This is a genomic window from Parachlamydia sp., from assembly GCF_050255895.1.
Taxonomy (GTDB): domain Bacteria; phylum Chlamydiota; class Chlamydiia; order Chlamydiales; family Parachlamydiaceae; genus Parachlamydia; species Parachlamydia acanthamoebae.
Genome location: NZ_JBFWIR010000004.1, coordinates 1 through 57,671, shown reverse-complemented (window position 1 = coordinate 57,671; position 57,671 = coordinate 1). Strand labels below are relative to the sequence as shown.

Below are 57,671 nucleotides of genomic sequence, written 5' to 3'. Positions count from 1 at the left end.
CGGTTTTATATCAGGGCCGCTTTCGTCCCGTAAAAGCTTATACAATTCTCTCACAGCTCGATCTATTTCACAAGAGCCCAAAAGAAGAAATGCTCTGGAATCTTTTCGTTTCTGGCCACTCAAGTTTCGATAAACAATCCCTCTTCAAAATAGATTCTTCTGCCTTCAAAACAGCACTTGGTCTTTCGTCTAAAACAACTCTATTTAACTACGAAGAAATCAATCAAGCCCTTTTTCAACGTGCAGAGACCAACTTAGCAGTTATGCGACATTTAATTCCCAAAATTTATCGTGATGCTCAAAGCAACAACAAATCTACCTCGATTGAATTGACCTCGCTTTCACAGGGATTATGGGTCAAGCAGCAAGGAAAAAATATCCTCGTGATGTCAGCACCCAAGCAAGCTCCTTGGCAACATCTGACAGAAGGATTGATCTTGAATGCTGGGGAATCTATCGATCCCCAAATTGCCGATGAGGCTTTAGACTTGTTTAAACGATTGGATCGATATGCTAAATTTGGACAAGAAAGACAATCTTTGGCACCTATCATCCAGACCTTGCAAAACAATCATCTAACCTCACAAGAAATCACCCTGTTCCTGGAGGAAAAATTCCCTTTATTAAATAGAGTGCTTGAGAGCGGAAACGAATTTCAAATGCTACCTTTAAAAACACCAAAAGGAACATGGGTATCTCTTACTGCATTAGGTTTGCAAGTATTTGATTCTGAAACAAGTCTTTTAAAACCGATTCCCAATTTTACACTTTACTCCGACTCGATATTTAAAAATATTCAAGAGGCTTATCTTACCAATGACCTTCAAAAATTAGCGAATGGCTTAGGTGAAGGCTACTCCAGCATCGAAAACACCATCTATCGCAAGGGCTCCGATAAACAGCTCTCTTACCCTTCCCTTCAACATTTGCGTGCCGAATCCTTTTATTATTCTTTTCCTCTGCTTGAATGGACCGTCTTTTTTTATGCAAGCTCTATTTTTTGTTTTTTCTTGGCGTATTTTTTAAAGAATACACGAGTGACAAAAATCGCCCTGGGAGGAACAATTTTGGGCTTGATTTGTCATACAAGCCTTCTAGCTTTACGCTGTTATATCTTACAAAGACCCCCTGTTTCGAATATGTTTGAAACGGTACTCTATGTCCCTTGGATCGCAGTCCTATCTAGTTTTTTCTTTTACCAATTCTTCCGCAACTATGTCATGATGGTTGGATCTTGCCTCGTCGCAATCCCTCTCCTTGTTCTGCTTTCCACCACACGCATGAATATTGGGCTAGAAAATGTGCAAGCGGTTCTCGACTCCCAATACTGGCTTATTATTCATGTGCTCATGATTGTAGGTAGCTATAGTTTTTTCCTTCTTTGCGGCATTTTAGGGCATCTTTCGTTGTATGCCTACTCTTTTCAATTTACAAACAGAGATTGGGCTAAGAAATTGGAGCCTTTGATTCTAAACTCTATGTATGTCGGGACTGCTCTCTTAATTCCAGGAACTTTACTTGGGGGGGTATGGGCAGCTGAAAGCTGGGGCCGTTTTTGGGACTGGGACCCCAAAGAATCTTGGGCTTTTATCTCGAGCTGTGTTTATATTTTTTGGATTCATCTCCACCGTTTTAATCATATCGGCGGATTCGGTCTTGCCTTTGGCTCAATAGTGGGCATGCAATCGATTATTTTTACCTGGTATGGAGTGAATTACATACTTGGAACAGGACTTCACAGCTATGGTTTTGGATCGGGAGGAAATTTCTATTACTTCTTATTTGTTGTGATCGATTTTTGCGTGCTAGGAGCTGCAGCATTGAGATACATGCAGCTTAAATCGCGCGCACTTAAATCATTTTGAAAGCTGAGTAAGCGCACTTTCGGCTTGTTGCTTAATTTTGAAAAAATGCTCCTGTTCTCCAGCATATTCAATGGCAAGTAAGAGGGATGCTTTGGCATTTTCATCATCTCCTACTGCCAAGTAGCAAGAAGCAGAATGGTAATGAGGCACGGGATTACTCATTTCAGTCATTACAGCCATCCCATAAGCCACTAAGGCTCCTTCATACTCCTTTTTTAACTGCTCAGACATGCCCAATCCCAACCAATAATTATGGACTTGGGGATCTAACGTTGTTAAAAATAAAAAAGCATCAGATGCTTTTTCATATTCTTTTGCCTGAAAAAGACGGTATGCTGCACCATAGAATTTTTCCATGGTTTCATCCGTATAACCGATAATGTCTTTTAAATTTTTCCCCTCAGACATTTCTTGGCGTATGAGATCCACATTTTTCAATTTTTTGATCACATCTTTCGGGATTTGAAATTCTTCCATTCGATCCATATGCCAACCATTTTTAAAACTTATTGTTTTTTAACTTCATCAAGCAAAACTTGATAGCCTTTTGCTAATCTTTCTCGAAAATCATCCATTTCAGAATGAATTTTAGCCTTGATTCTTTCTGCATAAAGCTCAAAAGGCTCTAAATCATTTTGATAGTCATCCTTCATACTGTCAGCAACAGCATTCGCAACTTCTTCAACTGTTTTCTCGTATTTCATTTCTGCTTGGCCACTTGAAGTATTTTTTCTTTTGCGCATGTCTGACATGACAACCTCCAAATTTTTAATCTATTCTAAGAATGCATTCCTTTCATTATATTTACCAATTTCTCGATTCTTTTCGTATCTTTTTTAGCGAGGATCAAAAAAGCATGAATAGAATGTTTCTTAATTTTCTTCCCACCCGTCTAAAAATGATTCTGAGCCTCCTTCTCTTTATTATTATAAATAAAACACGATTTAATAATAAATAATTTGATTAAATTACTTACATTTATTGTTGTTTTTAATATAATTCTGTTTTAAACTTTCAAATAAACCACAGAGCAGATTTAAATTAAACACTAACAAAACCAACAATCGAAACAAAACGCAAAAGAGACCAACGATAATAATTTAAACTGCATTAATAATGCCTAATTAAGCGGGATTGATTTATGTTAAAGCCACAGCCAAAAAAAGCTAAAGTAAGTTTAAATGATTATTCCTACGAAAAAGACCTAGAAAACCGCTTACAGATGGCTTCTTTTTCTCCATTAGAAATCGATCTATTAGATGTGATTTTAAATGGTTCTTTGACCATGAATTTTCAAGATATTGAAGATGAACTAGATATTCTTGAAGAAGACATGATTCTTTCTCTCGAAAAATTCGCACGATTAAAATTGCTGCAGATTCAAGGGAAAAAAATTCTCATTAATAAAGAAATGCGCAAATACTATGAATTGCATATTTCTCGTTTTAGCACAGATTTTGAACCTTCCATTGAGTTTTTACAAGGTCTATTAAATCAAGTTCCAATTCATCTACTCCCGGTGTGGTATACTATTCCCAAAACATCCACCCATATTATTCATTCAATTATCGATAAACACTTACTTACCCCTAAAATCTACGAAAAATATGTGAGTGAGCTTGAAGTGGAAGAACCTCTTCTCCATGCCATCGCCTCTGAGGTTTTTGCATCGCCCTCTCTTTCTCTTTCCAGTTCATTTCTAAAAAATAAGTACCAACTGCAAGAAAAAGAATTTGCAGAATGTGTCATGCGGCTGGAATTTAATCTTCTATGCTGCTCGAAATATGAACGAAAAGGAAACAACTGGGAAGAAATGTTAATCCCATTCCATGAGTGGAGTGAGCTTCTTTCATTTAAACAGACCACCAATCCTCCTCAGATTAAAGATGTCGACCAAATTCAGAATCGCCATCCCTGTCCCTTTGGCTTTGTGCACGATTTAACTGTTTTGACACGTTATCTAGGCCAAAATCCAATTTCCCTCTCTGCATTGCACGATAAAGTGATCGAATTATTGCCTCACATTCCGTCCCTTGTGACCTCAAAAACTTATCTTTCGCATCTTTTAGAAAAAATCATTCAATTAGATCTTGCTTTTGAAGATGAAGGATTTTTGCGTCAACATCCTAAATCGATCGAATGGCTGCAAAAAGATCTCGAACATCAAGCTTTAGTCGTGTATCAAACGTCTCTCATCCGATTTTTTGACACACAATCGCATTTTTTCGACAAAGATACACGTGAAATACTTAAATTCCTGAAATCGGTCCGTAAAAATGGATGGGTTTATTATGAAGATTTCTTAAAAAGCTTTATTGCTCCGATTGGTCACGCAGAGAATATCGAACTTATCCCAAAAGGAAAAAGATGGAAGTACATGCTTCCAACTTACTCTGACGAAGAAATCCATTTTCTAGAAACATTTATTTTCCACCATTTGGCAGAAGGTGGCATTGTTTCAACTGGAACACATGCGGGCAAACGCTGTTTTTGTATTACTTCTTACGGTTATCATATTCTCGATGATTACGCCTAAGCTAAGCGAATAATACGTTTGAGGGATGCCGGGGCTTCGTCATCTGGCAAATCTTGTGTCGTGGTTAAAAAAACTTGATGCAATCCCTCAATGTATTTTAATAACTTTGCTTTGCGAAATGCATCCCAACTCATTCCGGCATCGTCAATTAGCATTAAAGGATTTTCCTCTGTAACAGCTTTAAGAGAACTCCATTCTGCTAATTTCAAAGCCGCAACAAAACTCCGCTGCTGTCCCTCACTCGCAAAATAGCGCGCTTCTTTATCATCTAAACATAAATTGAGATCATCTTTGTGTGGACCAATTAAAGTACAGCCCAATTCACTTTCTCTTTTGCGAAGTTTTTGGAATTGTCCTAAATAATAATTTTTTAAAATTTCCTCAGAAGCACTTCGCGGAGCTGTTGTTTTGTAGACAACACCTAACTTCTCCCGACCAGCACTTAATTGCTCGTAGATTTGCTGACCATTTTGATGCAATTGAGCTGCAAGGACTTCGCGTTTAAAAGTAAGGTAAGAGGCAGCATGCGCCATTTCATATTCCCAACTTTCAATGGTGGCTAAATTCTTCCCTTTTAACAGGTAGTTACGCTGGCGCATGGCGCGAGTAAAACGGGTTAATTTATGTACATATAAGGGATCACTCTGAGCAAGTTGCAAATCCAAAAAAGAGCGTCGCATTAAAGGCGCCCCTTTAATAAGGGCAGAATCATCAGGACTCATGCAAACACCATAAAACATTCCTAATAAATGAGTAAAAGAATAATAGGGTGTTTGATTTAGAACGATCTTTCGTTCTTTCCCATTGTAGAAAATCTTTAGCTTTTGCTCTATTCCCTGCTTGATAAAACTGGCTTCGATGGAAAAATAAGAGGTTCCTTTTTGGATCAAATCATTGATTTGTGAGGTTCTAAAAGAACGGCCAGTCATTAGAAAATGAATGGCCTCTAAAATGGTCGTCTTTCCAATTGCATTAGGTCCGCAAATCAGATTTATGGATGGAGAGAATGTAAACTTAGCTTCTCGATAAGAGCGAAACTGATGCAAATGGAGTGTATGTAAAAACATGCCACTTATGCATCTTCATTTAAACGCATCGGCATCAAAACAAACAAAGGACTCACTGATGAGTTAATTTGCGAAACGCCTTCTTTATCCGTGATTACACCTGGATTGAAAGGATCTGTTAATCCCATCGTCACAGTTTCTCCCTTGCTATGTCGCAAAATATCTAAGAAATAAATCGGATTAAAGGCTATTTCTAAACGAGGCCCTGTATAATTCACCGGCATGCTGACTTTGCCCTCTCCAATTTCCATGGTATTGGCAGCTAAGCGAAGCTCTCCTTCGTTAAAAGTAAATCGCACGGAATGGGACGTATCGGCCGTGAACAGGGAGACTTGGCGAAGAAGGGTGATCAACTCTTCGCGGTGAAGACTTAGAACGGTTTCTAATTGATTAGGAATCACACGACTGACATCTGGATAATCTCCCGAAAGCAACTTTGTAACCAACATGGTATTAGAAGCTTCTATCGCAATTTTATCATGCATCAAATAAACGGTGGCTTCCCCATTATCAGAAAGATTTTTTAAGATTTCTTCCACAGCTTTTATGGGGATAATATAATTTCCATTAAATGCCACATCCAAACCCAAAGAAAGATGGGTTCGAGACAAACGTTTTCCATCTGTTCCAGCAAATATAGCCTTTCCTTCCATAATTTGCATAAACACACCCGTTAAAGCAAAGCGATTATCATCTCGAGAGACTGCAAAAGCTGTGCGGAAAAGCATGTCTTTTAAATCCCCCTCTGGGATCTTAAACTGCACAGCTCCATCCATTTGTGGAAGAGAAGGGAACTCACTTTTATTCATTCCATGCAGTTTAAAACGAGAGCTGTCCGCACTCACTTGAGTCGTTTCATTATCATTCGTTGCAATTTCAACGTTTACAGCTGTAAGCTCTCGAATCAATTGCGCAAATCGCTTTGCAGGTAATGCCGTTGCCCCTTCTTCAAGGATTTTCGCTTCAGTATGGCAACGAATACCGACGGTTAAGTCTGTAGCTGTTAAAATCAATTCCCCATTTTTTGCTTCCATCAGAAAGTTGGAAAGAATGGGAATAGTCGCTTTTTGTGAAACGATGTTTAGACATTTATTGATCAAAAAATTCAGTTCCTGCGTAGAAATCACAAACTTCATGTTTTTTTCCTTACTTAAGCTCTAAAGTCCCTACAAACGATTAATGGGACAAGTTTTATGGACAAACATTCAAATGAGGAAATCATAGCATTATTTACTGTTTTGTCCTATAGTATTTATAAGTAACGCAAAAATTCTAAATGAGCATTTAAGGCAGAATTTTAAATACCGAGAAAGAATACAAGCTTACTCGTCCCATTAAACTTCCTGCCATTAACCAAGCCCCAAAGCAGAGTCTTTTATGAGTGACCAAAAGCAAGACCTCGTTTCCAATCGTCGCGCCACATTTAATTACGAAATTTTACAAACTTTTGAAACAGGCATCGTCCTTTTGGGGACCGAAATCAAATCATTACGCGATAACGGAGGAAGCCTTCAAGAAGCGTATGTCAAAATTTTCGATAATGAAATCTGGCTCATCGGATGCAACATCGCCCCTTACCGCTATGGGAACGTGCATAATCACGAAGAAAGGCGCCAACGCAAACTATTGATGCATAAGCGCGAAATCTTACGTTTAAAAGAAGCGACACATGAGAAAGGACTAACTCTTATCCCTCTCGCTTTTTTTCTAAAAAATGGAAGAGTTAAAGTACGCATTGCCACTGCCAAAGGAAAGAAGAACGTTGACAAACGCGATTCGATTCGGGAAAAAGAAGATACGCGCAAAATCCAAAGAGCTCTTAAAAACGCCACTTAATAGTCCCATGTTCAAAATCAAAATTTTATCTGTTGGCAAAACAAAAGAAACATGGCTGCACGCCGCAATTGAAGAATACCAAAAAAGATTGCAAGGTGTAGCTGAAATTGAATGGGTGTGGGCTAAAGATGACCCGCAGCTCGTTGCACTCGTTAGCCGAGAGCCTCTTGTCATTTGCCTAGATCCAAATGGAAAGGTTTTCTCTAGTGAGCAATTCTCTACATTTCTCATGCGTAAGCTGGAGGAAGGAGGAAGCCGCTTAGCTTTTGTCATTGGAGGAGCTGATGGACTCCCCGCTTCCCTTAAACAAAATAAAGAGGCCATTAGCCTCTCTCTTTTAACTTTTACACATCAAATTACGCGTCTTGTTTTGATTGAGCAAATTTATCGAGCCCTTGAAATAGCCAAGGGCTCTCGCTATCATAAGTAATCAAATGTGCTCCATGCGAGGAAGGGCCGATCTTAAGTAGTAAACGCCTCCTTGAATGAGAGCCGATCCCACAGCAATGTCAATGAAAGCACGCACATCTGAAGAAATTCCTGAAAGACGCATCAGAACTCCAAGGCCCATCATTCCGACAATCAAGAATAAATTACCCTTACTATACATATTGAGAAGACTTGTTGGATCAGGAAAGTTTTTAATTCTAAGCAAATTCCGCATAACAGTCTTTTTTAAAACCATTCGACCTTTAAAGAATCCTGTGATAAGACTCAATAGCACAAGCACCAAAGCGGCGATTTTAACTTCCCCTAAAACACTTAATTGACTCATTAATGGATATCCCTCGTCGGCTTGCAAAAGCAAAGATTGTACAGCGTCCATTAAAAACCCCAATCCTAACTGCAATAAAAAAACTCCAATTCCGATCCACATTGAACCTGAAATAACAATTAAAGTTTTATGGCTGACTTTAAACATAATCTTCCTTAAATAGGTTTTAACATACATCAACGATATAAAGTCGTTGAATCCTGAATACTATAGCGATGTTAGATGACTCGCAAATAGACAACAAGTAGAAAAGCATTTTACGTTTCATCAAAAAACAACCTGAAAAAGCTCCTTTCAAATAACCAATGATTGGGTAAAGCTCTTCTCTACCAATCCACAAAGTTTTATTTATAATTTTCCAGCCTATTATTTTTTTAAATATATAGACAAAAAATAGAGCCTTCAATTATACCATGTTGATGATGGTCTGGCTGCCATCATCAAGTCAATTGTTTAATCTTAAAACACATTAGACTTATCCGCAAAACCGCTTAGCCTTCTGCTATTCTTCGTGCCCACCTCGTTTTCATAAGAAAACCAGATTTCAAAAACCACATGGGAATAGCGTATTTTTGGTGCGAGTAATGCTTGAGATTCGATTTTTCATTTTCGCCTTAATATGGAGAACTAAAAATCAGAAAAAAATTAGCAAAGCCGTAACAACATAGTGAATCAGAATACAACAAAAGATTGACTGACAAATTAAGAGGACTTAATTAACATGATGAGCATTTCTCACGTATGTATCCGCGCATTTTTTATGGCACTCTCTGTTCTTATTGCCCTAGTTTATGTCACAACCCACCCCCTTAATTCTTCACCACTCGTCAATACATCCATAGGAATTCTAGGAGGCCTTGCAGCTAGCTTCATTTTAATTGGACTTGAAATAGCTTTAAAACGTTTTGGCATCATTGAATTTGCCCTTGCTCTGGCGGGTGTTGTACTCGGAAATTTCATGGGTGAATCCCTGTGGACAATTCTCCATCCATTGCTTTCTCATTACATGACTGCAGACACAGCCATACTACTTAAAGCCAGCCTCCTTCTAATTTCAATTTATTTTAGCATAAGCACTCTTTTTCATACGGCTTCCAAATTCCAACTACAGTCCTTATGGAAAAAGAAAGAAGAAAGCATCAGCTACACATCTAACATCTTAATTGATTCTTCTGCCCTCATGGACCCAAGAATCATCGACCTAGCCGCATCCGGTATTTTAGATAACCATCTGATCATCCCTTCTTTTATTTTGCGCGACCTACAACAGCTTGCCGATCAAATCGATGAACAAAGCAAAGCAAAAGGACGCACGGCTCTGGAAATCATCAAAAAATTAGAGACTATCCCCCATTTGAATCTCCGTCATTCCGAGATGGATTTTTCTGATATTGATACACGTACAAAATTAAATCAGCTTGCAACAACACTTTCAGCCAAAATTTTAACTGCTGATATGAATCGTACACAGCAGTCCCCCGATGAGACACCCATCATTAATATGCATTTCCTTTCTAATGCTTTGAAGCCTATGACACAAACAGGCGAATGCCTCACAATCAAAATTCAAAGATACGGAAAAGAACCCCGCCAAGGAGTTGGGTATCTAAAGGATGGCACAATGGTGGTGGTTAATGGAGGGGCAGAATTTATTGGGGAAGAGATTAAAGCCTACGTTTTATCAGTTAAGCACACGGCATCTGGCCGCATGATCTTTTGCAACGCATCTGACGATCAACTGGCAACACCAGATCTTCCGATGCACAATCTTGCAGACCTTGAAATTAAGCCTAAAAACTACTTTACTGTGTAAAGTTCTTGCTTGCGGAGAATTGAAAAATGGCCATTCTGGGCATTGGGAATGATATTATTGAGGTTCAGCGCATTGCAAAAAATATTGAGCAATACGGTCAAAAATTTCTTGACCGTATCTTCACCACTCAAGAGCAAGCTTACTGCCTAAAACACCGAGAATCGGCACGCAATTTTGCCGGACGTTTTGCCGCTAAAGAAGCGATTGTCAAAGCATTTGGCACAGGCTTCGGCGCACATGTTTCATGGACAGATCTTGAAATTTTGAATGATGCTTCTGGAAAACCCCACGTGCATTTATCCGCAGCATTGGAGCTCCAGCTTCCACCAAACACACAAATTCTCATTTCCATTAGTCACTGCAAAGCATACGCAACAGCTGTTGCGATTTGGACGGATGAAGCCAAACAACACAGTTGGTTTGGCCTCTAATTCTCTTATATTCCGACGCCGAAAGGATAAAAAATGGAGAGAACAAATTGGCTTGCCGCACTCGGACAGTTGTGAGCATATGCTCGAATCGCATACTCTAGACCAACCGTGGCTGAGGACTCTAACAGATATTGATATTTAGCGCCACAATCAACGGATTGATGCTGAACACCTCCATATCCGTGAAATCTATCCACATGTAAATTGCCAGGTCCTAACCCCCACAAAGACCGCACAAAAACGATCCACTGATGTTGATCCCAATGATTGTTTTCCCATTGCAGATTTGCACGAATCCAAGGCGCCCCATGGTCAGCAATTCCGACGCCAAATAATCCCCACCAACGAGACGTCCAAAATTCTTCACAGCTCATCTCTTTTCCCCATGCAATATTTGGCTCTATCTCAAAACCACCATGATGGAAAACACTGATGTCGTGTAAACCCTGCTTAAAAACTTGTGTAATCACCACTCCAGTCACGAGACTTAACCGATCGCCAATGGCATCATTCCACCATAAATAACGGGCGAGCAAGCTCAAATGATCAAAGCTAAAACTATGACGGCGTGTTGTTAGAAAGCCACACTCAATCTCACCGCTCAAATGATCTAGAACAGGAATCGATAAACTCCCATCTAAAAAGTAATCGGTTGAAGAGTAGTGACTGGAGCCTTTTGCATTGACAGAGCCATACGTTTGAATACGGTTATTCAGACGGCCTTGAATTTCCAAATTACGACCATACCAAGGAGAAAAATCCAACGCATCGCTAATCGAAATAGAAAAACAACACAAAAGGAAAAATGAGAAAACAACTAGTTTTCGCATTTTTAGATATGCTCCCGTGCTGAAAGTTCTCTCTCTGCTTCAATGGCAGCCATACAACCTGATCCGGCAGCTGTAATCGCTTGTCGATACACATGATCTTGCACATCTCCACACGCAAAAACAAGTTCCTTGCTCGTTTGGCAAGTTCCTGGATTCACTTTGATATAGCCGTTGTCATGAAGATCGACTTGATTCTTTAAAAAGGTTGTATTGGGAGTGTGCCCGACAGCAAAAAAAACGCCACCAGCTTCTCGCTTAGTTTCTTGATTCGTTTTTAAATCTTTTAAAATGACATGCCTAACGATATCATCACCCTCAATGCGCTCAATGACACTACTCCAAAGGATTTCAACTTTCGAATGATTTTTTGCGCGCTGTTGCATGATTTTGGAAGCACGCAATTCGTCACGTCTATGCACGATGTACACTTTACTTCCAAATTTTGTCAGATATAAGGCTTCTTCAATCGCAGAATCTCCCCCACCGATCACATACAAGTCCTTATTTCTAAAAATAGGCATTGCTCCATCACATACCGCACAAGCTGTGACGCCCTTTTGCCAAAATTCCCCTTCATTAGCACCGGGAATATCTAAGCGATTGGCGCTAGCACCAGTTGAAATAATGACAGCGTCCGCATGATAAGTCGTTTTTGTTCCACGCACGACGTAAGGATGTTGACTAAAATCAACAGATTCGACGTCTTCACTTAATAAAGTCGTATTAAACCGAAGTGCTTGTTTCCTAAAACTGTCCATTAAAGCAGGGCCTGTAATGCCTTGAGGAAATCCAGGATAATTCTCGACTTCAGTCGTCGTCATCAATTGCCCTCCCGCAACACCAGAATAGAACCCTTCAAATAGAACGGGTTGTAGATTTGCACGGGCAGCATAAATGGCTGCAGTATATCCAGCAGGACCCGAGCCAATGATTACAATTTTTGCTTTGTTCATGATTTCTCCTAGGATTACAGGGAATAGCGATTCATTCCTTATTTATGGTACAAAATCACCTGAATTAAAGAAAGTCAGGAAATCGATGCTTAGCATTGGATTCTTATTTTTTTTGATATGCAATGTAAAAAAAACAACATCGTCCAGAGATTGATTCTGTATATTCTTTTGAATGGCGCTCAAAATTGAAGCAACAGAAAAAGCCATTCCAGGCTGTAAAAGCTAGTCCATTACGCTCAAGGTTTCTTTTTAAACCGAAGAGTTATTACTACAACTAGTTTACCACAAATGTATTCTATAAATCTATTATTAAATACTTTAAGTAACTATCTCGCTAAATGAATCGATCTTAACATTGGATTTTCATATGTTTTTTTTCGCTCTTCTAAATTTTTTATCTGATTTCCCATATACTTCTGGATTTTTTCGTTTATTTCATTGGATGTTCGAAAGCCATATCCCCAAAAAAAGTTTTGCAAACGAGAGAAAATGCGTTTAATCGCTTGGGGATGTGTCGAATTTTGATCTATTTTTTGATTTTTTTGACGTGCAATGTAAGCTGCAATGTCCCGAAACAAGATCGCATCTTCCAGGGATAGATTTCGCATATTTTTCTGAATCGTACTTAAAATTGCTGCAGCAGAAATTTTTTTTTCACTTTTCAGAAGAGGCGGCTCTCCAACCGGCAAAACTTTTTCACCATTGCGCTGATAAACAATCGTGCCATGAGATGAGAAATTATCTGGATTTTGAAAAGCTTGTCGCACTGCACTTAGGGGCATTTTGGACTCCAAACTTTAAATATCTTAAGTCATTATTTTGTGATGATAGTATCAAAATGACCTCAATATTACCATTTCAAAAACTTAAAACGAGAATCAGTCAACCGGATGCAGTCCTTCTCAGCCAAAAAAAATGTTTTTTTACCTGGTTTTGGGCAAGCAATTTTCAATCATATTTAGAATCATTTTTTATTCTGAACATAAAAAGTTTTTGTTTTTAATAAACAACACACTAAAAACATATAAATATAATAACTAAACACGCAAACACATAAAATTATTTTTCTTAAAAAGAAATATCTCTTGACTTTGTGTAAATAATCCATAACAATTATCAAAAATATAACTTTCAAAGTTGGTGTCTTTTTTCCTTCAAATGCACCCTTTAAGCTTTGAAAAATTAAGATACCAATACTCTAACGTGAAATTTTATGGACTTATACGCTTTATCCGCCTTTCTTACCTACTTCGTCATTCTTGCTGCAATCGGTGTGGTCGCACACCAAAGGCTGCGAACCTCTGCTGACTTTATTTTAGGCAATCGCTCTTTAAACTTTTGGTTAACCGCCTTATCTGCACATGCCAGTGATATGAGTGCGTGGCTTTTTATGGCACTGCCCGCGGCCATTATGCTTGGTGGTTTATCTCAATCCTGGATTGCATTTGGACTTTTACTTGGAATGTTTTTAAATTGGCAGTATATCGCCAAAAAATTACGCCAAGAAACGGAAAAATATAATAGCTTTACGTTATCGAGTTACTTTGAAAGTCGCTTTAATGATCGCAGTGGAATTATCCGTCTTCTCACAGCCTCTATGGCTTTGATCTTCCTGACATGCTATTTATCGGCAGGAATGATCGCTATGGGCCGTTTATTTGAATCCGTTTTTGGAATTGATTATTACGTTGGCTTGACCATTGCGATGTTCGTGGTTGTCTTTTATACATCCTTTGGTGGCTTTACAACCATTGCATGGATTGATCTTTTTCAAGCTTTATTCTTGCTCTTCATCATCGTACTTGTTCCGATCATGGCATATTTACAATTACCGAATGGACTAGCAACGATCGCTCAGGCAGCAGCTGCTCAAGATATTCATTTAGGTTTCTTTCATAAAAATTCGACGGAATCTTATTTCAGCATTATTTTTCTCGTTTTAGGCTGGGGATTAGGATACTTTGGAATGCCTCATATCTTAACTAAATTTATGGGAATTAGAAATCCTGAAGAAATCAATAAATCCAAATATTTAGGAATGTCTTGGCAAATTATCGCCCTGGCCGGTTCTGTTGCAATTGGATTTATCGCCATCGGCTTTTTTAATGATCCATTAGACAATTCTGAGCTTGTGTTTATTGACATTGTGCAAAGCTTATTTAATCCATTTACAGCCTCTTTTATTATCTGTGCCATCCTAGCGGCTAATATGTCCACAATGGACTCTCAAATTTTGGTTTGTGGTTCAATTCTGAGTGAAGATCTCTATAAGCACATGTTCCGTTCACACGCATCTTCGAAAGAACTGTTACTTGTTTCAAGAATAGGAGTCGTCATCATTTCTCTTATTTCTTTGAGCATTGCATTTAGCAATAACTCATCGATTCTCGACACAGTATTATATGCATGGTCTGGATTAGGATGCTCTTTTGGGCCGCTTGTTTTAGCCGCATTGTATTCGAAGCATGCGAATAGACAGGGAGCTATTGCAGGAATCATATTTGGAGGTGTCACGGCAGGAACATGGCCTTTAATCAATCGCCATTTATTTGAGCTCCCTGTTCCTCCCATGGTCCCAGGATTCGCCGCCAGCTTACTAAGCATCGCACTCTTTTCGTACCTGACAGCGAAACCTGCTCTTACAGAAGTGAATGAAAAGCCTTAAGATAAGAGTAATCCGATTCCTTGGAGCGTGCCAAAAAGCAAATGCAGCAAAGCTCCTCGGGCTAAAAATCCATTATAGACAGAACTAGGTTCTGTCTTCCAGATATCCTGAATAAGACGGGCGGCCAATGGCAACAGAATCAAAGGCAAAATCGCTGCTACGTAAAATCCTGCAATTACCCACCCAAGATTCAAAATAAACGGACAAAAAACCAAAAAAATAATCTCTTTTCGGACGAATGCTTTTCCAAATCGAACAGCTAATGTCCGTTTATTGACTTTGGCATCACCCACAACATCTCGCAAGTTGTTGATCGCAATCATCACCGTAGAATGGAATCCGACTTGAGTTCCGGCAAGCAAAGCTAGCACACTTAAATACCCAGTTTGCAGATAAAAGGCAGCACAAGTTCCCACCCATCCAAAGAAGATGACCACAAACAAATCCCCCAATCCTGTATAAGCCAAAGGAAATGGACCTCCCGTGTACAAATAACCACAAATGGCTGAAACCATCAGTGTTAGCAAAAGGATAGAGCCTCCTTTTAAAACCAAAGGGATCCCCACAAGAAGAGCTAAAAAAAAGCTCAATAATCCCGCCCATAAAATTTGTTGAGAGGTTAATAACCCCAATTGTGTGACCCGCACAGGACCTAAACGAGTTTCATTATCTGCACCCTTTTGAAAATCTAACGCATCATTTACGAGATTTGTTCCTGTTTGAATAAAAATTGCAGATAGAAGGGCAAAAAAAGCGATCCACCCATCAAAAGATTTTGTCACCCCTACAGCTAAAGATGTGCCAACAAACATCGGAACAAAGGATGCCACCAAGGTTTTAGGACGTGCCGTCAAAATCCAAGGACGCATCTGTTCCAGTTGCGCAGCCAAATTTTTACTAGACATAAGAAATATTCCTCAATTTGCAGGGCATAGACAAGCTATGCCCTATCGATAGGTTAAGGGAGACGTGTAAATTGTGAAAAGTCAGGTTTTCTTTTCTCTAGAAAAGCATTTTTGCCTTCTTGAGCTTCTTCACTCATGTAATAGAGCAACGTCGCATTCCCAGCAAGCTCTTGTAAACCAATTTGACCATCGCAATCTGCATTGAAAGCACTCTTTAAGCAACGCAAAGCTAAAGGTGAATGCTGAAGAATTTCTCGACACCACTCCACTGTAACCTCTTCCAATTCTTCATAAGGAACGACATGATTCACCAATCCCATATCTAAGGCTTCTTGTGCATCATACTGACGGCACAGATACCAAATTTCACGCGCTTTTTTTTGTCCAACAATTCGTGCCAGATAGCTACTTCCAAGACCTCCGTCAAATGATCCTACTTTCGGACCGACTTGTCCAAATTTGGCATTATCTGCAGCAATCGTTAAATCACATACCACATGTAAAACATGTCCCCCCCCAATAGCATAACCCGCTACCATTGCAATGACCGGTTTTGGTATCGAGCGGATTTGCTTTTGTAAATCGAGCACGTTTAAGCGAGATACTCCATCATTGCCCACATATCCTTCGCTTCCACGAATTTTTTGGTCGCCGCCCGAGCAAAATGCATCTTTACCTTCACCCGTCAGAATGATGACTCCAATATCGGGATGATTACGGCAGCATTCAAAAGCCTCTTGCATCTCCATGATGGTCTCTGGACGAAAGGCATTTCTAACATGTGGACGGTTGATGGTTATTTTTCCAATTCCATCTTCCGTCATTTCAAATTTAATATCTTCATACGTTTTAACTGTTTTCCACAGCATAGTTTCTGTTGGCATGATGATCCTTACGTTATAATGTTTTTAAAAAATTGACGACATGTGATTCAAATTCTACAGGCCTTTCCCAGGGAACACGATGGGCAGCCTCAGAAATAGTCAAAACTATCGATTTGGGATGCTTTAAGTTCAGTGTTTGAGCCATGAGCACATATTTAACGTCCATTTCTCCAACAATCCACAATATCGGTATATTCAGGGATTGAATTTGAGCTTTCAAATTGTCCTGATTGCTTAGAGACCAAGTCATCAGAGCATCTACGAGCTGTTCACGAGAAAATGCTTCTTCGTTTCTTCTAAAATGGGAAGGAAAGCCTCCGAAAGCAGACTGAGCATTCCATTTGAGTAGTAAATCTTCCCATTGTCCTACCTTAAAATCTTCGGCCCAACGCAAATCCGCTTCTCTTCGACTCGTTCTTTCATTTTCACTGTGCAAACCTAAATTGCCTGCGACTAAAATAGCTGCCGACCACAGGGGCGGAGATGCTAAGAGAGCATGCATGGCTAAGCGAGAACCCAAAGAGTATCCCAGAAGAACGCGTTCCGAAGTTTGATATTTCTCCCGAATATGCGCATTAAACGATTCTGCCCAACTTTTAAATCCTTTTCCTTTTACGTAAAAAGCGTGATCAAAAAGATTTACTCGGTGCAAGTGGGTTGCTTGCTTTAAAGACTTAAAGGTATCCCAGTCAGAAGGAAGCCCCAAAAAACCGTGCAAAGCATAAAGTGAAATTGTCATGTATTCTCACAGGGTTTCCAGTTTTTTCCAAAATCGAGTTGTCGCATCATGATCTGGACGCAATTCAATCAAGGCATGGCCCTGAGGATCTAATTGAGCGGGAATTTCCTCCCAAAGCATGTAAGGTATATTCCAAAATGAAGCAAAATGTTGGAAAGAAAGTTGATGCCCATTTAAAAAAATATCTTCTTTATACATACGTGAAAAGATTTTACCCCCATGATTATTAATCACAATGATTTGAGCAGAAACATTTTGCAATTGATGTAAAATCCAAGGACCCGCCAAATCGTACAACGTGGTCAAGTCTCCTAGCAAAGCAAATTGAGGTGTATTTGGGATGCACCATCCCAAAAATGTTGAAATCTGCCCTTCAATTCCGCTTACGCCCCTATTCGCCTCTACACGAATATCACGGTATTCATTGATAGCCGCCATATCCCATTCACGAATAGGCAAACTATTTCCAAGGTACATTCTGGAATGACGCGGCAGTAAGCGAGAAAAAGAGGCAATCATCGCAGGCTCTGCACACGGTTCTTCTGCACACAGGGCTTGAAAAGCCAATTGATATTGCCGATCTGCATCAATCCAATTTCGAGCTGCTCGATCAAAAGAAACTAAGACATCATAGTTTGCGAAAAAAGATTTTAAAGATGTTTGAATATGCACACCACGGTTAAGACCCGAAAATGGCAATTCACTGATAGAACAAACATGCACATGTTGTTTTTGATCTTCTAGATCACGCCACAATCGAATTGTCGGAATCCCTCCAATGCGCAAAATTCCATCAATTTCATAATCCGCTTTTTCTGCGTATTTCCATAATCTTTCCGTCCGTGTAATACGAAGATGCTGTAACTTGGGATTTTCTCGTAATCCAGAGATTCCTTCTAAGTAGCAAGGGGCCCCCAATTGCACTAGAAAATCGACGACAACGTCTTGATCTACTGTCTTTAAAGCGCTCACCACAACTAGAGGTTTTTTAGACACCATAAAAAATTGATCTAATAAAGCCCTATTCAAAGGATTTTCAGGTAGGTATGAAGCTTGCAAAAGCTCTTCTTCATAATGACGAAAGTCCACCACCTCAGCTTCTTCGGAAGCTGTTCCACTCGGATCTTCAAAGCAAATATTGACATGTGCCGGTGCCCTTAAATCCCACCTTTTAAGATGGCATCTTTCTCCGTCTGCAAGATCTTCAGAAAATACGGCATAAGGACCATATAGCCCCACTTGTTCAGCTGTTTGAGGAGCTCCAGTCCCTCTTAATCGACGTGGCCGGTCAGCTGTAATAGCCAGTAAAGGCAAACCCGAGTAATATCCTTCCATCATAGCTGGTAACAATTCCCCCGCAGCAGTACCTGAAGTTGTAATCACGCCGACAGGACGTCCGGTTTGCTTGCTTCTTCCTAAAGCAAAATACCCGGCAGATCTTTCTTCAAACCATGAGTAAACCTGTACACCAATTGCTTGGTTTAATATTTTGACGAAATCCGCATTTCGAGAACCTGCACAAACACAAAATTCTCGAACCCCTTTTTTAATCGCCTCTTCAAGGACACTTAAAGCTAGAATTTTGCTCATATTCCAAGCATTTCCTTAATTGATTGCATTTTTAAATTGATCTCATTCCATTCGTTACGCATTTGGCTCTCTGCAACCACCCCGCAACCAGCTCCTATCATCATCTGTTCTGCGTTCCATTGAACATTGCGAATGGAAACAAAACAGTTTGCCACGTTTGCGTAAATATACCCTGCTGGAGCCCCAAAGCGGCCCCTTTCCACAGTTGTTTTGTAATTTTTTATCCACTCTAAGCTTTCGTTTTTTGGAAAACCACCCAAGGCAGGAGTAGGATGCAGTCTGCGCACAATTTTCTCAAAATCTTCTGAAACATCCAATTCAACTTCGATCGGAGTGATTAAATGCGATAAAAAAGGCAGGTGTAAAGCTTTTAATTCTCCAATATGAATCTTTCCTAGAGAAGACAAAGATTCAACAATCCCTTGGACAACAACATCATGTTCATGCAATTCCTTGCAATCAAATAAGTTATCTATATCTGAACGCCCTCTTGTACCCGCACAAGCATGCGTATAAAGCATATTTTTTTCTTGTCGCTGCATTTTGAATAGGACCTCAGGCGTTGCGCCTAAAATTCCGGAATGTTGATCCCAAAATCCGTACACATTCACCGGTTGAGCGTGAGAATAGTGCAATAAACGATTCAATGATCTCTGCAACTTTTCACGCGTCATCGTCGAATTTGAGAATTCAAAAGCATAGGGAACAGCCTTTTCCATTTTGCCCTGTTGAAATTTATTTTTTAGATCCTCAAAACCATTCATAAAATAGGTTTGATCCCGATTCTGCCACTCAGAGATAGTCGACTCAATGGGTTCTAAAAACTCTTTCAATTCCTCATAGGATCTCTCCTCCCAATAGGCATGCTTAAACCAGGGAGATGCGAGTTCTAAAAAAAAGTCAGGAAAATAAAAACAAGGCGAAGAGGAACAAGGTGAGCTTAGCCAGGTACGCGCCCCATAGCCAAGCAAAAAATTACCATTCTCGTTACTCATGATGGTTCCGTTCTTTAAAAAGGCGTCACATTGATCAAATCCCATTCCACTCTCTCTTCAACACTGTTAATTAGTTTGTCAGATTACATGCGATTCGCTCTTTTTCGCAATTTTTTTGCTCAATTGTGACCCTCATAAATACTTTCAACTTTTCTGATAATTTTTCTTGCCAATCAAGATAACCCTCCTCACTTACACAAGGGCTTTTCTCGAGAATCCGTTCAATTTGCTTACTTAAGGGTTGATCAGGATCATATACATAGGCTAAACCTGCTTCGAAAAGCCGCTGCTTATTTCCTTCTTCACAGAACTTTTGGATATGCATGATAAGCATCGGCAATTGCACTTTGATGAGCTCGGCAACAGTCGCGCCTCCTGGTTTTGAAAGCATCAACGAGCATATATGCATGAGCTCATTTTTTTCGCTTGCAGAAAGATACCCTAAAATGGCATGTCTAGGCAAAAAATTTTCTAATTGAAGCTTACTTTTTAATCCTTCATTTCTCCCGCAAATAAAAAAATATTTTTTCGGAATACCATCTGAAGGTTCATTTTTCAAAAGGTGAAAAATATGCTCCAATATTCCGACTCCGTTGGCACCCATTTCAATCAAAATACCTTTCTCTTCTGTGCTTAAATCCCATTTGTTTTTGATTTGTTCTAAATCTTCAATTTTTTGAAATTCTAGGCGCACAGGGTAGCCAATGACTTCAAAAGTTTTATCGATTTCGTCAAATGAAGATCGCGTCAATTCGGCTATTCTATGGATCGTTGCTGTCCAATCACCTTTGAAATTTCTCTTCTCCATAGACTCAAAAAAAGTCTTAAAAAATCGAGGAGAAAATGAAGGCAGCCAAAACTTGACCCTCTCAGAGTCTATTTTACCTAGATACTCCTGATGAAAAAGACATAGATCGTGATCGCAATACAACATTCTAAAAGGGATATTTAAGGAAAGCAGATTAAAATCATCGGGATAATAATTGCGTGTAGAAATGATTAAATCGGGCTGAAGCTCTCGTAACTTTTTCTTCAAGGCAGCGCCTGTTTGATGCGGAATGTATTTCGCCACTTCTTGGCACATCAGACTTTGTTCAAGTAAGCGTGCATCTACATCATTGTACTGCTGCATCAATCTAAAAACCCCATCTGTCGTATACTTTCCCGTGGCAATTTTAATCGGATCGAATGTTTCAGCAAACGTTTCATAATCAATCATAACTGCTTCATAAAGATCTGGAAATAGATCCAGATAGCCTCTAACGGCCTGGGCGACCGATAAATTCCCTCCTGTAGAGGTCGTTGTAATAATCGCAATTTTTAAAGGCCTTTTTTTCTCGGAGTATTCCAATGACGGAATTGAAAACGCCTTTAAAAAATTCTGCACACCAATTTTTAGAGAACGATGCAACACAAAATGCTCTTCATCGAGAGCTTTTAATAAAGCTTTTTCACCATAAGGTGTACCTAATTGCTGACAAATCTTCAGCAGAGCACGCTCGAAAGATTCAACGTCGGTTAAAAAAGAAGCTATGTGTGTTTCATAAGCCATATAAATGACATCTGCCCAATCTGCATCCTTTAATTTATAAGACAATTGCTCATGCAGGGAACTTTTAAAAGGAATTTTCTCAAAAACGTTCCCTTCAACATTGATCAAACAGTCATCTTGAATTGTATACAAACTTTGCACATGTTCTAAAACAGACTGCTCTGCAGCTGCAGTGGAAAGATAAAAAAGCATCCATAAACCAAGTATTTTTTTCATTGTGATATCTCCCCAACGTTTTCCCATTATAGACTACCTTTAATCCAGGTTTAAACAAAACCAACTCTTGCTAAAGATCATTGATCAGTGCTATAATTAATTGAATTTTATACTTTTAGGTCATATGAATTTGCAACTTCATCAACAAATCGATCTTTTTATTCGCTCCCTTGGTTCTTTTGGCGAGGGCGTTGGCTCTTATGAAGGATTAACTTTCTTTGTGGAAGGGGCCTTGCCTGATGAAACGGTGAGCATTCAAATTACTGAATTAAAGAAAAATTATGGTCGAGGGAAATTATTAAAAATCCTTACACCTTCACCTGATCGTGCCACACCTCCTTGCCCAATCTTTCGTCAGTGTGGCGGTTGTCAATTGATGCATTTAGGTTACCCTAAACAGCTTGAAATGAAGAGACAAATTGTCCTCAATGCTTTAGAGAGAATTGGCCACCTAAAAAATATTTCCATCGATCCCTGTGTTTCTTCACCACAAGAGTTGGAATATCGCAATAAAATTCAATTGCCAGTCATGATGAAACCTGATGGACTCACAGTCGGACTATATGCACGCAATTCTCATACAATCATCCCCGTCGATCATTGTTTAATCCACTGTGAACAAGGGGAAAATGTTTACCAATCCGTCTTAAAACTTCTAAAACAATCTGATATCGCGCCTTACGACGAACGAACAGGCAAAGGAGTTTTGAGACACTTATTGATTAAAAGTGCTCTTCAAACATCAGAAAGTTTGGTGATCCTTGTGACTTCTCAAGAGAAATGCACATCTCTTCAAGCTTTAGCTCAACAAATCATGCAAGCCTGCCCCGAAGTTAAAGGAGTCATTCAAAACATTAACCGAAAGCGAGACAATGTCATTTTGGGAACAGATTGGCACACTTTAGCAGGGAAGTCTTATATTCGAGAGATGATTTGTGATCATCATTTTCATATCTCTCCTTCCGCCTTTTTTCAAGTCAATCCGGCCCAAGCAGAATCGATTTATCAACATGTGCTATCCCTTGCTGATCTGGATAAAACCAAAACTTTCTTGGATGCCTTTTGCGGCGTTGGAACAATGACCTTAATTGCGGCCGGACAGGCTAAAGAATGTATAGGAATTGAATGTGTTCCACAAGCAATCGAAGATGCGAATGCCAATGCTCAACTTAATCAAATTTCGAATGCCGTTTTTTATTGTGATCATGCTGAGTCTAAAATCCAATCGCTTAAAGATATCGATGTTGTCTTTTTAAATCCGCCAAGGAAAGGATGCGAGGAGTCTTTATTGAACCGTTTAAAGATCGTTAAACCAGAAACCATTCTTTATATGTCTTGTGATCCCGCAACATTGGCTAGGGATCTTAAAATTCTTGTTCAGCACGGCTATCAAATCGAGCAGGTCACGCCTTTTGATATGTTCCCACAAACAGCTCATGTCGAAACTGTTGTAAAATTAACTTTGCATCACTAAACAAGCTTGCGCAATAGCGAATTCTTCTTGTGTATGGATGACTAGAATGCGTGTGGGAGAATGCGCATCTGCCACATCTTGATTTGGAATGCAATTGCGGTTTGCATGTTGATCCAAATGGATCCCCAAAAAGCTAAGACCTTTACACGTTTCTTCTCGAACTAAAGCGGCATTTTCTCCTATCCCCGCCGTAAAGATCAACACATCCAAACCCCCAAGAGCAGCAGCAAAAGCTCCTATATAAAATTTTAGATGATAAATAAACATCTCAAAGGCCAGTTTTGCTCGCGGGTTACCCGCTTCCATTTGTTGGATAATCCATTGCATATCTCCACTCTCCCCACTTATCCCCTTCAGTCCTGAGCCATAATTAAGTAAATGGTTAAGAGAATCCACCGAAGTCTTATTGTCACGCAACAAATACAAAAGAATGGCTGGATCAATGGAACCCGTTCGGCTTCCCATCATTAAACCTTCAAGAGGTGTAAAACCCATGGAAGTGGTCAAGCTACGTCCTTGATAGATCGCGGCAGCCGAGCAACCATTGCCCAGATGACAGCAAATCATTTTTTCGGTGGGATATTGATGCAACATTTCGATGGCTTTAGCAGTACAATATTCATAGCTAATTCCGTGAAAGCCATATCGACGAATCCCCTGTTCTCTCCATTCATAGGGACCAGGGTAAGTATAGACCTCTTCACTCATCGTTTGATGAAAAGAGGTGTCAAAAACAGCAATATGCATACTGTCAGGAAAGAGTTTTTGAGCCGTTTCAATTCCTTGTAGGCCAGGGGGATTATGCAAAGGAGCGATCGAACAAAGAGACTTTATCTCGTTTTTGACCTCTTCGGTTATAACAGTCGGCTTCAGAAGTTTTTCCCCTCCATGCACAATGCGATGACCAACTCTGGCAATTTCTGTTGGACTATGTAGAAGAGGTGTCTCCCCTAACCAAAGGCTTTCTAAAAGAGGCTTAAGCCCTTCGTAAAGTGAAGATATCTCAATCAACTCCTCATGTGAGATCCCTTTTTGAGTCATTTTACGAACAAAAATGTTCTCTTTTCTTCTAGCTAATGTTGCATTCCATAATGTATCTAGACGACCGTCTCCTTTTTTAAATAGAGCAGCTTTAATACTACTAGATCCGACATTTAAAACAAGAATGTACATTTTCTCTCACAAAATCTTATTATATCTTTATTAATAAATAACAAATGAATTATTATTTTTAAATATAAATAACTAAAAATAAGAAATTATGTATACACCATATCTAAGTATAAATACTGCATCCTATTATAATAATTCTGAACAAACGAATAGTTATAATAAATTCGACAGAACTTTATATGACATTTTTAAGAAATACGCGTCTCTCCCAGGTCAAGGAGAAATCATTGTATCAGGTTACGTGCTTCCCGATGGCAAAGGGGATTACTTTCACATGCTCTCTATGATCAAGCATTTGCATAAAAAATTCCCTGAACGCCATATTCACTTAATCGCAAACAGCCCTACTGTTCATGAAGGCTTATTGCCTGCACCAAAAATCGACCGGTGCTCTTATCAAATTTCCTATCAAGCTGAACCTTTTCAGGAAGAAACCTTACAAAAAATCCAAAAAGCTGCGCTATGGATTTCAGGTCCAATCAGTATCCCTTGGGAATTAAATAATCTTGCGACTGTAGAAAAACAAAAAGGGATCAATATCCATGAATATGACGAAGATCCTTCCACGCCTGGACATGCTGGTAGCTATAACCAGTGGAAAAATTCTGTTGTCATGGGTTTAGGTACCGAAAGCCACGGAATATTTACTTGTAATCCAAAAGTTTTTACTTGGGAAATGCTTGAAAATACCCAACTGAAAATGTTGTTATTCGAAAATGCACAACCCAGCCAAGAAGAGATAGAAACATATCTTTCGTTAAGTGATCTTTTTTTCTGTTATATGAGCACCTTAAATAAGGCCGTAAAATTTATTCTCGATGCGGTTGCATTTACTAAGCTTCAAGAGAAACAAAAATCCATTGACATCTGCTTTCCATGCAAAGGTCATTTGCATAACATTGCCAACTTTCTAGAGAATGAGAAAGCAAATCTTGTCAGACAAAATGTTGGTTGCATTAAAGTCATTGCCTATAAAGGAGATCAGATCAAAGAGACATCGATCCCCATCAAAGATAATGGACTTCAAATCAGAATCATTGACGTTGGAGCTTTGACTAATAAAGACTTTAAAATTTTAACACAACTAAGTGCGCCTTTAATTGGTTGCACCGGAGATAATTCTCTAGCAACCGCTCTTTCTTATGGAAAAATTCCGTTTTATGAGACAAATCCCCACAAAGCGCGTTTAGCCGCTAATTTACTTCGGCTCGTAGAAGAAAAACTTGGCGAGGATTCCGAACTTTATGAATACCTTTCAACCAAATTTAATGCGTTTAATGCATTTGCACAATTCCCTGAATTTTCTTCTAAAATCATTGAAGAAGCAAAAGAATTAGGTTGTTATATTCGAGAAAATCGTTCATTTAATTCCACCATTCAAGGAATTGCTAATTATCATTTATATCGTTTGCAATATCCTCATTTTGCTGCAAGAATCGATGAGATTCGCAACCAATTTCTTCGGGAAGAGATGACTATGGATGAGGCGCAGGAACAAGTAAAAAAATTAGTTGAAGACAAGGCAAATGAACTTAAATAAAAAAATCTTGTCATATCATTTTAGGCGAATGGGTGGCATGTAGAGCGCTCATAGGAAACATCTTGATTTCTCTCATCAAGTTATGGCAAACTTATTGTTTCTTGGAAGAGTGGCAGAGTGGCCGATTGCGTCTGTTTCGAAAACAGATGTACTAGCGATAGTACCGGGGGTTCAAATCCCTCCTCTTCCGATCCGTTGCCATTTAAAGCTCATAACGCTTCCAATTTATTTCCAACAAATCGAATCAAATGATTAACACCTTTTGCTTGGTCTTTGTATGTTTGCCCAAGGTTGTCTAAAAGACCGATTTGGAAATTTCGAGTTAATTGTCTTGCCGATTCAATACTCAAATACCTTTTCGTGACCTTATCCATCTGAAAGAAGTCTTCTTCCAAAAGCTTACCCGTTTTGTATTCTGGATCATTAACCGAATTGGTTAAAAAAGCAAAAACTCCCCCGGGCTTTAATATGCGCTCTATCTCGCTTAGAATAGCTAAAGTCGTTTTTAGATCAAAGTAGTGTAAAGACAAATGGGCATAAACCACATCGTAAGAACGGTAATTTCTCTTTCAAATCGAGCTGCATAATCTTGATTTTTTTTCTTATTTCTGCGGATAGATTCGCTAAATTGACAGAGATAGAAGTTATTTCAATATCCGTACTGGTTACTTCATAGCCTTCGTTAGCAAAATAAAAGCTATCTTGTCTATGCCCCGCACCCAATTCAAGTAGACGTCCTTCTTTCGGAAAGTATTGAATGGCTGTTTCTGCAAATAGGGAGGGCTTTTCAATCCAATCTTGTTCTTGGTAATTAGAATGCAATTATTTCCACACGTTATTCATAAGGTCCTTCTAGAGAGTTGTCATAATCATATAGGAGTTAGAATTCGTGATCAAAAAATATTCATCAACATTTTTATTTTAGCTGAGGGGTAAATTCAGCAAGATTATATACCCCCAATTGTTGTTCAATCTTCGCGACCTGATCTACGATGCCTTCAAAGCCCGCGGATCCGAATAGCTCATGCTCTTTATCTTCAAATTTATCTCCTAGTTTCATGTATTCTTCTTTTGATAAGAGCTTCTGAAAAGCAGGAAATAAAATAGTATCTTCACGTGCTTCGTGAGGGCGAAACATTCTCACATATAAACGTAGATAATCGGCTAAGATCATTTTTTGGATTTCATCCTTTAAATCAGCTTCTGAAGTATGTGAAAGAATGTAATCGGTCAGCTGTCTTCCAACTTGATGCTGATCTTTTAGAACCCTGACTAATTCTATGTGTTGATTTGCTTTTACAAATTGAGGAAAAACATACTCTTCTTCCAGCTTCTCATGGTAATCCTCTAAAAAATCCCTCACGATTTTTGCAGTTTTTGCCAGAATTTGTACAGGGAAGGCCTCATGATTATCGATGCGCCGCGCGATTTCTTGGTAGATTAATAAAAGTCGGTTCAAAACACCATGTTCTCTCATTAAATCTTCATTTGGAGAGATCTCTTCACTGGTCAATGTTTCTTTTTGTTCACCAATTGAGTCAGCAAAAAGAAGGGTTGAACTAAACACTAAAATGCCTATGAACGCTGATAAAATTTTCATCTCACACCTCTGATTATTTAGAATAATTATCTAAAGAACCAAGAATAAGGTGTCAATAAGGTTATAAATAGTTTTTTATCTCTTTTCTCATCGCATAAAATTTTCTGCTCTCTCAATCCAATTTAAAAGGATTGAAAAAAAAATCTGTAACATTTACAACCCTAGCACAAGACAAATGAATTTATTGTTATTTTTGAAATTTATGATAGTGAAACTTGTGATCGGAAGAATGAAGAGGATTTCTTTATGCATTTATCTCGGCGATTTAAGCTAAATAAACCATTTGTGACTTATCAAATTTTAGCTGAAGAAATTGTGATCGTTCATCTTGAAACAGGTACATATTATAGTCTCGATTATGTGGGAACTTTTATATGGAATGGACTCATGAACGGATATCCTACCCAACAGATTCTGGAAGATATCTATACCCATTACGAAGAGGTTCCCGAGACGACTGAGAAAGAAATTATTGCATTCGTCCTGCAACTTCAGGAGGAAAAACTCATTGTTCAGCAAAAAGAAATTGAACTCACATTTAACTTCTACCACCCCTACTCTCAACCACTATCTATCAAAAGCCCATTTGTATCACCATGCCTGAACAAATACACAGAAATGCAAGAACTTTTGCTTCTCGACCCTCTTTTTGAAAGCGAAGCTCAAACAATGCTGAATTTGGCATTTTCATCTTTTTAAGTCGCTTTTGGTTGGCATAAACTTGGAACAGCGGGTGAAAAAGGAGCCGCACTTAAAACAACCTTTTTGGGAGAGGAAAAAGGGAATGTTGAGATGGTGTAATTTCCATAACTAGGAACTGTTCTGCCGCTGCTATAAAGTTTAGTTTCTCCTGATTCATCTAAAATGCATACATTGATATACAAATCTTCCCCACAGCCATTAAAGAAACGGATCGATTGTTGACTATTGAGTTGCTGTCCAGCGTCATAGCTGCGTATGCACGTGGAGTAATCGGGGAGATAGCTTTTAGAATCAGAGTCTAATGGGAAATAAATGATAAAAAGACTAAAAAAGCATAAAAATGACAAAAAATTTGAGGAGAAATGAGACATATAGCCCTCCTTTCTTCAGTAAGAAATACTTCCTATCTGTTTTATTATAAAATGAACGTTTTTTTAAAGAAATATTAGAAAAATTAGGCCAACAGGATAAATTCCATGAGTATTCCAAATCGACCGCTCGACTCTTCAGAAATTTTCATTTACACAGGACCAGGAATAGATAGAGATTGCTCTCAAAATCTATACGATGAGTTTGAATCTGTTGTTGAGTCTCAATATCAAGTAAAAACTCTGGAACATATAACACATTTGCCTTGGTCAAACCGCAATCATAGCACCCTTGTGTTTCCGGGAGGAACACTAACTAAAATTCAACAGAGTTTAACACCGGAAAATGTTCGACGCATCCAACAATTTGTCACGGATGGAAAATACTTTGGATCATGCGCTGGCGCTGGAATAGCGGGGACAAAATTTTTTCTGCACACTGAATTAAAAATGCCTCTTCATATTGACTTTGAAATCCCTTCGAATAAACTCTTCGGTTTTTTTGAAGGAAACTGTTTTGGCCCTCTCTTTAATCAACCGAACCACGATCCTGCCTCCCCTCTTCAATACCGCGCGGCTTTAGTTAGATGGATCGGATCAGAAAATTCACACATAAAAAATCCTTTTTCTATTTTTTCCAATCACGCCATCGGTTTTCAAATGCCTTTTAACACTCAACATGCAAAAGTCATGCTTGAGTATGAGCACAAAGTCCCAGCAGCACTTGTCTGTAAATTTGGTGAAAGATGGAATGTGGCGCTTATCGGAAATCATCCAGAAATTCGAGGAGAACATGTCGAAGAAGAATATAAGAAATTTAAGCAAGAAACTGATCAAATCCTTCTGAATGAGCACTTGCCTGCAGACATGCAAAAAAAACTAGATGATTGGGAATCCGAAGAAATGGAAAAAACCATCGAAATATTTAAAGCGCATGAGAATGAGCAAAAATTTGTTTTTAAATCGCTTTTGAGAGAGCTCCATGTTCAGGTACGTGACTAATCATGCACATGCGAGGCACAACGAAATCCTGTAGAGGGACAGCAAGTATCTGCTGATAACGGCGCAGCTGGGCTTCCTGCACACACACGCACAATGTCATATTTTCTCGCAGAATGATGTTTTGCATGGACAACGGCAAGCTTTTTTTCTTGATTTTCGAATCCCCGCGTATAGGCCGTTGACGTCCATTCCTTGATTGAATCATCCTCGGAAAGATTTAGCATGTGATTGCGTGCGGCGCGCATCCACTCTGCTTCCGAAGGCAATCGTTTTCCTACCCAAACTGCATAAACTAATGCGTCTTTGTAAGACACATTCACAACAGGCTCATGCTCTTTCCCTACAGGGATTTCACCATCCTCCCAGTGAGAAGGAGCGGGGTAATTTGTCGCCTCCATAAACTTTTTATATTCTTTATTCGTCACGCGATCCCGATCAATGTAATAGTCGGGGGCTTGATGAATCCGTGCAGAAACAAAGACCATCGCTTCTTTTTCTACGGGACGAGCTTTTTCAACGTGAACATTTACCCCGCTATGCACTTGCTTGCCTGTTGCTGGAGATTTGAATTCAGAAAATTCCGCTGTATGAGTTAACGCCTCTTCAAATTCTTCAGCAGATAAAAAGGTATCAAAAATATCAGGATCAGCTGCTAACTCTTCGAGATCATTATTCTCAAAGTAGTTAGGTTGTTGAATATCGGGATTGATCTCTAAATTTCTCACAAGGGGATCTCCAAATGAAGTGTGAGTTGTACTTTTAACAGGATTAAATGCTATGGGCTGATAATTTTCGGGGAACGAAACTTTCCAAGTGGATTGATTTGATTTAGACACAAATTCAATGTCAGAATCTGCCGCTTCGCCAGCTTCTAATTTAGATTCATCAATATCAAAGGCTTCTGCAGTGATATTAACACCTATTCCGTTATCTTCTTCCAAAAGCATATCGTCTCGTTGCTTACTTTTGGAGTCATCACCTAGAAAAATAAAAGCAATTTCAGGAGGCTCATTCTTTTCAGGTTCTGTTTTAGCGACTTTTTCTTCCGCGTGTTGCACTTTTTGCAAGGAAGGCTGTACATTGATTTGAACGCCTGGAAGCCGATTTGTTAAAAGATCAAAATCAGCCTCTTTGTTTTCTCCGATAGGTTGACTGACCTTTAATGAATCAATTTCATTCCAAGGAAGTCGGATAAGCCGCGAGGTGTTTCCTAATTTTGCGACGAATACAGGCTCCTTGACAGAGGAATAGGGTAGCTCTTTTTGTTCTCCTGTTGCATCTGACAGTGTTCCGTGCAATTTGCCGTCGAAATAGAGACTTTCAATGACATCCGATTTTAGAGTCATTTCTCCCTGCTCGTTTGTGACAGAGATCGGATGATTCCCTAACGCGACTGTTAACACATCCCCATTTTGTAGCTTCAGACAATAAAGCTTTTCTTTGGGTTTTTTTGGATCTCGTTTTTGATCTTTGAAGACAACCCAATGCACTTTGTAAGGAAAAATCACTTTTTGTGGCTCGTGATCGGGAGATAAAATAAAATAATCTTTAGAAACCTCTCCCTTAAAGTGTAAGCCTTCTTGTGTCACAAGTTCCATTTTGGTTTGCCCTTGATCTTGCAAAAAGACGAGCGCCACAACATCTGAAGGAGCAAAGCTAATGGTTCCAAAGGGATAGCTCAATTTGGGGATTTTTTCAATGGTCCCGGATACGTGTGTACCATCCAGCAAAACAATCTGATCGACATCTGACGTTAGCTTTTGAATATCGGTCCATTCTTTTGCAGAAAAATGGGCGTTTGTTTGCAAAGGCATCCCTCCATCTAAATTCATGGCGACGCTGGCAACCAAACAAGCGGTTATCATCATTTTTTGCATATTATGTTCCTTCTATCACGTCTAGTTATTGAGCTGGGTTATCCATCAAAAAATGTTTCAAAAATTCTTTTACAAGAACTGCTCACAAAGTGCAATCCAAAAAATCAAAAAAAACAAAATTTTTGCTTTTTTGCGAGTAAAATATTCTCTATATCTATAAAATAGGTTGAAATTTTTTCACAGTACTTGCTGATTTATCTCATCTCGATTAAAATCGATAGTGGAATTTTGGGTTTTTACCAAAATCTTTAAATTAAATAAAATTATCAATCTATTCCCACGTATAAAAAATAAAGTGAATAATCGCCAAATCATTTTAAAAAAAGTTAAGGTCCATAACCTTAAATCTATCGATCTGACCATCAATCCAAACCAACTGGTTGTCTTCACCGGAGTTTCTGGATCAGGTAAGTCATCTTTAGCTTTTGACACTTTGTATGTGGAAGGACAACGCCGCTACATCGAATCGCTTTCCACCTTCGCGAGACGACAGCTTGGCGATATGGCAAAGCCAGATCTGGAACATGCGTCAGGAATTTCTCCAACAATCTCCATTGAGCAAAAAACAGCCGGACGCAATCCCCGTTCTACCGTTGGCACTATGACCGAGGTCTATGATTACTTAAGAGTCCTTTATACCCGCATTGGCGTTCCTCATTGCCCTGTCAGTGGAGAAATTGTTTCCCCTCAGAGTAAAGAGCGAATCATCAAAACCATTCAAACCATGCCCGAAGGGTCTAAGTTGCTTATTCTCGCCCCTTTTGCTCGTGGGAAAAAAGCGGAATTTAAGGAAGATTTCCAAGATTTATTACGCAAAGGCTTTATGCGCGTGAGAGTAGATGGACAAATCGTGAGTTTGGAAGACTCCATTACCCTAGATGGTTCCGTCGCCCACGACATCGATATCGTCGTCGATCGTATTGAAGTTAAGCCCGATAATCACTCTCGTATTGCAGAATCTGTGACGCATGCTCTTAACCTGAGTCAAGGGGAATGTATTGCCCTAACAGCAAATGGTGAAGATGAGCAATTTTTTTCAATGCACGCCTTCTCTCCAAAATCAGGCCTTTCCTATCATTCACTTGAACCTCACGATTTCTCTTTCAATAGTCCCGCAGGGATGTGCCCAAGATGCAGTGGACTCGGCACAGTCGTTGAATACGATTTAGATTTGATTATTGATCCAACTTTAAGCATCGCCGAGGACTGCTGTTCGATCGGAAGCTCCTATCAGACCGTCAAGTATGGCAATATTTATGACAATCTGGCTGATCAGTTTGGATTCAGCGTGCATACGCCTTGGAATAAATTAAGCGAACGTGCCAAAAAAGTTTTTTTATACGGGACTGAAAAAAAGTGGACTAAAATGCAATTTGTCCACCCTGTCACTGGCTATACTTGGATTGACCGTGTCCAATGGAGAGGCGTTCTACACGAAGCCCATACTCGCTATACAGAAGCAAAAAGCGATACCTATCAAAAGAAGATGCAAAAACTCATGCATCAACAAGTTTGTCCGGAGTGTCACGGAGAACGCTTAAAGCCTTATCCTGCAGCGACTGAACTCAATGGTAAAAGAATCTCTGCGCTCTCTGCTATGACAATTGCACAATGCGTCCAATTTTTTGCTAATCTCAAGCTTTCCAAACAAGAAAACTTAATTGCGAGTGAATTGCTTAAAGAGATCCAAGAGAGACTCCATTTTTTAATGGAAGTCGGTCTACATTATTTGGCTTTAGATCGAACGGCCCCCACCCTTTCCGGAGGAGAGGCTCAACGTGTTAGACTTGCTTCTCAAATTGGATGTGGATTAGTTGGAATTACCTACATTTTAGATGAACCTTCGATTGGATTGCATCCCCGCGACAATAAAAAATTAATTGCGACCCTCAAACATCTGCGAGATATGGGTAACACGGTGATCGTTGTGGAGCATGACGAAGAAACCATTTGGGAAGCTGATCATATTCTAGATTTTGGACCTGGCCCTGGCGTATTAGGGGGCGAAATAGTTGTCGATGGCGATTTAACCGACCTTTTAACGAATCCCGTTTCCTTAACAGGCGCCTATCTTTCTGGTCGTAAACAAATTTTCATTCCTAAAAAAAGGCGTAAACCACAAAAAGAGTCACTTGAAATTCAAGGAGCAACACACCACAATTTAAAAAATATCGATGTCAAAATTCCTCTGGGCGTTTTCATCGCAGTCACCGGTGTTTCTGGATCTGGAAAATCCTCTCTCATTACAGACATTCTTTATCCAGCCCTCTCGAATCATTTGCACGGAGGCGACCATCGTGTCGGTGCGCACAAAGGGATTCAAGGCATAGAGGCAATTGATAAAGTCATCGCAATTGATCAATCCCCTATTGGACGTAATCCACGCTCAAATCCTGCGACCTATATTAAAGTGTTCGATGAAATTCGGGATCTTTTTAGCATGCTGCCTGAAAGTCAGGCGCGCGGATATAAACCGGGTCGTTTTAGCTTTAATGTGAGAGAAGGCTCCTGTTTGAACTGTGGTGGAATGGGCCTTCTCAAAGTGGACATGGATTTCCTTGATGATGCCTGGGTCGAGTGTGAACAATGCAAAGGAAAGCGATTTGACCACGAAACATTATCTGTTTTCTACAAGGGAAAAAACATCTACGACATCCTAGAGATGGACGTGTCTCAAGCTCTCGCTTTTTTTACAAACATTCCTTCGATCAAACACAAGCTAGAAATGCTGCAAAAAGTGGGAATGGAATACATTAAACTTGGCCAATCCTCTACAACCTTATCGGGCGGTGAAGCTCAGCGCATTAAATTGGCCAAAGAACTTGTACGTCCATCTACCGGAAAAACACTTTATATCTTCGACGAACCTACAACAGGGCTTCATTTTCATGATATCAAACACTTACTCGAAGTCTTACATGAGCTTGTCGAACGTGAAAATACTGTTTTAGTGATTGAACATAATACAGATGTGATTAAGACGGCAGATTGGATCATCGATATCGGCCCCGAAGGTGGTGAAGAAGGAGGTCGCGTTGTTGCGACAGGAACGCCTGAAAAAATTGCGAAGCAAGAAACACCCACAGGAACAGCCATTCGCACAGCCCTTGAGCATTGCTTTGAAAAAAAGGCCCAGGAAGTCTTAGCAAACAAGCAAAAAAAGAAAAAGCAAAAGAAGCTGACTCCTTCAAAACAGGCTATCCAATCCATCACAGTAGAAGGAGCGGAACAAAACAACTTAAAGTTGGTGAATGTCACTATTCCAAGGGAAAAACTTACCGTTTGCACAGGCCCTTCAGGCTCCGGAAAAAGCTCACTGGCTTTTGATACCATTTACGCGGAAGGACAAAGAAGGTACATTGAATCTCTTTCTCCTTATGCACGCCAATTTGTCAAGCAAATGCCTAAGCCTAAAGTACAACATGTCGAAGGCCTTTCTCCTGCGATTGCGATCGAACAAAAATCGCACGCTGGAAATCCTCGTAGTACAGTCGGAACCATGACTGAAATTTATGACTATCTCCGAGTCCTCTTTGCCCGTCTAGGGATTCCTCATTGTCCAGAAACTGGTGAAGTCATCAAAGCGATTAGTAAAGATCATGTGGCTGATCGAATTTTGAATTACCCTTTGGACGAAAAAATTCAAATTTTGGCTCCCATTGAAATCCGTAAAAATGAAAAATTTGCGGAAGTGATCACACGCTTAAATAGGCAGGGATTTGTCCGCATTCGTTTGAATGGGGAGTTTTATGAATTAGACGCTGAACCTGAATCCATTCCCTTTGATCGAAAGCGCAAAAACGAGCTTTTTCTTGTCATTGACCGTCTCAAAGTTTCACCAACGATTCGACAACGCCTTTTAGAAGCCATTGAAAATGCCTCCGAAAAAGGCAGTGGAAAATTAGTCGTCATGCATGAAAAGGGCGATGAACTTTTCAACCTGTCTTTTGCTGTTGAAAAAACGGGCAAATCTTATCCTGAAATTACACCTCATACATTTGCTTTTAACACACCTGAGGGAATGTGTTTAGATTGCCAGGGCTTAGGCTATCAATATGGAGCGAATTTAGCTCAAAAAAATGAAGTGATGGATCGTTCTATTGAAGGACTCATGTATTGGTTATGGGGTGAGAACACCACCCATTCTACCTTGAACTTTCTAGATAAATTTTTATCTGAAGAACAGATTGATCCCTATTGCCCCCTTAATCAACTTCCAGCTGAACAATTACAACTTTTAATGAATGGATCCGAAAAGCTTTATACATTGATGCGTAAAGGAACTCCCCCATTGACTTTCCGCTGGGCAGGGATTGATCACGTGCTTTCAAAAATTGGGAAACACGGAAAAGGTGAGCTTAAGAGTGGCGTACTTCCTCTCCTTGATGAATATGAATGTCCTTCCTGCGGAGGGTCTCGCGTTAATCCTCTCGCACGGCATGTCACCATCAATAACCTGAATATTCACCAAGTTTGCCAACAACCAATCGAACAAACATTCCAATTCATCGATAAACTTGTTCTTAAACAAGAAGAATTTAAGCTTTTGGACGAAGTTAAAACCCAGCTGTTAAATCGCTTACGTTTTCTCTGCCAAGTCGGTTTACATTATCTCGCATTAGAAAGACGCGCACCCACACTTAGCGGTGGAGAAGCTCAAAGGATTCGTCTAGCTCGACAGCTAGGTAGCGGCTTAACGGGCGTCTTGTACGTGTTGGATGAGCCAACAATCGGTTTACACCCTCGAGACAGCGATCGCCTGAATCAGGCATTGCAAGATCTCAAAAATTTAGGAAATACCATGCTGATGGTGGAACATGATCCTCGCTCTATTCAAAAAGCGGACTACATTCTCGATTTTGGACCTCAATCTGGAGAGCACGGCGGCCATATCACTGCACGTGGAACTTATCAGGAAATTCTACATAACCCGCAATCTTTGACAGGCGCTTATTTATCAGGAGCTAAAAGTATTCCGATTCCTAAAAAGCGGAGAAAAGCTGTCTTGAAAGACGGTATTGCAATCGAAAAAGCGACGCTACATAATTTAAAAAATCTTTCATTGAAAATCCCTAAAGGCGTGTTTACCTGTTTAACTGGAGTTTCTGGATCAGGAAAGTCCACCTTATTAGGACAAATCCTCGTTCCAGCTTTCGAAAAAGGACTTTTAAAAACAGACACTGTCGAACTTCCAGGGGCTAAAGTATCGGGAATCGAAAATTTTGATAAAATGATTTCGATCGATCAAAATCCCATTGGTCATACAGTACGCTCAGATGTCTGTACGTATGTAGATGTATTAACGCGCATTCGGGAATTTTTTGCTTCGATTCCTTTGGCTAGATCTAAAGGATTGCAGCCTAAGCACTTCAGCTACAATCATCGCAAAGGAATGTGCACAGCTTGCTGGGGTCTAGGCTACCGACGCGTCGAAATGCATTTTCTTCCAGCAGTTCAGGTCATATGCGATGAATGTAAAGGACTTAGATTAAACCCGATAAGCTTAGAAATTGCTTATAATGGGAAAAATTTGGGCCAATATCTACAAATGACAGTAGACGAAGCCCGTGTTGCTTTTGAAAACCACCCTCGAATTGTCCGCATTTTAGACACCCTTATCTCTGTGGGGTTAGGCTACCTGCAATTAGGGCAAGAAATGGTCACGTTATCCGGCGGAGAGGCTCAGCGCATTAAATTAAGCCGCGAGCTCGCCAAACGCTCCACTGGCAAAACTTTATATTTGCTAGATGAGCCCACTACGGGACTTCATAGTGACGATATCGATAAATTACTTAAAGTCTTACACAAACTTGTCGACAAAGGTAATACTTTGGTTGTTATCGAGCACCACTTGGATTTTATCAAGAATAGTGACTACATCATCGATCTTGGGCCTGAAGCAGGAGAAAAAGGTGGCGAAATTGTGGGAGTTGGTACTCCTGAAAAAATTGCCACACATCCAACTTCTTGGACGGGCTTTTATTTACGAGATACATTAAATTAATATCCCCTTCATTTGATCTTTACAATTACAGTTCATTATTAGCATATAGAATAAACACCTCAAAATAAAAATCTATTTATCGAAATAGACATCGTTCCATTTTATTAAGGAAATTTTTATAATGAAGAGTAAGGCAATTATTAATTTAATAAAATAAGGCATTTTATGACTTACAATAATAATATCAATGTATTGCAAGCAAAATCCTTTGGTAAAGATCTTATTGCCATAGAAAAAGATGGCAATACTTTAAAATCAGTTGGTTTTCTCGGAAGATTTATTAGAAGATTGAAGAAAATGATAGGAAAAAATTCCTACGAAGACTGCAAAATTACAAAAATTGCTTCTACAATGAAAAACATGGTAGACGAGCACCCTAGTGATGAGGTAGGAAAGAAAATTGTCCAAGATAAATTTAAAGAAATTCTTGGGTTAAAAAAAATCAAGCCTGAAAACAAGGATCTTGTCCAACAAATTTTCTTTGAAGTATTTCCAAAGGAATCTCTAAAACACGATCTATTGGAAAAAGGATTTGGGGCTCTTGATAGACGTTCGTTTGATGAGATTAAAGAGCTTATTGATTTGCTTACAGATAGAGAATTAAATGAGGTATTGCTTAAAGAAGATTCTCTCAATCCCGATAATAAAGATGCGCTCCCCCTTATCTCAACTGCGATTATGGATATTTCAGATCCAGCAAAAGCATTGTCTATTGTACAAGAATTACACGCTCGAGGTATCGAGCTCAATAGCAAAGCTGTAGAACATGGTGAAGCATCTACCCTTTACGAATTAGCACTTAGAAAAAACTATCGAGAGGTTGCAGAATTCATCGCCGCAGAATTGGGATTTCCACCCAATGCAAATGTTTCTACCGATGCCGAATTACAGAGAATCAATTTGATGTTGGACAGATTAAATGATGCAAAAACAGAAGCTGAAGAAGAAAGAATATTTAAAGATATAAATGACCTCACTGAAGAAGGCAAACTCAATAATGTTTTCAGCTTAACAACCAAAGATGGCTCTGTTGAAAACCACACTTTGTTAACAGCAATTTATACGACTTTGGATGATGATGAAAAGAAATGGAAATACGTTTCTTATTTAATCGAAAAAGGTGCGGATTTAAATATGAAAATTGGTGAACCAAAAGAATCAATCGGAGCTTTACTTTGCCGAGATTTTATTGATGAATTTGCTTCTTTTTCCCCCACTCAAATCTCAAATAATGTGGACATATTTGGTGAATACCATGCGGATGGCGAAGCTGGTTTAAAATTTGAGCTTCTTGAAAAAGCCATTCATGATCAAGGAGATAGGAAATGGGATATCATTTCTCGCCTGTTTGATAGAAATGTAGATTTAAATAGAGAAATCGGACCTGAGGATTCTAAGGAAAAAATTGGCCATTTAGTTTTGAAAGATCTTGTTTCTGAAATTGACAATATTCCCACGGCTCAGATTTTAAGCATGATCCAAGATTTAAAAAACTATAATCTCATTAATTTGCCTGTTCAAATCCAAGATGAAAAAAACATCCTCATAACAACATTATTAGTTGAAGCTAACAAAAAATTAAATAAAGATGGGAAATCAATTGTCGTTAAAACCTTACTTGAGAAGGGAGCAGATCCAGCTTTTCGACCTATTATTGTAAGTCCTTTGACTGGTGTAAATACTCAACGTTCCGATCAAATTCCGTAGGATAGAGGGGGATTACTCCATAAATTGTTCGACAAATTCCGATTGCATCACGTTTAGGATTTCACTTGTACTGAATCCTTTACGAATTAATGATGCAATGGCCTTTTGTCGTTGAGAATAGTCGGAAAGGTTTCGTTTAATGGCTTGTCGATCTAATAAAAGTTGAATTTGTTTTTTACGGTCATCTGCACCGTAAAGAGATTCAAATAGATCAGGCAAGCCTTCAATTACAACCCCCTTAGCCTTCAGCTTCTGCGCAATGATGTGGGGCCCCCATTTCTTAGCCGCTTGCGACTTGATCCAACGCTCGCCATGGGATTGATCATCTAGATACCCTTTTTGAGTCATCTCATCAATTAGGCGTGTAATGGTGTGATCACTGACTAGAACTTTCAGTAAAGATTGTCGCAATTCTTGAGTAAAGTAACTTCTGACAGCCAATTTTCGCAAAACATACTGTTTAGTTGCCTGGTATTCCATTTCATAAAATTGTTCTTCAAAAAGGGAAGCCGCTAAACACTCTTGCGGAAGAGAGGGTTTGTGCCCCCAAATGGAGGTATGAATAGACTTCCATTCTTCTTCATCTATCGAAACAATTAAATGGCTTTTTTTGGCACTTGGAAAACATGTTATTTTCATCATGGCTAGGCTGTCCCTTCATTTTTACCCACCAGTATTTTTTTAACTCCCCGATTTGCGACTCTTATTCCTTTTGAACTAACGCCTTTCACTAAAGTTTCATTAAAATCAAAATCCATTTTAGAAACTTTTTGTTTCAATTTAGGAATAAATTGTATCTCTAACTTCACATTAGGTTGTGTCGAAATAAATTGCAATTCTAAGTCTTCATCAAAATAGCGGTAAATTTTATCTAAGATAAATTGGGAAATGATAAAACGTTTTGCAAAACAAAAATGCGATTTCGGATCTTTAACCAATACACTAATCACCGTTTTTTTATCTGCACATCCCACATACACAACCTTTTTATGGTCTGTTTGAAGGTATTGCTTTTCCGGAATATTAATGACTGTATATGTTCCGTCATCAAAAAGAATTAACACCTTATCAAAATTGGTGCATTCAAATGAAAGCTTCCCTGTTACTTTAGTCCCTAAAAACCCAGTACTTGGATCAAAACCCACTGTCATTTTCCGCGTTGCAATTGCTCGCATATTAATTTCTTCAATCGACGTGATTTCCGTGCGACGCGGGTAATCTTTTGCATATTTTGTCAAAAGCCCCCTTAAGTAATGGATTGTAAACTTCTTGACGTTCTTTAAATGCTTTTCAACTTCAATCAATTGTTTGTCAATGGCATGAATTTCTGATAGATTTTTTTCTAAATCAAATTTAGAAATTCTTCTGATTGGAATGCTTAGCAAGCCTTCTCTATCATCATAATGTGGAATGCGCGTTAGCTGATCATGAAAGGGCATGAGTCCTTTTTCGATGATTTCATGCACTTTTTCATAGGAAGTGGCATTCTCGATATTCTTATAAAGACGATTCTCAATGAAAATTTGCTCGAGTGTTTTAGCAAAGATTTTTTCTTTAAATCTATCTCGTTCAAGCTCTAACTCAATACGAAGATATTCTTGTAATTTTTCAGCATGTAATTTCAAAATAGAGTCAACATCTGTCTCCCATGGCAGATCATCTTTGATCACCACAATTTGGGAATGAATGGCCACTTCACATTCGGTATAGGCATAGAGCGCTTGAATCAATTCTTCGGCATATTGTCCACGCGGAAGCTTGATTTCAATTTCCACTTTTTCTGCTGTGTAATCATTGATCGCATCGATTTTGATTTTTCCCCGCTTAGCCGCTTCATCGATGGAACGGATCAAGGATTCAGTGGTCGTGCCATAACAGATTTCCGTGATCACTAATGTTTTTGGATCACGAACTTCAATCTTTGCACGTAATTTAACCTTGCCACGCCCTTGATTATAATCAGAGGCATCCATGATTCCTCCGGTGGGGAAATCTGGGAAAACAGAAAACTCACGATCCTCTAAAATGGCGATTTCGGCTTCTAAGAGCTCCTCAAAATTATGTGGGAGAATTGAGGTGGACATTCCCACGGCAATTCCTGTCGCGCCTTGCATAAGCAAAAGAGGGATTTTTGCGGGCAGAACGATGGGCTCTTGGTGCCTTCCATCGTAAGATGGTGCATAAGCGGTCAGATCTGGATTAAACAGTGTTTCCTTGGCAAGCGCAGCAAGGCGTGTTTCAATGTAACGCGCTGCGGCTGCTGGGTCGCCTGTAAAAATATTCCCAAAGTTTCCTTGCTGGTCTAGAAGATAACCCCGGTTGGCCATATTGACAAGAGCTTCTGTAATGGGAGCATCACCGTGGGGGTGATAAGCCATCGTCTGACCAGCAACATTGGCGACTTTATGTAGCTTCCCATCATCCATAGACCATAGAGTATGCAGGATACGTCTTTGTACAGGTTTTAATCCATCGATAACATGCGGGATTGCTCTATCTAAGATGACGTAAGATGCGTACTTAAGATAGTGAATCTGCATTAATTGCTTAACATCTTCCATACATTATCCTGCTGTGCGAGCAGCCTCCAGAGTCGGTTCTAATTCGTTGATCAGATTTTCCATGATGAACTGTTTTCGTTTAGGTGTATTTTTACCCATATAAAAATCAAGGGTTGTCTTGATGTCAGAAAACAAACTGATGGTGACTGGAATCAAACGAATATCTTTTCCTATAAATTGCTTAAATTCGTTTGGAGAAATCTCTCCAAGACCTTTGAAACGTGTGACTTCAATCCCTTTTTTCAACTGTTTAATCGCCTTGTCCCGTTCTTCTTCAGAATAGCAATAAAGCGTTTTTTCCCGATTACGCACCTTAAACAAGGGCGTTTCGAGAATAAAAAGATGTCCATTTAAAACAAGCCCTTCAAAATAGGTCAAGAAAAAGGTGATCAATAAATTGCGAATGTGCATTCCATCCACGTCAGCATCTGTAGCTAGAATCACTTTTTGATAACGGAGATTTTCAATATCATCCTCGATATTCAAAGCACTCATTAGATTGAACATTTCTTCATTTTTGTAGAGCTGATCAATCTTCATTCCGTGAACATTTAAAGGCTTTCCTCGTAAAGAAAAAACAGCTTGCGTTAGCGGATCTCTTGATGCCACAATCGAAGCACTTGCAGAGTCCCCTTCTGTCAAGAAAATCATCGTTTTTTCCCCAACGTCCGCTTTATCCTGCGCATGGTATTTGCAATCGCGCAGCTTTGGGATTTTAAAAGAAATTTTCTTTTGCTTTTCTTTGGCTTCTTTTTTTACCGCTGCAAGTTCTTTACGCAATTTTTCGTTAAAAACGATCCGCTCAATGATGCTATTGGCCGTCGAGGAATTTTTATAAAGCATGTTGACAACAGCATCTTTGACTTCTTGGACAAGCGGCCCTCTCAATTCTGTGTTGCCGAGCTTGTTTTTTGTCTGAGATTCAAAAACAGGGTCTTTGATCCTGACTGCAACCGTTCCCACAATCCCTTCTCGTAAATCCACACCTTGGAAGTTCTTTTTAGAGTATTCATTCACCCCTTTCAAAATCCCTTCTCTAAAAGCAGATAAGTGGGTTCCTCCATCGGAAGTATACTGCCCGTTTACGAAAGAGAAATAGCTTTCCCCATAGCTTTGTGTGTGTAAAAAAGCAAATTCCAGAAGCTTTCCACGGTAATATAGAGGTTCGTATAAACGATCTTCGGTGACTTCTTCGTTTAATAAATCGAGTAGACCGTTTTCAGAATAAATATCCTGCCCATTATATTCTAAAATGAGCCCTGTATTTAAATAGGCATAATGCCATAGCCGTTTCTGAATATATTCGGGCTCAAATCGGAATTTCTTGAAAATTTCTTTATCGGGGATAAATTCGACATATGTCCCATCGGGCTCGCTTGTTTTTTGAGATTTCTCTCTGATAAGCTTCCCTTGAGAAAATACGGCTTCCATAGACTTGCCTTCTCGGTGGCTTCGAACTAAAAAGTGACTGGATAAAGCGTTGACAGCTTTTGTTCCCACACCATTAAGACCAACGGAAAATTGGAAGACATCGTCATTATACTTGGCGCCTGTATTGATTTGACTGACGCAATCAATCACTTTTCCAAGGGGAATTCCCCGCCCAAAGTCCCGTACAGAAATTAACCCTTGCTCAGGATCTACACCAATAATGATCCGATTCCCATGCTTCATAATGAATTCATCGACGCTGTTATCGATGACTTCTTTTACCATAATGTAAATTCCATCGTCCGGATGAGATCCGTCACCTAGACGTCCAATATACATCCCGGAACGCAAACGGATATGTTCTAAGGCTCCGAGAGTTTTTACACTGCTTTCATCATATTTTTTTGCCATGATTCAAACTCTACTGCTATATAAAATAAAGAAACGTGCAGAATATAATAAACGGAATTCAGAATCCAGATATGATTCATTTATCGAGGAGAATCCATGAGCCAAAGCTCTCTATTTGCGAATAAAAATGTTCTCATCACCGGTGGTACAGGTAGCTTTGGACGCACCTTTGCCAAAAACCTTATAGAAGAAAATTTATGCAATAAAGTGATCATTTTTAGTCGAGATGAGTGGAAACAATGGGAGATGAAACAATCGAGCCCCCTCTTTGCCCATCCTAAAATGCGTTATTTTTTAGGCGATATCCGCGATAAGGAACGTTTGCGCAGGGCGTTTAACGAAGTCCATTTTGTGATTCATGCGGCTGCACTAAAACAGGTCCCAGCGGCAGAATATAATCCTTCTGAGTTTATCAATACGAATGTATTGGGGGCAATGAATGTGATTGATGCGGCGATTGATTGCAATGTTGAAAAAGTGATTGCGCTATCCACAGATAAAGCTGTGAATCCCGTTAACCTTTATGGCGCCACTAAGTTATGCTCGGACAAACTTTTTGTCGCAGGCAATAGCTATGTGGGTGCAAAAGGAGCACCAAGATTTTCGGTCGTTCGTTATGGCAATGTACTAGGAAGTCGGGGAAGCTTGATTCCTTTCTGGAGAAAACTGATCGAAGAGGGTTGCTCCTCCCTCCCTTTGACAGATCCTCGAATGACCCGCTTTTGGATCACTTTAGATGAAACAGTTTCTTTTGTGCGATTCTGCTTTACCAAAATGCATGGCGGGGAAATTTTCGTCCCTAAAATCCCCAGCATGAAGATCATTGAATTAGCAGAAGCTATGGCTCCAGGATTAGCCCTTACCCACACGGGGATTCGAGAGGGTGAAAAATTGCATGAGCTGATGATCAGCACAGAAGATGCCCGCCATACTTTTGAGTTTGAAAATCACTATGCGATCATCCCTGAAATTTATCGAAATTACCCTGCACTCGTTGCAAAATATCAGCAAGGCAGCCTAAATGAAGCCTTACCGGATGAATTTTGTTATGCTTCTAATACGAACACACAGTGGCTTTCGAAAGATAAGCTCCAGGATTTACTAAAAACTATTTTGTAAAGCTCACTTCTGCAAAATAGATTGCAGACTTTTCTTCATGGGATGAGTAATAACTCACATAAAGTTTTCCCTCTCGAAAAACCATGCCGGGGTAGCTATTGTCTCCCCCGCTTGGGAAAACCAACATAGGCTGAAAGTCTTTTAAAGTCATGCTAGCTAGAACTGTCGTTCTTTCTTTAGTCTCTTTATCAATCTCTTTAACTAATCTAGCTGCAGACCACATTTGATCATTTGGAAAGACTAAAAAATTAGGCCCACCAATGCGATAATCGCTTTCCTTCCATTTCCATTTCTTATACGGAGGTAACGCGTGTCCGATCCATCCATTACCATCTCGCCGCATCAAAGCGACCATCGTGTCATTCGAAAGAAAGCGTAAAGTGGATTCTGAAGGAAAACTTGAAACATCTAACTGAGAAACTAACTGAAAATGGATTCCATCCTGAGTTTTGAAAAGTTTGACTTCCCAAGGTTGATCTAAATCTTCTAAATCGGTTAAGTGATAAGAAATGCCATAACCAATTCCTTTATGCCAGGTCACTCTCCAGATCCATTCCTCTTCTATTCCAGTGGACTGAATGGGATCCCAATGAACGCCATCTTTAGAAAAAGTTGCATAAGAACGATAGGCAATTAATTTTTCCCCTTGGTAAATGGATCCTCCCATAATTAGATACAAACGTCCATCTGGCATTAAGCCAAAATGCGGGTCACGTAGATCGATCCCTTTCAATTGCAAAATGCTAGCCGTTATCCACTGTTCTCCATTTGCACTTGTCAGAATCCGAATCGTTCCATCCACTCCCGCCGCATGACTATCAGATTCTCTAAAAACACAAAAAAAACGTCCTTGAAAATCAATCAGATCTGTAAGAGCATTATGAAGGCTTTGATCCCAAATCTTTCTCAAAGCAATAATGTGTGGTTTTGAAACTTTTTTTTTCTTAGATTTTGCCATAATGTCTGCATCTAGCCCCCATTTTCATTGACTCCACAGTACACATTCCCTCAAAAATTGCCAATTTTGATCAAAGAAGTAGCAAGAATAAGATGTTTTATCTATAAACTTTACTTTTGGAAGATCGCACATAAATGATATTGATCGGGGGTTCTCATATGCGTGTCGGGGTTGTTGGAATTAATCATAAATTAGGTGACCTAAAATTAAGGGAATCATTAGCAAAAGTATGCCATCGCCGCTTTGGTTTTTTGCCCTCCTCATATGACCTTGGTTCTTTCGTTCTTCTTTCCACCTGCAACCGTACTGAGGTGTATTTTTTTGCCGAAGATTTAGCTGCCACACACTCATATCTCCTAAATGTCCTGAAAGGAGAATTAGAAGAAACGGAAGAAAATTTTGATCAGAAATTATATTCTTATTTTAACGCAGATTGTTTTTTACATCTTGTCAGAGTAACAACAGGATTGGATAGCGCCATTTTGGCTGAAACAGAAATTCAAGGCCAAGTCAAACAAGCTTATGAATCTGCCTGTGCTATAGAAAACCTCCCTTTTGAACTCCATTATCTTTTTCAAAAAGCCCTTAAAATCGGAAAAGATTTTCGTTCGCTCTATTCATTGGGAAGAGGAATTCCTGATTTAGAGCATGCGGTGTTTAACATCGGCCAATCCAAACTACAACAACCCGAACAAGCCAAAGTTTTATTTATTGGAGCCTCCGAGATCAATCAAAAGATTTTAAAATATTTGAAGCACAAAAACGTGCAAAATATTTCTTTATGCAATCGCTCACTAGACGTCGCTCAAACACTCGCAAAAGAACATCAAATTGATATTCTAAATTGGGAAGAAATTACCAAATGGTCCAATTTTGATTGGATTATCTTGGGCACAAAATGTCCTGAACATTTATTAACGCAGCAGGATCTCTACAAAAAAAATATCAGTCATAAGCTTGTGATAGATCTTTCGGTGCCTCGAAATGTGGAACCAAAACTCGCTAGGGATCCCCGTATTACTCTTTTGAATATCGATCATATCAACCGCATATTGAAAGGACGAAAAAAGCAAATACATCATCTTCTCGCTTCGGCAGAACAATTTTTAGAAACAACGGCTTTACGCCAAATTGCTCTTTTTCAGGAAAAGGAACAGCATCGCCTCAGACTTGTAGCAGTAAACTCATGAAGCATTGATAAAATCTTGAACTCAATCAAAAACACACGGTAAGACTTATGCTGAAGTGAAATATTTGCTTAGAAATCAATTATATTTAAAAATAAATATCGACTAGCATTCCCCAAATTTAATCGCTGCTGCAATCTCCTCTTTCTCAACTAACACATTAAAAGAAAATTATGACCAAGCGGTAAGTAACATAATCTTATAAATACTTACAGGAATTCCATAAAAAAACATCAAAAATAATTTAAAGTCTTATCAGATCTATCATGACATTTAAAAAAAGCCGAATTGCATAACATCATCTATATTTATTAAACTAAAATTTGGCATCATTATTTTAGTTTAATTCTCTCTCGAAGCTCGACAGTTCTTCGGCGAAGAAGGATTAAAGCGACTTACATCAAAAAAAATATTCACGACCTTTTTTCTTGCCATTCCCTTTTCATTCAGCCATACTGCATACCCAAAACAAGAATTTTATTAGCTCTGGTTATTAGATATGGATTTAGCAGTTACATCTTCGCAAAACACTCAAGATCAAAAAGTTTCACCCATGATGGTGCAATGGCAAACCTGCAAAGAACAAGCCGGTTCAGCCATTTTGCTGTTTCGAATGGGAGATTTCTACGAAGCATTTTACGAAGACGCAGCCCTTTTAGCAAAAGAAGCTGATCTTACCTTGACTCGTCGGCAAGGCATCCCTATGAGTGGCGTCCCGCATCACTCGAGCGAAGCTTATATCGACAAACTCGTTTCCAAAGGATATCGAGTCGCGATTGCCGAACAGGTGGAATCCGCTAAAGAAACAAAAGGATTAGTGAAGAGAGAAATTGTCAGAGTGGTAACACCTGGCACAGTGATTACCTCTTCTCTTTTAGCGGAAAACACAAACAATTTCTTTGCATCCATTATCCAAGTTGGCGCCTTATATGGTTTAGCTTTTCTCGATTTGACAACTTCAGAATTCAGAGTAATTGAATTTGAACACGAACAAGAATTGCTCAATGAAGTCTGCCGCCTTAACCCTGCCGAATTCCTAACTTCTCAAAAATTTGCCAATAAACATCCCCTCTTTTTTGAGGAGATCCGCAAAAACAACCAAGTCCTTGTCAATACACACGACGATTGGCATTTCGAACACCAAGTCACTTATAATTTCTTGATTCAACATTTCAAAGTGCATTCTCTGGATGGATTTGGTCTTAAAGGGATGGTACCGGGTGTGCATGCGGCTGGAGCCCTGCTTCAATATTTACAAAGCGAACTCAGTTTACCCATTGAACATATCACAGATATTCAACCTTACACGACTTCTCAATACCTTTCTTTAGATCGCATGACGCTGCGCCACCTTGAATTGATTGATCCATTAAACCATGGAAGTCGAAAAAATACGCTTTTAGGCGTGTTAGATCACAGCCATACCCCCATGGGAGCTCGTCTTTTGCGCCAGTGGATTAAACAACCACTTCTCTCTATCCCTGAGATTCACCAGCGACAAGAAGCCGTGCAAGCTTTTTATGATACACCGTCTCTCATGCAACGAATTGGTGCAGTCCTTGAACAGGTCAGAGATTTAGAGCGTTTAATGATGCGCATTAGTTCGGGTTACGCAACGCCGAGAGATCTGGTTGCTTTACGTTTTTCTATGGAACCTCTGCCCGAAATTAAAACTCTTCTGCTCACCTTAGCAAGCCAATCGGCGTTATTAGCCACAGAAGCTCAGCGGATCGATTTCCTACCAGAAATGACACGCTTAATTGCTAATGCCTTGGTAGATGACCCTCCAGTAAAAATCACAGAAGGGAAAATCTTCCGGGATGGCTACCACCCAGAACTTGACGAACTTCGGGAAATCAGCCGAGACAGTAAGTCCTGGATCGCACGTTATCAAACGCAGATTCGAGATGAAACAGGATTAAAAAGCCTTAAAGTCGGCTTTAATCGGATGTTTGGCTATTATATCGAAGTCAGCAAAGGGCAAGCAGAAAAAATGCCTGACTCATTCCAAAGACGACAAACATTGGTCAATGCCGAACGATTCATCACTCCGGAACTGAAAAATTATGAAGCCAAAGTTTTGAATGCAGAAGAACGGATCAGCGCGATTGAAAATGAGCTTTTCCAAACGCTTCGACAACAAATTGGACAATTTTCTAAGCAAGTCCTCACAACGGCTCAGGCTTTAGCACGAATCGATTGCTTGCGTTCTCTAGGAGAAGCTGCACGTACAAACCAATACATCCGCCCTCTAGTCGATGATTCGGCCCATTTGAAAATTGTGGATGGACGTCACCCTGTAATTGAAGCTGCACATGCGGGAGAAAAATTTATTCCGAATGACACATTGCTCGATGGTTTAGATAATCGTCTCTTGCTCATTACGGGCCCTAACATGGCGGGAAAGTCTACTTATATTCGGCAGGTGGCTTTGATCACCATCATGGCTCAAATGGGATCTTTTATTCCTGCTAAAGAAGCACATGTTGGGCTAATTGACAAGGTTTTCACTCGTATTGGAGCCAGCGATGATCTTTCCAGAGGGCAATCCACGTTCATGGTGGAAATGGTAGAAACAGCCAATATTCTACACAATGCGACCTCACGCTCTCTCGTTATCTTAGACGAGATTGGACGTGGGACAAGCACTTATGATGGTATTTCAATCGCTTGGTCCGTAGCAGAACACCTTCTTATTACGGAAGGGAAAATGGCTAAAACATTATTTGCCACCCACTATTGGGAATTGACAAAACTAGAAGAGAAAATTCCTGGGGCTGTCAACTACAATGTGGCTGTACAAGAAAATGCAGATAACATAATCTTTTTACGCAAAATCATAAAAGGTGGTACGGACAAAAGTTATGGCATTCACGTTGGCAGGTTAGCGGGACTCCCTCCCTCTGTGATTACGCGAGCAAAGGAAATTTTGGTCCATCTCGAAGAAAATGCCAACCAAAAAAGCGTTTTTGAACCGTCTAAGCCAAAAAGACAGCCAGCAAAGAAAAAACCGATTTCCAATGCCTTTCAACTGACTTTTTTTGGATAATCTAAATCAGAAGGAATAACAGTGCCGGGACTTATCGCATTAGATATTGATGGAACAGTGACAGATTTTGGGGGTATCATTCCTCCAGAAGTGGTTGCCTATCTATCTGAATTAGTCTCGGATGGCTGGAATGTGGTTTTCATTACGGGAAGAACTTTTACAGATGGGTTCAAAATTTTGCAACCGCTTTCCTTTCCCTATTATTTTGCGGTACAAAATGGGGCGATCACCCTCAGAATGCCTCAACAAGAAGTTGTTGCAAAACATACGCTCGGCACAGACGTTTTCCCCGCGATGGAAAATATCTGTAAGGATGAACCGAGCGATTTTGTCATTTTTGCGGGATTTGAACACCAAGATTGTTGTTATTACCGCTCTCACTGTTTCTCTAAGGAATTACTTGAATACTTGAAAGCACGATCGGATGCCTTCAATTCCATTTGGTATGATGTCGAATCCTTTGACAACCTCACACTTGCCAACTTTCCATCGCTAAAATGTTTTGGACAGGTTGAATCTGCCTCTAGAATTTCTTATCGGATCGAAAATGAAATTGGATTGCATGCGCCTTTAATTAAGGATCCTTTTCAAAATGGGTATTATGTTGTGCAAGCCACACATGCTTCTGTGAACAAAGGATCCGCCTTGCGGGACCTTAAACAAAGACTTCGAGTTCAAACACCTGTCATTGCAGCGGGAGATGACAACAACGATATAAGTATGCTAGAGGAAGCCGACATTCGCATCATCATGGTTACTGCACCCGACCATTTACTACAAACTGCCACCATCATCGCTCCGCCTGCTCGTGAAAAAGGAATTATTCAAGGACTTCAAAAAGCTTTAAATTTGATTTAACTTTAAACAAGAGGGCCTCATCATGCTTGATACATGGACATACCCCATTACAACTGTCGGTGGACTTGTCGTCGCCTCCGACGGAGACGTTTTACTACTTTATTCCTCCAAATGGAATGATTGCTACACAACCCCTGGAGGGAAAGTTGAATTAGGTGAATCTAGAGAAGCCGCATTCATTCGAGAAGTCAAAGAAGAAACAGGGCTTGATGTAACGAATATTCGCTTTATTTCGACGCAAGAATCGATCTACTCCCCCGAGTTTAAAGAAAAAAAACACTTCATCATGAACGATTTCGTAGCAGATTTAGCACCAGGCTATTCAAAAGACGATGTTGTTTTAAATTATGAAGCTGAAAATTACCTCTGGGTTTCTCTAGAAGAAGCCAAAAAACTTCCTCTCAATCGAGAAGCTTATTTCCTACTCAATCAATATGAGCGATCTTTGCAATCTAAGCCGCACTATGGATTGATTGGCTTTGAAAATCATCAAATCCCTTGCATCATTGGTATTCTTCCACACGAGCGCGTCAATACACAATCTATCTATGTAGATCTGAAAGTGGAAGCTGATTTTAATAAATGTTCCAATTCTGATGATATTACAGATACGGTTGATTATGTTGCCTTGGCCAACATTTGTTCCGAATTTGCTCAAGAAAAAGGGTACATGCTGATTGAAAAGTATGCGCATGATGTGCTTCAAAAGCTATTGCGAGATTATCCAATCAATTGGGCGTGGATTAAGGTCAAAAAGCCCGAAGCCCTAGGATCAGCAGATTTTACGACTGTTGAACTCAAACTGTGCCGAACAGAGTTATAACATGGGCTGGATTCTTGTCACGGGAGCTGCCAAAAGGTTAGGTGCAGAGATTTGTCGCAAATTAGCGCAACAAAAACGAGCTGTTGTCATTCATTACAAGACCAGCCATGAAGAAGCGTTGCAAACGGCCGAAACCTGCAGGCGACTCGGAGGACAAGCTGAAGTGATTCAGGGTGATTTTTCTTCCACTGAATCTCTTCAAGAGTTTATTTCCAACTATCAACAGCGCTTTCTCGATACGGAAGGTTTGGTCAATAATGTCGGCAATTATTTGATTAAGTCTGCTCTAGATACCTCCCTACAAGAATGGAATGCTCTCTTTCTCACTAATTTAACTGTGCCTTTTTTAATCACACGTGAACTTATGCCAAGCATTAAAAAGCACCAAGGTGCCATTATCAATATTGGAACTGCTGGCACGCTTTCTTTTTCAAGTAATAGTTACTCTTCTATTTATCATTTAACTAAAACATCCCTCTGGATGCTGACAAAAAATTTAGCCAAAGAACTCGCTCCAGATTTGGTAAGAGTAAACATGGTTTCACCAGGGCAGTTGGATAATTCTATCGATCCTTTACATTACTCAAAATTGCCGATGAAGCGCTATGGATTCCCTTCTGAAGTTGCTGAGGTTGTCTCCTTCTTAATGAAAAAAGAAAATTCTTATATCACGGGTCAAAATATTGAAGTTACAGGCGGTTTGCATGTTTAAGCAATTTCAAACAAAAGAAGAATCTCTGCGATACTTAATCGAACAAGCCGTCGCAAGAGGAAGAAGCTTGCAGAGTCCACAAACAGGATTCGTGCATTATTTTTATCATGCTCAAGAAGCAATGCATCAAACCATTCCCATTGTGGAAAACGGCTACTTTATTTTGGCTTTGATGCGTACTAAAACAATTGAAAACATTAAAGAAGCAAAAGAACTGCTCGATCGAATTCTCATCTTTCAAAATCAATCGGGTAATTTCCCTATCTACTTGCATGAATTCCCAAACTGTAAAGATCGCTACCTCGGAGCTCATCTTCTACCTATTTTCTATTGGATTTTAAAAGACTTTCACACCATTCTCGGACAAGACTTAAAAAATCGATTAATTGAAAGCACGACGGCGTTAGCTCTTTACACTTTAGTTGCACATGAAGAGAAGCCTGGCCCTTATCACCTATCCTTAAAATGTGCTGCAGCCTGGATTGCACTGGGTGAATGGCTTAACTTACCGCATTTAGAAGATGCCGGTAATCAACTTTTAGAAACATTGAGACTTAAAGGAATAACGCAAGCATGGGGAGACCCCCATTATCTCGGCGAAATCTTAGCTAGCCTGCAAATGGTCTATCCAGAAATTGCATCCTCTCCTTGGGATTTTCTCTGGCATTACATCTTAGAAACTTGGCATTCTTCAACTGCATGCTATACAGGACCTGCAAGAAGGGTCTACCAAGCGGAATTTCAACCTCAAGGGAGCTTATACGATCTCTATTTGGGATACTTTGAAACGCACTTTTCGCAAAGACAAACGGACGGTTATCCTTACGAGCTACTTGCCTCTCTTATTCAACCTTCAGAAGACGTTTTTATTCCGACTTCCCACCTAACAAAAAATGGGTTATTTCATCAACAGCATTGGATGATGGTCAAAGAAGAAAACTACACTTATTGTTTTCTTGAAAAAGATAAAGCCTTGGATCCATCTCAACATAAAGGCTATCACCTCTTCCGCTTACTATGGGGAGCCCCTTCACATGTGCATAGTTTTGTTTTCCAAGAAACTAAATCTTTAGCTGATATTGTCTGCATTGCACAAAAAGAACATGTTGAACTTGACTTGATTCTTGAAGGCCCTCCTCCTGAAGACAACGGGGATCTTGAAGGAGAGATTAACTTCTTTGTCGACTTGCATGAAGGCCTTAAGGTTCTTGTCGATAATGTTCCGGCAACAACTTTTCAGATAGAGAATACGTTACAGCTCAAAAGTCCTCTCCTCTCCCTCTCCATCCAATTTCAATTGATGGAAGGCGAAGGCTCGTTCTTTGGCCACCTGTTAAGGGGTAATCGCCCAGCGCAAATTTTAAATAAAGGGGCTCAACGTTATGAGGCTTATGATTCACAGATTGCTATCCGAACGATTAAAAGATCCGAAAAATGCCGTATTAAAGTGCTGATTGACATCCTGAAATAAGAGCCATGCCTAGATCTTATCTGCTGATTTTCTCCATTCTTGTGATATTTACAACATCATGCTGTAAACCAGTTTCTGAGGAATATGGCTATTTTTATAGCCATTTAAATACGTTTACAAAACCTGATCTCTTTTTTAGAGAGTCCCCTTATTTCTTAGTCATTCTTGTCAATGCGCGCCACTTAGATTACACCGATAATAGATCTTTTTTGCGAACTTTGGCGAAGCATCCAAGTGATGGAAGCAAAAATAGCGACGTCGGCCATGCGTGGATTTGTCTACGAGGAATCATTGACGGGGAATATGTGGAAATCGAAGGAGGGCATACCGGTGAAACGGGCTTAACCCAAGCGAGATATTTTGATGGAATGATGGATCTTGTAGAAAAAGGATCTCCAAATCCTGTGCGTTATTTGTGGGAAATGCAGCATGATGGTTTCTTCCAAAATGGCTCAGGAGGGCATCAACCCACTTTTGCAGCCAAAATAGATCTTACGGAAGAACAATTTCACACCATTCTCACTTTTATCGAGACATATCCCTACCAGGACTATGCCATTACCAAAAATCAGTGCTCTTCTTTTGTCGCTCAAGTGGCAGCTTTAGCGGATTGGGAAATTCCTTGTGAAGTCACACTTTCAATCGATCCTCACCTTCAGATTGGTCCTGATTTGATTCCCCTATGGACCGATCCTCGCTATGCATATCTCACCATTTCAAGCCCTGATATGGTTGAAAAGAGTTTGATGAAAGCGGTGGCAACAAAGCAAGCTCAAGATGCTCGAAAGTGGTACTTATGCACCCATCCTCAAAGCTCTCAAGCTTACTTTTCTCAACTCATCGAAAGCATTCAATTAGCTCCGCAAAGAGTCCAACGGCTACTTTTATTTCGTTAAACAGTGGCTTCGGAGGTTTGGTTCAATGCCACACTATCCACGGCAATCCCCATTGCATGCATCCCATTGTCTACATGAATGGTCTCTCCTGTAATAGCAGAAGCCAAAGGAGACAATAAAAATGCAGCCACATTCCCCACTTCAATCGGCGTTAGATCTTTTTGTAGAGGTGCATTGGCTTCTGAATATTCGATCATTTTTTCGACGAAACCAATTGCTTTTGCAGCACGACTACGCAAAGGCCCAGCAGAGATCGTATTTACGCGGATATTCCATTTGCGTCCCGCTTCCCATGCTAATGTACGCGTATCGCTTTCAAGAGCCGCTTTAGCTGAGCTCATTCCTCCACCATATCCTGGAATAGCCTTTTCAGAAGCAATATATGTCAGAGAAAGAGTACTCCCCCCTGCATTCATGATAGGTCCTAAATGAGCTAAAAGGCTAATAAAGGAGTATGTTGAAGCACTTAAAGAAGCGAGATATCCTTGTCTGGATGTTTCCAAAAGGGGTTTTTGTACTTCAGGACCATTCGCTAGGGAATGAACAAAATAATCGATCTTTCCAAAATCTTGGCCGATTTGCAAAACAACATCTTGAATGGTAAAAGCATCGCATGATTTATAACGCTTATTTTCTTTTATCTCTTCAGGCACATCTTCCATTTTGTCAAAAGCAGCATCTAAAGGATAAATTTTTGCAAATTGCATCAAAGAACCATCTGACAAGACGCGAGATTTATCAAATTTGCCACTCTCTAAACCCGTTTGAAAAATCTTCATGAGGGGCGTCCATGTTCCGACAATAATCTCTGCTCCGGCTTCCGCCAATGTTTTTGCAATGGACCAACCAAAACCTTGGTCATCGCCAATTCCTGCTATAAAAGCTTTTTTTCCTTTGAGGTCTATTTTAAGCATAAATTCTCCTTCAAGTTTGAAAAACTAAAAAAGCCATTATATCAAAGGTAGGGATTTAATCCTCTCACAATCAGCGCTGCAAGATAGCGTGCTCAAGCAACCAATCTCTGTAGTTATTTACTGCTGCTTGATCAATCTGCTGAGACTTAGCCAAGATCGGATAGGTCAGTTCCCATGCCTCTCGTTCCCACTCTCGCGCTTTATCGCCCTTATCTGGATTCGCTTTAAGATACATTTCAAATGCTTCTTTTGGATTTTGTTGACAATAGGTGATTGCCTCTTGCATAGCAGCTTGAAATTTCTTTACAAATTCGGAGGAAGCCTGAATAGAATCCTCTTTCGCAATCATCACGAGTTCTTGGTGAGGTGGAATTCCCAAATCGCTCATTTTAAAAAACTCCGTTTCAATGCCCAATGAGCGCAGATGGGGCACTTCGATGTTCCAATAAGCATCATACACAGCATCGACCCGTTTGATTGCGAGCGTACTGACCAAGTCAAAACTCACGTTATGCATAGCTTTAGGGGTCAATTTTTTTTGCTTTAACAAGGTTTGCAAAGATTTAAAACTTTTTCCATCCATGCTATAACCGATAATTTTATCATTCAAATCTTCAATTGTGCGGATTCCATCATCTTTGCGATACAACAACGAATTCAGAGGTTCTTCTATCAGCACCCCAATCATCGCGATTTTAGCCCCCTTTTGGATAGCCTGTAGAGTCTCCACCATGTAATAGACCGCGAGATCAGCTTGTCCTGACATCAAATAGCTCACGCTATCGCTCGGATCATGTAGCTTCAAAATTTGAAGATCGATTCCTCTTTGCTTGAAAAAGTTTTTTTCAATGCCCACATAAAGAGCGACGTGATTGGGATTAGGCACCCAATCTAATAAAAGTCTCGTCTCTTTTATTTTTGGCGAAGGCTGACATCCAAATACAATTGTAACTAGAGCTGTCGCTGCCAAGCTATTAAAGGGTAACCGCCAAGACTTTCGATTTTTCACAGCTTTCTCTAATGCTGCCATTCCTAGATAAAGAATTGAACTAATGAACGTTAGGCAAAATAAGGCTCCAAAAGTAATTTCTAAGTCTGTTTCTCTTCTACTTTGAAGCATCAACATGCCTAAACCATTTTGTCCCCCTGCCCACTCCCCTGCAATTGCAGCTATCCCTGCAATCGCAGCTGAAATGCGAAAACCAGCAAAGATATGTGGCAACGATGCAGGAAGTTGCAGCTTAAAGAAAAATTGCCATGGAGTAGCGTTTAACGTTTTAAAATAATCGGCTAAATGTTGTGGAGTCGACAATAGTCCCTGATAAATGTTCATGGTTAAAGGGAAAAAAATCATCAGAGCTGTGGGTAATACAATAGCTGTATAGGACCAGCCAAACCACATAACCATCAAAGGTGCAAGAGCAAACATTGGAATACATTGAATCACAATGAAAAGAGGTTGCAAAATCATGCGCATGGATTCCCAAAATGCCATCATCCAAGCCAAAGGAAATGCAACGAGCAAGGCGAGAATAAATCCACCGGCCATTTCTTTTAAAGTGATGCCTGTATGAAAAAGCAAGCGATCCGATTTTTGCCAGATGCAGAGCAAAATGCGTGATGGAGGAGGAAGAACAAAAAGAAGATCTGAAAAGAAGCGACAGCAAAATTCCCATGATCCAAGCAAGAAACAAATCGCAATGAATGGAACCCATGTTTTTTTGACCATAAGTCACCCCCTCAAATAATTACTAAAGATGTAAAAGAAAGATTTATTTTGCGTGAGATTATTGCCGATCGACTACTTCTTTGCAATAAGAGAATACGCTCTCTCGCATGATTTTTGCGCTTCAACAATGCGGTGACATTTTCACGTTGCACTTACAACTTATAAAAAAACATTGACCCATACTTTCAATTTTAATATAAACCCTCTGTTTTATTCATTTTTATTTTGAAGAGGGTGACATGAGATCTTTTCTAAATCTACTAGCCAGCCTAATTTTGCTCCTTAACCCCTTAATGGCAGAAGAAGATCTCACGCCTGAACCCTCAAACGAAGTGGTTAAAATTCCCCGCTCAACGACGGATGACAGTGATGGCCGTATTTCTTTTGCCAACCTTTTAGGCCTGCCGAGTGGAATCGTTGCGGGGATGGTGAATGTGGTCACAGGCGATTTTG

Annotated in this window: 48 protein-coding genes and 1 tRNA gene (1 of these 49 running past the window's edge); 23 read left to right on the top strand and 26 right to left on the bottom strand. The window is 39.7% G+C overall.

The genetic code is table 11. The features are described 5' to 3' along the window. Positions 1-1,865 carry the 3' portion of a cytochrome c biogenesis protein gene (locus AB7E63_RS01430; protein WP_284452562.1) on the top strand. 97 nt of this gene lie to the left of the window's left edge, so only the last 1,865 of its 1,962 coding nucleotides appear in the window; its start codon lies off the left edge, out of view; it ends in the stop codon at positions 1,863-1,865. On the opposite strand, the gene AB7E63_RS01425 is transcribed toward AB7E63_RS01430, so the two are convergent. Next, positions 1,857-2,351, bottom strand: a complete 495-nt coding sequence (locus AB7E63_RS01425; RefSeq protein ID WP_006340045.1) for a SycD/LcrH family type III secretion system chaperone — start codon at positions 2,349-2,351, stop codon at positions 1,857-1,859. The genes AB7E63_RS01430 and AB7E63_RS01425 overlap by 9 nt on opposite strands. Before the next feature lie 20 nt (positions 2,352-2,371). Next, the gene (locus AB7E63_RS01420) at positions 2,372-2,617 is read right to left on the bottom strand and encodes a hypothetical protein (protein WP_006340044.1); all 246 of its coding nucleotides are present in this window, start codon (positions 2,615-2,617) and stop codon (positions 2,372-2,374) included. A gap of 389 nt (positions 2,618-3,006) precedes the next feature. Here AB7E63_RS01420 and AB7E63_RS01415 point away from each other — a divergent pair, with 389 nt between their 5' ends. After that, complete coding sequence (locus AB7E63_RS01415; protein WP_006340043.1) at positions 3,007-4,401, top strand: hypothetical protein; 1,395 nt, start codon at positions 3,007-3,009, stop codon at positions 4,399-4,401. Here the strand turns inward: AB7E63_RS01415 and recF are convergent. Then, positions 4,398-5,468 (bottom strand): DNA replication/repair protein RecF, encoded by a 1,071-nt coding sequence (gene recF, locus AB7E63_RS01410; protein ID WP_013925308.1) that lies wholly within the window; start codon positions 5,466-5,468, stop codon positions 4,398-4,400. The two genes, AB7E63_RS01415 and recF, sit on opposite strands and share 4 nt — an antisense overlap. A 5-nt stretch (positions 5,469-5,473) precedes the next feature. After that, positions 5,474-6,604: a DNA polymerase III subunit beta gene (gene dnaN, locus AB7E63_RS01405; protein ID WP_006340040.1), complete on the bottom strand. Its 1,131-nt coding sequence runs from the start codon at positions 6,602-6,604 to the stop codon at positions 5,474-5,476. A 241-nt stretch (positions 6,605-6,845) separates the two neighbouring features. Between dnaN and smpB the strand changes: the two genes are divergently transcribed. Both smpB and AB7E63_RS01395 read left to right on the top strand, forming a co-directional pair. Beyond that, on the top strand, positions 6,846-7,304 hold the full coding sequence (gene smpB / locus AB7E63_RS01400) for an SsrA-binding protein SmpB (RefSeq protein ID WP_006340039.1): 459 nt from the start codon (positions 6,846-6,848) through the stop codon (positions 7,302-7,304). A gap of 7 nt (positions 7,305-7,311) precedes the next feature. After that, on the top strand, positions 7,312-7,734 hold the full coding sequence (locus tag AB7E63_RS01395; RefSeq protein WP_006340038.1) for a 23S rRNA (pseudouridine(1915)-N(3))-methyltransferase RlmH: 423 nt from the start codon (positions 7,312-7,314) through the stop codon (positions 7,732-7,734). Here the strand turns inward: AB7E63_RS01395 and AB7E63_RS01390 are convergent, their stop codons facing one another. Further along, on the bottom strand, positions 7,735-8,226 hold the full coding sequence (locus AB7E63_RS01390; protein WP_006340037.1) for a hypothetical protein: 492 nt from the start codon (positions 8,224-8,226) through the stop codon (positions 7,735-7,737). Positions 8,227-8,800: 574 nt separating this feature from the next. Here AB7E63_RS01390 and AB7E63_RS01385 point away from each other — a divergent pair. Continuing rightward, a complete protein-coding gene (locus AB7E63_RS01385; RefSeq protein WP_006340036.1) occupies positions 8,801-9,892 on the top strand; it encodes a PIN/TRAM domain-containing protein in 1,092 nt (363 codons plus the stop codon). Positions 9,893-9,918: 26 nt separating this feature from the next. Next, positions 9,919-10,323, top strand: coding sequence for a holo-ACP synthase (gene acpS / locus AB7E63_RS01380; RefSeq protein ID WP_006340035.1), 405 nt, complete (start codon positions 9,919-9,921; stop codon positions 10,321-10,323). 5 nt (positions 10,324-10,328) lie between these two features. On the opposite strand, the gene AB7E63_RS01375 is transcribed toward acpS, so the two are convergent. The 3 genes from AB7E63_RS01375 to AB7E63_RS01365 form a co-directional block, all read right to left on the bottom strand. After that, positions 10,329-11,153: a hypothetical protein gene (locus AB7E63_RS01375; RefSeq protein WP_006340034.1), complete on the bottom strand. Its 825-nt coding sequence runs from the start codon at positions 11,151-11,153 to the stop codon at positions 10,329-10,331. A 2-nt stretch (positions 11,154-11,155) separates the two neighbouring features. Then, a complete protein-coding gene (gene trxB / locus AB7E63_RS01370; RefSeq protein ID WP_006340033.1) occupies positions 11,156-12,106 on the bottom strand; it encodes a thioredoxin-disulfide reductase in 951 nt (316 codons plus the stop codon). A 326-nt stretch (positions 12,107-12,432) separates the two neighbouring features. Beyond that, complete coding sequence (locus AB7E63_RS01365; protein ID WP_006340031.1) at positions 12,433-12,888, bottom strand: hypothetical protein; 456 nt, start codon at positions 12,886-12,888, stop codon at positions 12,433-12,435. 431 nt (positions 12,889-13,319) lie between these two features. Here AB7E63_RS01365 and AB7E63_RS01360 point away from each other — a divergent pair, with 431 nt between their 5' ends. Continuing rightward, complete coding sequence (locus tag AB7E63_RS01360; protein WP_006340030.1) at positions 13,320-14,771, top strand: sodium/proline symporter; 1,452 nt, start codon at positions 13,320-13,322, stop codon at positions 14,769-14,771. On the opposite strand, the gene menA is transcribed toward AB7E63_RS01360, so the two are convergent. The 6 genes from menA to AB7E63_RS01330 are packed head-to-tail and all read right to left on the bottom strand — an operon-like array spanning position 14,768 to position 21,652. Further along, positions 14,768-15,676 carry a 1,4-dihydroxy-2-naphthoate octaprenyltransferase gene (gene menA, locus AB7E63_RS01355; RefSeq protein ID WP_006340029.1) on the bottom strand — a complete coding sequence of 303 codons (909 nt, stop codon included), beginning with the start codon at positions 15,674-15,676 and terminating at the stop codon, positions 14,768-14,770. The genes AB7E63_RS01360 and menA overlap by 4 nt on opposite strands. Positions 15,677-15,729: 53 nt before the next feature. Continuing rightward, on the bottom strand, positions 15,730-16,560 hold the full coding sequence (gene menB / locus AB7E63_RS01350) for a 1,4-dihydroxy-2-naphthoyl-CoA synthase (RefSeq protein ID WP_013925311.1): 831 nt from the start codon (positions 16,558-16,560) through the stop codon (positions 15,730-15,732). Between the two features lie 13 nt (positions 16,561-16,573). Next, a complete protein-coding gene (locus AB7E63_RS01345) occupies positions 16,574-17,299 on the bottom strand; it encodes an alpha/beta fold hydrolase (protein WP_006340022.1) in 726 nt (241 codons plus the stop codon). A 6-nt stretch (positions 17,300-17,305) separates the two neighbouring features. Beyond that, positions 17,306-18,889: a 2-succinyl-5-enolpyruvyl-6-hydroxy-3-cyclohexene-1-carboxylic-acid synthase gene (menD, locus tag AB7E63_RS01340; RefSeq protein WP_006340020.1), complete on the bottom strand. Its 1,584-nt coding sequence runs from the start codon at positions 18,887-18,889 to the stop codon at positions 17,306-17,308. Then, positions 18,886-19,929, bottom strand: a complete 1,044-nt coding sequence (locus AB7E63_RS01335; RefSeq protein ID WP_006340018.1) for a chorismate-binding protein — start codon at positions 19,927-19,929, stop codon at positions 18,886-18,888. Before AB7E63_RS01335 ends, menD begins: the two co-directional genes overlap by 4 nt. Positions 19,930-19,954: 25 nt before the next feature. Continuing rightward, complete coding sequence (locus AB7E63_RS01330; RefSeq protein WP_241208953.1) at positions 19,955-21,652, bottom strand: hypothetical protein; 1,698 nt, start codon at positions 21,650-21,652, stop codon at positions 19,955-19,957. 124 nt (positions 21,653-21,776) lie between these two features. On the opposite strand from AB7E63_RS01330, the gene rlmD reads away from it, so the two are divergent. Beyond that, the gene (rlmD, locus tag AB7E63_RS01325) at positions 21,777-23,126 is read left to right on the top strand and encodes a 23S rRNA (uracil(1939)-C(5))-methyltransferase RlmD (RefSeq protein WP_006340013.1); all 1,350 of its coding nucleotides are present in this window, start codon (positions 21,777-21,779) and stop codon (positions 23,124-23,126) included. On the opposite strand, the gene AB7E63_RS01320 is transcribed toward rlmD, so the two are convergent. Then, positions 23,109-24,299 (bottom strand): acetate/propionate family kinase, encoded by a 1,191-nt coding sequence (locus AB7E63_RS01320; protein WP_006340012.1) that lies wholly within the window; start codon positions 24,297-24,299, stop codon positions 23,109-23,111. The two genes, rlmD and AB7E63_RS01320, sit on opposite strands and share 18 nt — an antisense overlap. A gap of 88 nt (positions 24,300-24,387) precedes the next feature. Between AB7E63_RS01320 and AB7E63_RS01315 the strand changes: the two genes are divergently transcribed. Then, positions 24,388-25,839 (top strand): hypothetical protein, encoded by a 1,452-nt coding sequence (locus AB7E63_RS01315; RefSeq protein WP_241208952.1) that lies wholly within the window; start codon positions 24,388-24,390, stop codon positions 25,837-25,839. Between the two features lie 103 nt (positions 25,840-25,942). After that, positions 25,943-26,029 (top strand) — tRNA-Ser (locus AB7E63_RS01310). A gap of 19 nt (positions 26,030-26,048) precedes the next feature. On the opposite strand, the gene AB7E63_RS01305 is transcribed toward AB7E63_RS01310, so the two are convergent. The 3 genes from AB7E63_RS01305 to AB7E63_RS01295 all read right to left on the bottom strand — a co-directional run bounded on the left by AB7E63_RS01305 (position 26,049) and on the right by AB7E63_RS01295 (position 27,439). Beyond that, complete coding sequence (locus tag AB7E63_RS01305; protein ID WP_036745824.1) at positions 26,049-26,369, bottom strand: class I SAM-dependent methyltransferase; 321 nt, start codon at positions 26,367-26,369, stop codon at positions 26,049-26,051. Continuing rightward, positions 26,350-26,661 carry a hypothetical protein gene (locus tag AB7E63_RS01300; RefSeq protein WP_006340006.1) on the bottom strand — a complete coding sequence of 104 codons (312 nt, stop codon included), beginning with the start codon at positions 26,659-26,661 and terminating at the stop codon, positions 26,350-26,352. Before AB7E63_RS01300 ends, AB7E63_RS01305 begins: the two co-directional genes overlap by 20 nt. Positions 26,662-26,755: 94 nt before the next feature. Beyond that, the gene (locus tag AB7E63_RS01295) at positions 26,756-27,439 is read right to left on the bottom strand and encodes a hemerythrin domain-containing protein (protein WP_006340004.1); all 684 of its coding nucleotides are present in this window, start codon (positions 27,437-27,439) and stop codon (positions 26,756-26,758) included. A 246-nt stretch (positions 27,440-27,685) separates the two neighbouring features. Between AB7E63_RS01295 and AB7E63_RS01290 the strand changes: the two genes are divergently transcribed. Then, entirely contained in the window at positions 27,686-28,138 is a 453-nt protein-coding gene (locus AB7E63_RS01290) for a PqqD family protein (RefSeq protein ID WP_006340003.1), read from the top strand. Here the strand turns inward: AB7E63_RS01290 and AB7E63_RS01285 are convergent. Further along, positions 28,135-28,512: a hypothetical protein gene (locus tag AB7E63_RS01285; RefSeq protein ID WP_006340002.1), complete on the bottom strand. Its 378-nt coding sequence runs from the start codon at positions 28,510-28,512 to the stop codon at positions 28,135-28,137. The two genes, AB7E63_RS01290 and AB7E63_RS01285, sit on opposite strands and share 4 nt — an antisense overlap. 105 nt (positions 28,513-28,617) lie before the next feature. Between AB7E63_RS01285 and AB7E63_RS01280 the strand changes: the two genes are divergently transcribed. Further along, positions 28,618-29,511 carry a BPL-N domain-containing protein gene (locus AB7E63_RS01280; RefSeq protein WP_006340001.1) on the top strand — a complete coding sequence of 298 codons (894 nt, stop codon included), beginning with the start codon at positions 28,618-28,620 and terminating at the stop codon, positions 29,509-29,511. Here the strand turns inward: AB7E63_RS01280 and AB7E63_RS01275 are convergent. Continuing rightward, positions 29,508-31,388 carry a formylglycine-generating enzyme family protein gene (locus AB7E63_RS01275; RefSeq protein WP_006340000.1) on the bottom strand — a complete coding sequence of 627 codons (1,881 nt, stop codon included), beginning with the start codon at positions 31,386-31,388 and terminating at the stop codon, positions 29,508-29,510. The genes AB7E63_RS01280 and AB7E63_RS01275 overlap by 4 nt on opposite strands. Before the next feature lie 295 nt (positions 31,389-31,683). Between AB7E63_RS01275 and uvrA the strand changes: the two genes are divergently transcribed. Next, a complete protein-coding gene (gene uvrA / locus AB7E63_RS01270) occupies positions 31,684-37,392 on the top strand; it encodes an excinuclease ABC subunit UvrA (protein WP_241208951.1) in 5,709 nt (1,902 codons plus the stop codon). Between the two features lie 165 nt (positions 37,393-37,557). Next, positions 37,558-39,099: a hypothetical protein gene (locus tag AB7E63_RS01265; RefSeq protein ID WP_100067474.1), complete on the top strand. Its 1,542-nt coding sequence runs from the start codon at positions 37,558-37,560 to the stop codon at positions 39,097-39,099. A 12-nt stretch (positions 39,100-39,111) separates the two neighbouring features. Here AB7E63_RS01265 and AB7E63_RS01260 read toward each other — a convergent pair whose 3' ends face one another. The 3 genes from AB7E63_RS01260 to AB7E63_RS01250 are packed head-to-tail and all read right to left on the bottom strand — an operon-like array spanning position 39,112 to position 43,502. Continuing rightward, positions 39,112-39,741 carry a regulatory protein RecX gene (locus tag AB7E63_RS01260; protein ID WP_013925322.1) on the bottom strand — a complete coding sequence of 210 codons (630 nt, stop codon included), beginning with the start codon at positions 39,739-39,741 and terminating at the stop codon, positions 39,112-39,114. Positions 39,742-39,743: 2 nt separating this feature from the next. After that, positions 39,744-41,660, bottom strand: coding sequence for a DNA topoisomerase IV subunit A (locus tag AB7E63_RS01255; protein ID WP_013925323.1), 1,917 nt, complete (start codon positions 41,658-41,660; stop codon positions 39,744-39,746). 3 nt (positions 41,661-41,663) lie between these two features. After that, complete coding sequence (locus AB7E63_RS01250) at positions 41,664-43,502, bottom strand: DNA topoisomerase IV subunit B (protein WP_006339994.1); 1,839 nt, start codon at positions 43,500-43,502, stop codon at positions 41,664-41,666. A 96-nt stretch (positions 43,503-43,598) separates the two neighbouring features. Between AB7E63_RS01250 and pseB the strand changes: the two genes are divergently transcribed. Continuing rightward, positions 43,599-44,621 (top strand): UDP-N-acetylglucosamine 4,6-dehydratase (inverting), encoded by a 1,023-nt coding sequence (pseB, locus tag AB7E63_RS01245; RefSeq protein WP_284452569.1) that lies wholly within the window; start codon positions 43,599-43,601, stop codon positions 44,619-44,621. Here the strand turns inward: pseB and AB7E63_RS01240 are convergent. After that, positions 44,611-45,579: a hypothetical protein gene (locus AB7E63_RS01240; protein ID WP_006339992.1), complete on the bottom strand. Its 969-nt coding sequence runs from the start codon at positions 45,577-45,579 to the stop codon at positions 44,611-44,613. The genes pseB and AB7E63_RS01240 overlap by 11 nt on opposite strands. A gap of 158 nt (positions 45,580-45,737) precedes the next feature. Here AB7E63_RS01240 and AB7E63_RS01235 point away from each other — a divergent pair, with 158 nt between their 5' ends. The 7 genes from AB7E63_RS01235 (at position 45,738) to AB7E63_RS01205 (ending at position 54,575) form a co-directional block, all read left to right on the top strand. Next, complete coding sequence (locus AB7E63_RS01235; RefSeq protein ID WP_013925326.1) at positions 45,738-46,769, top strand: NAD(P)-binding domain-containing protein; 1,032 nt, start codon at positions 45,738-45,740, stop codon at positions 46,767-46,769. 496 nt (positions 46,770-47,265) lie between these two features. Beyond that, entirely contained in the window at positions 47,266-49,815 is a 2,550-nt protein-coding gene (gene mutS / locus AB7E63_RS01230) for a DNA mismatch repair protein MutS (RefSeq protein WP_284452570.1), read from the top strand. 21 nt (positions 49,816-49,836) lie between these two features. Then, positions 49,837-50,673, top strand: coding sequence for an HAD family hydrolase (locus AB7E63_RS01225; RefSeq protein ID WP_284452571.1), 837 nt, complete (start codon positions 49,837-49,839; stop codon positions 50,671-50,673). A 22-nt stretch (positions 50,674-50,695) separates the two neighbouring features. Further along, a complete protein-coding gene (locus AB7E63_RS01220) occupies positions 50,696-51,496 on the top strand; it encodes a dihydroneopterin aldolase (RefSeq protein ID WP_006339982.1) in 801 nt (266 codons plus the stop codon). Position 51,497: 1 nt separating this feature from the next. Next, positions 51,498-52,208, top strand: a complete 711-nt coding sequence (locus AB7E63_RS01215; protein WP_006339975.1) for an SDR family oxidoreductase — start codon at positions 51,498-51,500, stop codon at positions 52,206-52,208. Further along, positions 52,201-53,679 carry a hypothetical protein gene (locus tag AB7E63_RS01210; RefSeq protein WP_428418477.1) on the top strand — a complete coding sequence of 493 codons (1,479 nt, stop codon included), beginning with the start codon at positions 52,201-52,203 and terminating at the stop codon, positions 53,677-53,679. The genes AB7E63_RS01215 and AB7E63_RS01210 overlap by 8 nt, the downstream gene beginning before the upstream one ends. 5 nt (positions 53,680-53,684) lie before the next feature. Then, positions 53,685-54,575, top strand: coding sequence for a hypothetical protein (locus AB7E63_RS01205; RefSeq protein ID WP_006339973.1), 891 nt, complete (start codon positions 53,685-53,687; stop codon positions 54,573-54,575). Here the strand turns inward: AB7E63_RS01205 and AB7E63_RS01200 are convergent. Further along, positions 54,572-55,489 carry an enoyl-[acyl-carrier-protein] reductase gene (locus AB7E63_RS01200; RefSeq protein WP_013925330.1) on the bottom strand — a complete coding sequence of 306 codons (918 nt, stop codon included), beginning with the start codon at positions 55,487-55,489 and terminating at the stop codon, positions 54,572-54,574. The genes AB7E63_RS01205 and AB7E63_RS01200 overlap by 4 nt on opposite strands. Positions 55,490-55,559: 70 nt before the next feature. Beyond that, positions 55,560-57,218, bottom strand: coding sequence for an ABC transporter substrate-binding protein (locus tag AB7E63_RS01195; protein WP_006339969.1), 1,659 nt, complete (start codon positions 57,216-57,218; stop codon positions 55,560-55,562). A 239-nt stretch (positions 57,219-57,457) separates the two neighbouring features. Between AB7E63_RS01195 and AB7E63_RS01190 the strand changes: the two genes are divergently transcribed. Continuing rightward, positions 57,458-57,671, top strand: a 214-nt coding sequence (locus AB7E63_RS01190) for a hypothetical protein (protein WP_428418474.1), incomplete at its 3' end; no start/stop codon positions are given.

Coding starts and splice junctions, on each gene's coding strand:
- AB7E63_RS01425 (WP_006340045.1), bottom strand. CDS start 2,351: ATGGATCGAATGGAAGAATTTCAAATCCCGAAAGATGTGATCAAAAAA.
- AB7E63_RS01420 (WP_006340044.1), bottom strand. CDS start 2,617: ATGTCAGACATGCGCAAAAGAAAAAATACTTCAAGTGGCCAAGCAGAA.
- AB7E63_RS01415 (WP_006340043.1), top strand. CDS start 3,007: ATGTTAAAGCCACAGCCAAAAAAAGCTAAAGTAAGTTTAAATGATTAT.
- recF (WP_013925308.1), bottom strand. CDS start 5,468: ATGTTTTTACATACACTCCATTTGCATCAGTTTCGCTCTTATCGAGAA.
- dnaN (WP_006340040.1), bottom strand. CDS start 6,604: ATGAAGTTTGTGATTTCTACGCAGGAACTGAATTTTTTGATCAATAAA.
- smpB (WP_006340039.1), top strand. CDS start 6,846: ATGAGTGACCAAAAGCAAGACCTCGTTTCCAATCGTCGCGCCACATTT.
- AB7E63_RS01395 (WP_006340038.1), top strand. CDS start 7,312: ATGTTCAAAATCAAAATTTTATCTGTTGGCAAAACAAAAGAAACATGG.
- AB7E63_RS01390 (WP_006340037.1), bottom strand. CDS start 8,226: ATGTTTAAAGTCAGCCATAAAACTTTAATTGTTATTTCAGGTTCAATG.
- AB7E63_RS01385 (WP_006340036.1), top strand. CDS start 8,801: ATGATGAGCATTTCTCACGTATGTATCCGCGCATTTTTTATGGCACTC.
- acpS (WP_006340035.1), top strand. CDS start 9,919: ATGGCCATTCTGGGCATTGGGAATGATATTATTGAGGTTCAGCGCATT.
- AB7E63_RS01375 (WP_006340034.1), bottom strand. CDS start 11,153: ATGCGAAAACTAGTTGTTTTCTCATTTTTCCTTTTGTGTTGTTTTTCT.
- trxB (WP_006340033.1), bottom strand. CDS start 12,106: ATGAACAAAGCAAAAATTGTAATCATTGGCTCGGGTCCTGCTGGATAT.
- AB7E63_RS01365 (WP_006340031.1), bottom strand. CDS start 12,888: ATGCCCCTAAGTGCAGTGCGACAAGCTTTTCAAAATCCAGATAATTTC.
- AB7E63_RS01360 (WP_006340030.1), top strand. CDS start 13,320: ATGGACTTATACGCTTTATCCGCCTTTCTTACCTACTTCGTCATTCTT.
- menA (WP_006340029.1), bottom strand. CDS start 15,676: ATGTCTAGTAAAAATTTGGCTGCGCAACTGGAACAGATGCGTCCTTGG.
- menB (WP_013925311.1), bottom strand. CDS start 16,560: ATGCCAACAGAAACTATGCTGTGGAAAACAGTTAAAACGTATGAAGAT.
- AB7E63_RS01345 (WP_006340022.1), bottom strand. CDS start 17,299: ATGACAATTTCACTTTATGCTTTGCACGGTTTTTTGGGGCTTCCTTCT.
- menD (WP_006340020.1), bottom strand. CDS start 18,889: ATGAGCAAAATTCTAGCTTTAAGTGTCCTTGAAGAGGCGATTAAAAAA.
- AB7E63_RS01335 (WP_006340018.1), bottom strand. CDS start 19,929: ATGGGATTTGATCAATGTGACGCCTTTTTAAAGAACGGAACCATCATG.
- AB7E63_RS01330 (WP_241208953.1), bottom strand. CDS start 21,652: ATGAAAAAAATACTTGGTTTATGGATGCTTTTTTATCTTTCCACTGCA.
- rlmD (WP_006340013.1), top strand. CDS start 21,777: ATGAATTTGCAACTTCATCAACAAATCGATCTTTTTATTCGCTCCCTT.
- AB7E63_RS01320 (WP_006340012.1), bottom strand. CDS start 24,299: ATGTACATTCTTGTTTTAAATGTCGGATCTAGTAGTATTAAAGCTGCT.
- AB7E63_RS01315 (WP_241208952.1), top strand. CDS start 24,388: ATGTATACACCATATCTAAGTATAAATACTGCATCCTATTATAATAAT.
- AB7E63_RS01295 (WP_006340004.1), bottom strand. CDS start 27,439: ATGAAAATTTTATCAGCGTTCATAGGCATTTTAGTGTTTAGTTCAACC.
- AB7E63_RS01290 (WP_006340003.1), top strand. CDS start 27,686: ATGCATTTATCTCGGCGATTTAAGCTAAATAAACCATTTGTGACTTAT.
- AB7E63_RS01285 (WP_006340002.1), bottom strand. CDS start 28,512: ATGTCTCATTTCTCCTCAAATTTTTTGTCATTTTTATGCTTTTTTAGT.
- AB7E63_RS01280 (WP_006340001.1), top strand. CDS start 28,618: ATGAGTATTCCAAATCGACCGCTCGACTCTTCAGAAATTTTCATTTAC.
- AB7E63_RS01275 (WP_006340000.1), bottom strand. CDS start 31,388: ATGCAAAAAATGATGATAACCGCTTGTTTGGTTGCCAGCGTCGCCATG.
- AB7E63_RS01265 (WP_100067474.1), top strand. CDS start 37,558: ATGACTTACAATAATAATATCAATGTATTGCAAGCAAAATCCTTTGGT.
- AB7E63_RS01260 (WP_013925322.1), bottom strand. CDS start 39,741: ATGATGAAAATAACATGTTTTCCAAGTGCCAAAAAAAGCCATTTAATT.
- AB7E63_RS01255 (WP_013925323.1), bottom strand. CDS start 41,660: ATGGAAGATGTTAAGCAATTAATGCAGATTCACTATCTTAAGTACGCA.
- AB7E63_RS01250 (WP_006339994.1), bottom strand. CDS start 43,502: ATGGCAAAAAAATATGATGAAAGCAGTGTAAAAACTCTCGGAGCCTTA.
- pseB (WP_284452569.1), top strand. CDS start 43,599: ATGAGCCAAAGCTCTCTATTTGCGAATAAAAATGTTCTCATCACCGGT.
- AB7E63_RS01240 (WP_006339992.1), bottom strand. CDS start 45,579: ATGGCAAAATCTAAGAAAAAAAAAGTTTCAAAACCACACATTATTGCT.
- AB7E63_RS01235 (WP_013925326.1), top strand. CDS start 45,738: ATGCGTGTCGGGGTTGTTGGAATTAATCATAAATTAGGTGACCTAAAA.
- mutS (WP_284452570.1), top strand. CDS start 47,266: ATGGATTTAGCAGTTACATCTTCGCAAAACACTCAAGATCAAAAAGTT.
- AB7E63_RS01220 (WP_006339982.1), top strand. CDS start 50,696: ATGCTTGATACATGGACATACCCCATTACAACTGTCGGTGGACTTGTC.
- AB7E63_RS01215 (WP_006339975.1), top strand. CDS start 51,498: ATGGGCTGGATTCTTGTCACGGGAGCTGCCAAAAGGTTAGGTGCAGAG.
- AB7E63_RS01210 (WP_428418477.1), top strand. CDS start 52,201: ATGTTTAAGCAATTTCAAACAAAAGAAGAATCTCTGCGATACTTAATC.
- AB7E63_RS01205 (WP_006339973.1), top strand. CDS start 53,685: ATGCCTAGATCTTATCTGCTGATTTTCTCCATTCTTGTGATATTTACA.
- AB7E63_RS01200 (WP_013925330.1), bottom strand. CDS start 55,489: ATGCTTAAAATAGACCTCAAAGGAAAAAAAGCTTTTATAGCAGGAATT.
- AB7E63_RS01195 (WP_006339969.1), bottom strand. CDS start 57,218: ATGGTCAAAAAAACATGGGTTCCATTCATTGCGATTTGTTTCTTGCTT.